Origin of the sequence: Vibrio sp. D417a, assembly GCF_030248595.1 — a bacterium.
Classification (GTDB): domain Bacteria; phylum Pseudomonadota; class Gammaproteobacteria; order Enterobacterales; family Vibrionaceae; genus Vibrio; species Vibrio alginolyticus.
On sequence record NZ_JAHGAM010000026.1, the window covers coordinates 1 to 57671 of the forward strand.

At 46.5% G+C, this 57671-nt stretch carries 53 protein-coding genes and 1 rRNA gene; 33 read left to right on the forward strand and 21 right to left on the reverse strand.

Annotated features, from left to right (window positions below; translation table 11 throughout):
- The 4 genes from KI742_RS19515 to KI742_RS19530 form a co-directional block, all read right to left on the reverse strand.
- Nucleotides 1-251: ribosomal RNA gene (locus tag KI742_RS19515) — 16S ribosomal RNA — on the reverse strand; the annotation flags it as partial.
- Nucleotides 252-696: 445 nt separating this feature from the next.
- The gene (hemG, locus tag KI742_RS19520) at nucleotides 697-1224 is read right to left on the reverse strand and encodes a menaquinone-dependent protoporphyrinogen IX dehydrogenase (protein ID WP_005378894.1); all 528 of its coding nucleotides are present in this window, start codon (nucleotides 1222-1224) and stop codon (nucleotides 697-699) included.
- A 9-nt stretch (nucleotides 1225-1233) separates the two neighbouring features.
- Nucleotides 1234-2691, reverse strand: a complete 1458-nt coding sequence (locus KI742_RS19525) for a TrkH family potassium uptake protein (protein WP_225497065.1) — start codon at nucleotides 2689-2691, stop codon at nucleotides 1234-1236.
- 46 nt (nucleotides 2692-2737) lie between these two features.
- A complete protein-coding gene (locus KI742_RS19530) occupies nucleotides 2738-3361 on the reverse strand; it encodes a YigZ family protein (protein ID WP_005378891.1) in 624 nt (207 codons plus the stop codon).
- A 261-nt stretch (nucleotides 3362-3622) separates the two neighbouring features.
- Here KI742_RS19530 and fadB point away from each other — a divergent pair, with 261 nt between their 5' ends.
- From fadB to KI742_RS19545, 3 genes are all read left to right on the forward strand, one after another.
- Entirely contained in the window at nucleotides 3623-5794 is a 2172-nt protein-coding gene (fadB, locus tag KI742_RS19535) for a fatty acid oxidation complex subunit alpha FadB (RefSeq protein ID WP_225497067.1), read from the forward strand.
- A gap of 14 nt (nucleotides 5795-5808) precedes the next feature.
- Complete coding sequence (gene fadA, locus KI742_RS19540; protein WP_006743176.1) at nucleotides 5809-6984, forward strand: acetyl-CoA C-acyltransferase FadA; 1176 nt, start codon at nucleotides 5809-5811, stop codon at nucleotides 6982-6984.
- A 252-nt stretch (nucleotides 6985-7236) separates the two neighbouring features.
- On the forward strand, nucleotides 7237-8217 hold the full coding sequence (locus tag KI742_RS19545; protein ID WP_005378882.1) for an MDR family oxidoreductase: 981 nt from the start codon (nucleotides 7237-7239) through the stop codon (nucleotides 8215-8217).
- Between the two features lie 52 nt (nucleotides 8218-8269).
- Here the strand turns inward: KI742_RS19545 and KI742_RS19550 are convergent, their stop codons facing one another.
- The gene (locus KI742_RS19550; RefSeq protein WP_005378881.1) at nucleotides 8270-9214 is read right to left on the reverse strand and encodes a LysR family transcriptional regulator; all 945 of its coding nucleotides are present in this window, start codon (nucleotides 9212-9214) and stop codon (nucleotides 8270-8272) included.
- Nucleotides 9215-9382: 168 nt separating this feature from the next.
- Nucleotides 9383-9565 (reverse strand): hypothetical protein, encoded by a 183-nt coding sequence (locus KI742_RS19555; protein ID WP_225497069.1) that lies wholly within the window; start codon nucleotides 9563-9565, stop codon nucleotides 9383-9385.
- 133 nt (nucleotides 9566-9698) lie between these two features.
- On the opposite strand from KI742_RS19555, the gene tusA reads away from it, so the two are divergent.
- Complete coding sequence (gene tusA, locus KI742_RS19560; RefSeq protein WP_005378879.1) at nucleotides 9699-9947, forward strand: sulfurtransferase TusA; 249 nt, start codon at nucleotides 9699-9701, stop codon at nucleotides 9945-9947.
- 44 nt (nucleotides 9948-9991) lie between these two features.
- Here tusA and KI742_RS19565 read toward each other — a convergent pair whose 3' ends face one another.
- A complete protein-coding gene (locus KI742_RS19565) occupies nucleotides 9992-10252 on the reverse strand; it encodes a hypothetical protein (protein ID WP_005378878.1) in 261 nt (86 codons plus the stop codon).
- Nucleotides 10253-10412: 160 nt separating this feature from the next.
- Nucleotides 10413-10967: a TMEM165/GDT1 family protein gene (locus KI742_RS19570; RefSeq protein WP_005378877.1), complete on the reverse strand. Its 555-nt coding sequence runs from the start codon at nucleotides 10965-10967 to the stop codon at nucleotides 10413-10415.
- 484 nt (nucleotides 10968-11451) lie between these two features.
- Between KI742_RS19570 and glyQ the strand changes: the two genes are divergently transcribed.
- The 4 genes from glyQ (at nucleotide 11452) to KI742_RS19590 (ending at nucleotide 18234) form a co-directional block, all read left to right on the forward strand.
- On the forward strand, nucleotides 11452-12369 hold the full coding sequence (gene glyQ / locus KI742_RS19575) for a glycine--tRNA ligase subunit alpha (RefSeq protein ID WP_005383818.1): 918 nt from the start codon (nucleotides 11452-11454) through the stop codon (nucleotides 12367-12369).
- A 13-nt stretch (nucleotides 12370-12382) separates the two neighbouring features.
- Entirely contained in the window at nucleotides 12383-14449 is a 2067-nt protein-coding gene (gene glyS, locus KI742_RS19580) for a glycine--tRNA ligase subunit beta (protein ID WP_205391068.1), read from the forward strand.
- 217 nt (nucleotides 14450-14666) lie between these two features.
- Nucleotides 14667-16751, forward strand: coding sequence for an alpha-amylase (locus KI742_RS19585; protein WP_104975724.1), 2085 nt, complete (start codon nucleotides 14667-14669; stop codon nucleotides 16749-16751).
- 229 nt (nucleotides 16752-16980) lie between these two features.
- Nucleotides 16981-18234 carry a valine--pyruvate transaminase gene (locus KI742_RS19590; protein WP_025768941.1) on the forward strand — a complete coding sequence of 418 codons (1254 nt, stop codon included), beginning with the start codon at nucleotides 16981-16983 and terminating at the stop codon, nucleotides 18232-18234.
- Nucleotides 18235-18361: 127 nt separating this feature from the next.
- Here the strand turns inward: KI742_RS19590 and KI742_RS19595 are convergent, their stop codons facing one another.
- From KI742_RS19595 to dnaA, 6 genes are all read right to left on the reverse strand, one after another.
- Nucleotides 18362-18799, reverse strand: a complete 438-nt coding sequence (locus KI742_RS19595; protein WP_005378857.1) for an Hsp20 family protein — start codon at nucleotides 18797-18799, stop codon at nucleotides 18362-18364.
- Between the two features lie 533 nt (nucleotides 18800-19332).
- Nucleotides 19333-19749 carry a GreA/GreB family elongation factor gene (locus KI742_RS19600; RefSeq protein WP_017635594.1) on the reverse strand — a complete coding sequence of 139 codons (417 nt, stop codon included), beginning with the start codon at nucleotides 19747-19749 and terminating at the stop codon, nucleotides 19333-19335.
- Nucleotides 19750-20092: 343 nt separating this feature from the next.
- Nucleotides 20093-22510 (reverse strand): DNA topoisomerase (ATP-hydrolyzing) subunit B, encoded by a 2418-nt coding sequence (gene gyrB / locus KI742_RS19605; RefSeq protein ID WP_005378841.1) that lies wholly within the window; start codon nucleotides 22508-22510, stop codon nucleotides 20093-20095.
- A gap of 13 nt (nucleotides 22511-22523) precedes the next feature.
- Nucleotides 22524-23603 (reverse strand): DNA replication/repair protein RecF, encoded by a 1080-nt coding sequence (recF, locus tag KI742_RS19610; protein WP_005378839.1) that lies wholly within the window; start codon nucleotides 23601-23603, stop codon nucleotides 22524-22526.
- 9 nt (nucleotides 23604-23612) lie between these two features.
- Entirely contained in the window at nucleotides 23613-24713 is a 1101-nt protein-coding gene (gene dnaN / locus KI742_RS19615; RefSeq protein WP_005394106.1) for a DNA polymerase III subunit beta, read from the reverse strand.
- 63 nt (nucleotides 24714-24776) lie between these two features.
- Complete coding sequence (dnaA, locus tag KI742_RS19620; RefSeq protein ID WP_005378835.1) at nucleotides 24777-26183, reverse strand: chromosomal replication initiator protein DnaA; 1407 nt, start codon at nucleotides 26181-26183, stop codon at nucleotides 24777-24779.
- 412 nt (nucleotides 26184-26595) lie between these two features.
- Here dnaA and KI742_RS19625 point away from each other — a divergent pair, with 412 nt between their 5' ends.
- From KI742_RS19625 to glmU, 23 genes are all read left to right on the forward strand, one after another.
- Nucleotides 26596-27342: an amino acid ABC transporter substrate-binding protein gene (locus KI742_RS19625; protein ID WP_005383832.1), complete on the forward strand. Its 747-nt coding sequence runs from the start codon at nucleotides 26596-26598 to the stop codon at nucleotides 27340-27342.
- 114 nt (nucleotides 27343-27456) lie between these two features.
- Entirely contained in the window at nucleotides 27457-28128 is a 672-nt protein-coding gene (locus tag KI742_RS19630) for an amino acid ABC transporter permease (protein WP_005378829.1), read from the forward strand.
- Nucleotides 28125-28862: an amino acid ABC transporter ATP-binding protein gene (locus KI742_RS19635; RefSeq protein WP_005378827.1), complete on the forward strand. Its 738-nt coding sequence runs from the start codon at nucleotides 28125-28127 to the stop codon at nucleotides 28860-28862. The genes KI742_RS19630 and KI742_RS19635 overlap by 4 nt, the downstream gene beginning before the upstream one ends.
- A gap of 242 nt (nucleotides 28863-29104) precedes the next feature.
- Complete coding sequence (gene rpmH / locus KI742_RS19640) at nucleotides 29105-29239, forward strand: 50S ribosomal protein L34 (RefSeq protein WP_005378825.1); 135 nt, start codon at nucleotides 29105-29107, stop codon at nucleotides 29237-29239.
- A 46-nt stretch (nucleotides 29240-29285) separates the two neighbouring features.
- Nucleotides 29286-29609 (forward strand): ribonuclease P protein component, encoded by a 324-nt coding sequence (gene rnpA / locus KI742_RS19645; RefSeq protein WP_005394102.1) that lies wholly within the window; start codon nucleotides 29286-29288, stop codon nucleotides 29607-29609.
- Nucleotides 29576-29833, forward strand: coding sequence for a membrane protein insertion efficiency factor YidD (gene yidD, locus KI742_RS19650; protein ID WP_005378822.1), 258 nt, complete (start codon nucleotides 29576-29578; stop codon nucleotides 29831-29833). The genes rnpA and yidD overlap by 34 nt, the downstream gene beginning before the upstream one ends.
- Before the next feature lie 2 nt (nucleotides 29834-29835).
- Nucleotides 29836-31458: a membrane protein insertase YidC gene (gene yidC / locus KI742_RS19655; RefSeq protein WP_005383834.1), complete on the forward strand. Its 1623-nt coding sequence runs from the start codon at nucleotides 29836-29838 to the stop codon at nucleotides 31456-31458.
- Nucleotides 31459-31588: 130 nt separating this feature from the next.
- Complete coding sequence (gene mnmE / locus KI742_RS19660; protein ID WP_005383836.1) at nucleotides 31589-32950, forward strand: tRNA uridine-5-carboxymethylaminomethyl(34) synthesis GTPase MnmE; 1362 nt, start codon at nucleotides 31589-31591, stop codon at nucleotides 32948-32950.
- Nucleotides 32951-33050: 100 nt separating this feature from the next.
- Nucleotides 33051-33485 (forward strand): FMN-binding protein MioC, encoded by a 435-nt coding sequence (gene mioC / locus KI742_RS19665; protein WP_005378900.1) that lies wholly within the window; start codon nucleotides 33051-33053, stop codon nucleotides 33483-33485.
- Between the two features lie 477 nt (nucleotides 33486-33962).
- Complete coding sequence (gene mnmG, locus KI742_RS19670; RefSeq protein WP_213880794.1) at nucleotides 33963-35858, forward strand: tRNA uridine-5-carboxymethylaminomethyl(34) synthesis enzyme MnmG; 1896 nt, start codon at nucleotides 33963-33965, stop codon at nucleotides 35856-35858.
- Complete coding sequence (gene rsmG, locus KI742_RS19675; protein WP_206225441.1) at nucleotides 35858-36493, forward strand: 16S rRNA (guanine(527)-N(7))-methyltransferase RsmG; 636 nt, start codon at nucleotides 35858-35860, stop codon at nucleotides 36491-36493. Before mnmG ends, rsmG begins: the two co-directional genes overlap by 1 nt.
- Nucleotides 36494-36503: 10 nt before the next feature.
- The gene (locus KI742_RS19680) at nucleotides 36504-37277 is read left to right on the forward strand and encodes a ParA family protein (RefSeq protein WP_005383838.1); all 774 of its coding nucleotides are present in this window, start codon (nucleotides 36504-36506) and stop codon (nucleotides 37275-37277) included.
- Nucleotides 37278-37301: 24 nt separating this feature from the next.
- Nucleotides 37302-38183 carry a ParB/RepB/Spo0J family partition protein gene (locus tag KI742_RS19685; protein ID WP_017821562.1) on the forward strand — a complete coding sequence of 294 codons (882 nt, stop codon included), beginning with the start codon at nucleotides 37302-37304 and terminating at the stop codon, nucleotides 38181-38183.
- A gap of 189 nt (nucleotides 38184-38372) precedes the next feature.
- A complete protein-coding gene (locus KI742_RS19690) occupies nucleotides 38373-38762 on the forward strand; it encodes a F0F1 ATP synthase subunit I (protein WP_005378921.1) in 390 nt (129 codons plus the stop codon).
- Nucleotides 38763-38770: 8 nt separating this feature from the next.
- On the forward strand, nucleotides 38771-39583 hold the full coding sequence (gene atpB, locus KI742_RS19695; RefSeq protein WP_005378922.1) for a F0F1 ATP synthase subunit A: 813 nt from the start codon (nucleotides 38771-38773) through the stop codon (nucleotides 39581-39583).
- A gap of 57 nt (nucleotides 39584-39640) precedes the next feature.
- Nucleotides 39641-39895, forward strand: a complete 255-nt coding sequence (gene atpE / locus KI742_RS19700) for a F0F1 ATP synthase subunit C (protein ID WP_002540812.1) — start codon at nucleotides 39641-39643, stop codon at nucleotides 39893-39895.
- Between the two features lie 74 nt (nucleotides 39896-39969).
- Nucleotides 39970-40440, forward strand: coding sequence for a F0F1 ATP synthase subunit B (gene atpF, locus KI742_RS19705; protein ID WP_005378929.1), 471 nt, complete (start codon nucleotides 39970-39972; stop codon nucleotides 40438-40440).
- Between the two features lie 14 nt (nucleotides 40441-40454).
- Nucleotides 40455-40988: a F0F1 ATP synthase subunit delta gene (atpH, locus tag KI742_RS19710; protein ID WP_017635596.1), complete on the forward strand. Its 534-nt coding sequence runs from the start codon at nucleotides 40455-40457 to the stop codon at nucleotides 40986-40988.
- A gap of 13 nt (nucleotides 40989-41001) precedes the next feature.
- Nucleotides 41002-42543 (forward strand): F0F1 ATP synthase subunit alpha, encoded by a 1542-nt coding sequence (gene atpA, locus KI742_RS19715; RefSeq protein WP_005378931.1) that lies wholly within the window; start codon nucleotides 41002-41004, stop codon nucleotides 42541-42543.
- Between the two features lie 44 nt (nucleotides 42544-42587).
- Complete coding sequence (gene atpG / locus KI742_RS19720) at nucleotides 42588-43454, forward strand: F0F1 ATP synthase subunit gamma (protein ID WP_005378932.1); 867 nt, start codon at nucleotides 42588-42590, stop codon at nucleotides 43452-43454.
- Nucleotides 43455-43489: 35 nt separating this feature from the next.
- Complete coding sequence (gene atpD / locus KI742_RS19725) at nucleotides 43490-44893, forward strand: F0F1 ATP synthase subunit beta (protein ID WP_005378933.1); 1404 nt, start codon at nucleotides 43490-43492, stop codon at nucleotides 44891-44893.
- 18 nt (nucleotides 44894-44911) lie between these two features.
- The gene (locus KI742_RS19730; RefSeq protein ID WP_005378937.1) at nucleotides 44912-45334 is read left to right on the forward strand and encodes a F0F1 ATP synthase subunit epsilon; all 423 of its coding nucleotides are present in this window, start codon (nucleotides 44912-44914) and stop codon (nucleotides 45332-45334) included.
- Nucleotides 45335-45483: 149 nt separating this feature from the next.
- The gene (gene glmU, locus KI742_RS19735; RefSeq protein ID WP_053304044.1) at nucleotides 45484-46845 is read left to right on the forward strand and encodes a bifunctional UDP-N-acetylglucosamine diphosphorylase/glucosamine-1-phosphate N-acetyltransferase GlmU; all 1362 of its coding nucleotides are present in this window, start codon (nucleotides 45484-45486) and stop codon (nucleotides 46843-46845) included.
- 80 nt (nucleotides 46846-46925) lie between these two features.
- On the opposite strand, the gene KI742_RS19740 is transcribed toward glmU, so the two are convergent.
- A complete protein-coding gene (locus KI742_RS19740) occupies nucleotides 46926-47666 on the reverse strand; it encodes an amino acid ABC transporter permease (RefSeq protein WP_064354428.1) in 741 nt (246 codons plus the stop codon).
- 115 nt (nucleotides 47667-47781) lie between these two features.
- On the opposite strand from KI742_RS19740, the gene KI742_RS19745 reads away from it, so the two are divergent.
- Nucleotides 47782-48558, forward strand: coding sequence for a transporter substrate-binding domain-containing protein (locus tag KI742_RS19745; protein ID WP_005378944.1), 777 nt, complete (start codon nucleotides 47782-47784; stop codon nucleotides 48556-48558).
- A gap of 44 nt (nucleotides 48559-48602) precedes the next feature.
- On the opposite strand, the gene punC is transcribed toward KI742_RS19745, so the two are convergent.
- Entirely contained in the window at nucleotides 48603-49808 is a 1206-nt protein-coding gene (punC, locus tag KI742_RS19750) for a purine nucleoside transporter PunC (protein ID WP_285385950.1), read from the reverse strand.
- A 152-nt stretch (nucleotides 49809-49960) separates the two neighbouring features.
- Here punC and punR point away from each other — a divergent pair, with 152 nt between their 5' ends.
- The gene (gene punR / locus KI742_RS19755; protein WP_017821565.1) at nucleotides 49961-50863 is read left to right on the forward strand and encodes a DNA-binding transcriptional activator PunR; all 903 of its coding nucleotides are present in this window, start codon (nucleotides 49961-49963) and stop codon (nucleotides 50861-50863) included.
- A 54-nt stretch (nucleotides 50864-50917) separates the two neighbouring features.
- Here the strand turns inward: punR and ilvA are convergent, their stop codons facing one another.
- The 5 genes from ilvA to ilvG are packed head-to-tail and all read right to left on the reverse strand — an operon-like array spanning nucleotide 50918 to nucleotide 57216.
- Nucleotides 50918-52465: a threonine ammonia-lyase, biosynthetic gene (ilvA, locus tag KI742_RS19760; RefSeq protein ID WP_017635600.1), complete on the reverse strand. Its 1548-nt coding sequence runs from the start codon at nucleotides 52463-52465 to the stop codon at nucleotides 50918-50920.
- 2 nt (nucleotides 52466-52467) lie between these two features.
- Nucleotides 52468-54309 carry a dihydroxy-acid dehydratase gene (gene ilvD, locus KI742_RS19765; RefSeq protein WP_005383859.1) on the reverse strand — a complete coding sequence of 614 codons (1842 nt, stop codon included), beginning with the start codon at nucleotides 54307-54309 and terminating at the stop codon, nucleotides 52468-52470.
- A gap of 13 nt (nucleotides 54310-54322) precedes the next feature.
- Nucleotides 54323-55261, reverse strand: a complete 939-nt coding sequence (ilvE, locus tag KI742_RS19770; RefSeq protein WP_285385948.1) for a branched-chain-amino-acid transaminase — start codon at nucleotides 55259-55261, stop codon at nucleotides 54323-54325.
- 12 nt (nucleotides 55262-55273) lie between these two features.
- The gene (ilvM, locus tag KI742_RS19775; RefSeq protein WP_005378958.1) at nucleotides 55274-55558 is read right to left on the reverse strand and encodes an acetolactate synthase 2 small subunit; all 285 of its coding nucleotides are present in this window, start codon (nucleotides 55556-55558) and stop codon (nucleotides 55274-55276) included.
- 11 nt (nucleotides 55559-55569) lie between these two features.
- Nucleotides 55570-57216, reverse strand: coding sequence for an acetolactate synthase 2 catalytic subunit (ilvG, locus tag KI742_RS19780; protein ID WP_005378960.1), 1647 nt, complete (start codon nucleotides 57214-57216; stop codon nucleotides 55570-55572).
- Nucleotides 57217-57671: the final 455 nt, after the last annotated feature.

Below are 57671 nucleotides of genomic sequence, written 5' to 3' on the forward strand. Positions count from 1 at the left end.
CCACCTAGGCATATCCTGACGCGAGAGGCCCGAAGGTCCCCCTCTTTGGCCCGTAGGCATCATGCGGTATTAGCCATCGTTTCCGATGGTTATCCCCCACATCAGGGCAATTTCCTAGGCATTACTCACCCGTCCGCCGCTCGACGCCGTTATCGTCCCCCGAAGGTTCAGATAACTCGTTTCCGCTCGACTTGCATGTGTTAGGCCTGCCGCCAGCGTTCAATCTGAGCCATGATCAAACTCTTCAATTTAAGATTTTGTTCGGCTCAATGAATACTGAACATTACATAAAGTAATGTTTGAATTGACTGTGCTGAATCCGAAGATTCAATGGTCACTTCGTATCATTGAAACCTAAATTGTTTCCGAAGAAACTATTTGGATTATCATCAACGAGTGCCCACACAGATTGATAGGTCTATATTGTTAAAGAGCTTTCCTGTTGAGCTTTGCTCAAAACAGGACGGCCATTTTAGCGAGTTAAAGTTTAGTGTCAATCACTTTTTTGCTTGGCTAATTTGGCTTGCTAACTTGGCTTCTTACTTTCGAAACTTAAGCTTCGAAGCGTTGCCGTGTCAGCGAGGTGGCATTATAGAGATTGCGATCACATTGGCAAGCCCTTTTTCTCGTTTTTTTTTGATTTTTTTATCGTTCGGATAAATTTGCATCAAAAGCGGTCAAAAGAGCACGTTATTTCTACAGTTCTCTAAATTTATCTGCGAAAAGAGCCACTTTTTCCCAATTGGTGTACTCCACCTCTTTGGTCGTATCGGTTTCGCCACCCGTCATCGACATAATGAACCTAATCATAGTTCTGTCGAACCAGCTATAACGTGGGTAATAAAGTGCACCAGCAAAAACACCGATTAGCGTTGGTTTCCAAGGCGACTTAATTAGGAACTTGCGAATGTAGGCACTACCTTCAGGAGTATCCTTTCCTTGGTCCTCTTTACGAGCGGTTAGGTTTACGCAGAAAAATGCCACTTTATTTTGCTCCAATTGATTGAGGTTTCGCTCAATAAACTGGTATAGCTTTTTATTAAGATGGCCATAGCGAATAGAGGCGCCTATCAATACTCTGTCGTATTGGCTGAAGTCAATCGTCTCGACATTATGTAAATCCACCAGCTCACAATCGAAATCTGGAAGTTGTTCATCTATATAGTGGAGAATTTTTTTAGTCTGCCCTTCGCGGGAAGAGTATAGAAATAATGCTTTTGCCACGATTTCCCCTTAGCTACGCCAAAACGTCGGCGTAAGTAGAATAAGTAAGGTAAAGATTTCCAAACGACCAAACAGCATAGAAACTATTAATACCCATTTTGCTTTGTCGTTAACATCACCAAAGTGAAGCGCCACTTCTCCCAAGCCAGGACCGAGGTTGTTCAGAGTCGCAGCCACCGCCGAGAACGCACTGAGCTCATCCATTCCTGTTGCAATCAACCCCAACATACAAACCACAAATACCAATGCGTATGCGGAGAAGAAACCCCAAACCGCATCGACAACACGTTGCGGTAGGGCACTGCCACCTACTTTGATGGTGTAAACCGCGCGTGGATGGACTAAACGTTTTAGTTCACGCGCACCTTGTAAGGTAAGAAGCAGGATACGGATCACTTTCATGCCGCCGCCTGTTGAACCAGCACAACCACCTATAAAGGAAGAGAACAATAACAGCACAGGTAAGAAGAGCGGCCAATCCGCAAAACCTGTTGTCGTAAAGCCCGCTGTTGTGGATATTGATACGGTTTGGAACAGAGCCTGATCGAAAGCATCGTATGTCGATGTGTAAGAGTGATGTTTCAGTAATAATAGAAAGCAAATGATAAATAGCAGCACTTGAATAAACAAGAAGGCGCGAAACTCAGGATCTTTCCAGTAATACTTGGGATGTGCGCCACCTGATGCAAATGCAGCAAAGTGCAGTGTGTAATTACATGCAGATATAAGCAGAAAAACCACCGTAATCAGGTTAATCGCGTAACTATCAAAGTATCCGATGCTGGCATCGTGGGTAGAGAAGCCACCAATGGCAATGGTGGAAAAGCTGTGACTGATGGCATCAAATGGCGTCATACCAGCTAACCAAAAAGCCGAAGCACAGGCGATAGTCAGGCTCAAATAGATGTACCAAAGCGCCTTAGCAGTTTCTGCTATGCGCGGCGTCACTTTAGTATCCTTGACTGGACCTGGGATCTCGGCGCGGTAAAGCTGCATACCACCGATGCCAAGTACTGGCAAAATCGCCACCGCTAATACGATGATTCCCATACCGCCGAACCACTGCAGTAACTGTCGATAGAATAGAATCGCTTTAGGTAACTCATCCAAACCAACAATAACGGTCGCCCCGGTCGTCGTGAGAGCAGAAAACGATTCAAAAAACGCATCTGTCACTGAGACGTTCGGATTGTCAGCAATGAGAAAGGGGATCGAGCCTGCACTGCCAAGTACTGTCCAGAATAAGACGACAATAAGAAAGCCATCTCGAGCTTTAAGCTCGTGCTTATACCTGCGGTTTGGGTACCAACAAACGGCCCCACAAAACAGCAGAACAAAAAATGTCGTGACAAAAGGCACACCAGCACCATCTCGATAGATCAGCGCAACGAGTGCTGGCGCAAGCATAGTGACACTAAAGAGTGCGAGCAGTAGCCCGACGATTCGAATAATTGAACGAAATTGCATGGATAAATTGACTAGCGAAGCTGTCCCTGTTGCTTCCTGTTTTTCATTATTGTCCGTCTAGCGGAGTGACAATTGCCTTTGCCCCGCTTTTATTGATGATTGCTTGGGTAAACGCGCTCACTTCTCGAAGCTCAATTTCCACCACTAATACGACCTGATCGCTGTATTCAGCCTCGACTTCTATCGCACCAAATTGCGGCATGATTGATTGTGCGATAGGCATAAACCCATAGTCTAACGTTAGTCTGAGCTTTGTGGTTATTTTTTTCTCAATAGTTTGAAGCAGCTTGAGCGCTTGTTGAACCCCACCCCCATACGCTTTAACCAAGCCGCCTGTACCTAACTTGATTCCACCAGAGTATCGCGTGACCACAGCCGTGATCTCCCCCACCCCAGATCCAGACAGCTGCGCCAGGATTGGTTTGCCTGCCGTCCCTGAAGGTTCTCCATCATCACTAAAGCCCCACTTCATCGAATCTTCTGGTCGACCAGCAACAAAGCCCCAACAGTTATGTCTAGCATCAGCGTGTTTAGCTTTGATTTGATCAACAAATGCTTTTGCAGCTTCGATACTTGGCGTGTGTGCCAAATAAGTAATGAAGACGCTCTTTTTAATTTCTTCTTCAAATTGAGCGGGCTCTGCTGGAATCAGATAAGGCTTGTCATTCATAGGATTATGGATTCATGTCTATTTGCCTGAAGTCTATCACGAGTATGATTTACCCGTCGCATAAGATCTGCCACAGCGCACAATGTTAAACACTTGTTTAAAAAATGTATTGAAATTAAACAATCCACGATCCAAACTAACTTTACTGGTCAAACCAGAACAAAAATAAAACGACTTCCTCGATACCTATTTGCCGAGGTACACGGCGTCGTTGAAATAGGTATACAGACAATCCACGATTGTATGTCATGGAGATAGACAATGATTTACCAAGCCGAAACCCTACAGGTAAAGGAAATACAAGATGGTATTGCAGAGCTAAGCTTCTGCTCTCCAAAATCCGTCAACAAACTCGACCTAGCGACATTAGAATCGCTAGATAAAGCTCTTGATGCGCTCATTGCCCATCAAGGCCTCAAGGGGTTGTTGCTCACTTCAGATAAAGACGCATTCATTGTAGGCGCAGACATTACCGAGTTTTTAGGTCTGTTTGCTAAAACGGATGCCGAGCTCGACCAATGGCTGCAATTTGCTAATAGCATCTTTAACAAATTAGAAGACTTACCCGTTCCGACCATCTCAGTGATCAAAGGCCACGCTCTTGGTGGCGGTTGTGAATGCGTGCTAGCAACAGACATGCGTATTGGTGACAAAACCACCAGCATCGGCCTACCAGAAACGAAACTGGGAATCATGCCGGGCTTTGGTGGTTGTGTACGCTTACCTCGCATTATTGGCGCAGACAGCGCAATGGAAATCATCACCCAAGGTAAAGCATGCCGAGCTGATGAAGCATTGAAAATTGGCTTACTCGATGCTGTTGTAGAGACTGATGCTTTATACGAATCAGCACTACAAACTCTTAACTCTGCAATTAATGAGAAACTTGACTGGCAAGCACGCCGAGCACAGAAAACATCGCCTCTAACGCTGAGTAAGCTTGAATCAATGATGAGCTTCACCATGGCGAAGGGTCTGGTGGCACAAAAAGCAGGTCCTCACTACCCTGCCCCAATGACAGCCGTTATCACGATTGAAGAAGGTGCTCGCTTTGCACGTAATGAAGCGTTAGACATTGAACGTAAGCACTTCGTGAAATTGGCTAAATCGGAAGAAGCAAAATCACTCGTTGGCCTATTCCTTAATGATCAATACATCAAAGGCATTGCGAAAAAAGCAGCGAAGTCAGCAAGTAAAGACACGCAACGTGCAGCCGTATTAGGTGCAGGTATCATGGGTGGCGGCATTGCTTACCAATCAGCGCTAAAAGGTGTGCCAGTCTTAATGAAAGACATCGCGCAAGCATCGCTCGACCTAGGCATGACTGAAGCATCTAAGCTGCTGAATAAACGCTTATCTCGCGGTCGCATTGATGGCTTTAAGATGGCGGGTATTTTAGCGTCAATCACACCGAGCTTACATTACGCAGGTATTGAAAACTCTGATGTGATTGTTGAAGCTGTCGTTGAAAACCCGAAAGTAAAAGCAGCAGTTTTGAGTGAAGTTGAGTCCCATGTCGGTGACGACACCGTTATCACCTCAAACACCTCGACGATTCCTATCAACCTATTGGCAAAATCACTAAAACGCCCAGAAAACTTCTGTGGTATGCACTTCTTCAACCCAGTGCATCGTATGCCTCTTGTTGAGATCATCCGTGGTGAGCACACCTCTGATGAAACCATCAATCGTGTTGTGGCGTATGCTGCGAAAATGGGCAAATCACCAATTGTCGTTAATGACTGCCCAGGGTTCTTCGTTAACCGCGTATTGTTCCCATACTTTGGCGGCTTCAGCATGCTACTTCGTGATGGTGCTGACTTTACGAAAATCGACAAAGTCATGGAGCGTAAGTTTGGCTGGCCGATGGGACCGGCGTACTTGCTTGACGTAGTCGGCATTGATACCGCGCACCACGCACAAGCTGTGATGGCAGAGGGTTTCCCTGAGCGTATGGGTAAACAAGGTCGTGATGCGATTGATGCACTGTTCGAAGCAGACAAATATGGTCAGAAAAATGGTAATGGCTTCTACAGCTACACCATAGATAAAAAAGGTAAGCCGAAGAAAACCTTCTCCGAATCGATCTTACCAGTACTTGCTGACGTTTGTGCCGATAAGCTGGACTTTGACGATCAGACCATCATTCAACGTATGATGATTCCAATGATCAACGAAGTGGTGCTGTGCCTACAAGAAGGCATCATCGCGACTCCGCAGGAAGCAGATATGGCATTGGTTTATGGTCTTGGTTTCCCTCCATTCCGCGGTGGCGTATTCCGCTATCTAGACAGCGTGGGTATTGCTGAATACGTTGAAATGGCAAAACAACACGCCGAGCTAGGTGCGATGTACCAAGTACCGCAAATGCTGATTGATATGGCGGCGAAAGGTGAAAGCTTTTACGGTGCACAACAGCAAGGTTCTATCTAAGGAGGGATTCTAAAATGACTAATCAAACAAGAAATGTTGTCGTAGTCGATTGTCTACGTACTCCAATGGGTCGCTCTAAAGGTGGTGCTTTCCGTCATACACGAGCAGAAGATCTATCTGCGCGCCTAATGAAAGGCATTCTTGCGCGTAACCCACAAGTGAACCCAAGCGAGATTGAAGACATCTACTGGGGCTGTGTACAGCAAACACTAGAGCAAGGCTTTAACGTTGCACGTAATGCCGCGCTACTCGCGGGCCTGCCGATTGAAATTGGCGCCGTGACGGTTAACCGCTTGTGTGGTTCATCAATGCAAGCGCTTCACGACGGTACACGTGCCATCATGACTGGCGATGCTGAAATCTGCCTAATTGGTGGTGTTGAGCACATGGGGCATGTGCCAATGAACCACGGTGTAGACTTTCACCCAGGTATGTCAAAGAACGTAGCAAAAGCTGCGGGCATGATGGGCTTAACGGCTGAAATGCTTGGTAAATTACATGGTATTAGCCGTGAGCAACAAGACGAGTTTGCCGCTCGCTCTCACGCTCGTGCGCACGCAGCAACCGTAGAGGGTCGTTTTAAAAACGAAATTCTACCAATTGAAGGCCACGCAGCAGACGGCACACTGTTCACTCTGGATTACGACGAAGTGATTCGCCCTGAAACATCCGTTGAAGGTCTATCTCAACTTCGCCCAGTGTTCGACCCTGCAAACGGTACAGTAACAGCCGGTACATCATCGGCTCTGTCCGATGGTGCATCAGCGATGTTGATCATGAGTGAAGAGAAAGCTAATGAACTTGGCTTGAAGATTCGTGCACGTATTAAAGGCATGGCCATTGCGGGCTGCGATCCTTCTATTATGGGTTACGGTCCTGTACCTGCGACGAAAAAAGCGCTCAAGCGTGCCGGTCTTTCAATTGAAGACATGGATGTGGTTGAGCTAAACGAAGCATTTGCCGCGCAGTCTCTGCCGTGTGCTAAAGACTTAGGCCTGCTTGATGTTATGGATGAGAAGGTCAACCTTAACGGTGGTGCGATAGCATTGGGTCATCCACTAGGCTGTTCTGGTTCACGTATCTCAACAACGTTGATCAACCTAATGGAAGCGAAAGACGCGAAATACGGTCTGGCCACCATGTGTATCGGTTTGGGTCAGGGCATTGCGACAGTATTTGAACGACCATAACAGTTCAAGACGTTGTTGTAGTGATCGAGCCAACAATCATAAGCAAATGAACTAATAATAAAATTTTTAGTATTACACTTAAGGGCGACAATTGATGTCGCCCTTTTTGTTTTACATCAATTATGCATGAAGAGCATACATTAAATGCTCAAGTTTCATTTTATTCATAGACAAAGAAGACATACACTTAGACCAGTTGATATCTTGCTGCATGTGACCCAGAGTCATGCTACCGCACAATCGGAGAACCTTATGTTTAATGCTCTAGTTCTAAATCAAGAAGACAAACGTACTATCGCTAACATCGAGCAAATCGATGAAACACAACTGCCTGAAGGCGACGTTCTGATTGACGTTGATTACTCATCGTTAAACTACAAAGACGGTCTTGCGATCACAGGTAAAGGTAAAATCATCCGTAACTTCCCGATGGTGCCAGGTATTGACCTAGCAGGTACGGTAGTAAGCTCAGAAGACGACCGCTACCAAGCTGGTGACAAAGTTGTCCTTACTGGCTGGGGCGTGGGTGAAAACCATTGGGGTGGTATGTCTCAGCGTGCTCGTCTAAAAGCGGATTGGCTAGTACCACTACCAAAAGGTCTAGACAGCAAGAAAGCAATGATGGTTGGTACTGCTGGCTTCACTGGTATGCTGTGTGTTCAAGCACTGCTTGATGCAGGCATCAAACCTGAAAATGGCGAAATCCTAGTAACTGGCGCAAGTGGCGGTGTAGGCTCAGTCGCAGTAACGCTTCTAGCACAGCTTGGCTACAAAGTTGCTGCAGTGACAGGTCGTGTAGAGAAAAACGGCCCGCTACTTGAAAAACTAGGTGCTAGCCGCATCATCGACCGTACTGAATTTGAAGAACCAGCACGTCCGCTTGAAAAACAAGTATGGGCAGGTGCGGTTGATACTGTAGGCAGCAAAGTACTAGCAAAAGTATTGGCGCAAATGGATTACAACAGTGCAGTTGCAGCTTGTGGTCTTGCAGGTGGTTTTGATCTACCAACCACAGTGATGCCGTTCATACTACGTAATGTTCGCCTACAAGGTGTGGACTCAGTAATGTGCCCTACAGAGAAACGTATCGCTGCATGGGAAAAGCTGGTCGAGCTACTACCAGACAGCTACTTCGAGCAAGCGTGTACTGAAGTTGCTCTTGCTGAAGCACCGAAATATGCAGAAGACATCACCAACGGTCAAGTAACGGGTCGTGTGGTTATCAAGCTATAAACACTGACTCAGTGTAAACAGACGAAGAGCCGGCATTGCTGGCTCTTTTTTGTTAGCAGTTCAGTCCCATATCTTCGATACGTTTAGCTATCAGACGGCTACACTCTTCACGCACAATCGTTCTTAACCATTCTTGAGCAGGAGAATGCTCGCAACGCGCATGCCAAATCATCGAGTATTCAAACGGCGTGAATTGGAATGGTAACGGCTTCACCACCAAGTCATAACGCTCGGCAACCAGATACGCCAAGTCCGCTGGCACTGTGATGATAATTGGCAAGGTATCCATGATCGCCAATGCGGCTTCTAAATGATAAGCCCGCAGAACCATTTTACGCTTAGGTTTCTCCATCAAAGCTTGTTCGATCAGCGCTTTAACCCCATCACTGATGGCAATCATGGCATGTGGATGACTCAGATAATCATCCAAGCTCATTTCTTTATCCGCTAATGGATGCTGTTTTGAAAGCATACACAGCACCCCTACTCGCCCCAACACTTCACTGCGTAGAGGCTCCACCGGGCCTGTCGGGCGACAAATCGCTAAGTCTGCACCTTCATATGTTAATTGATCAGATAAGCGGTCGTGTTGCAGTGGCAAGAAGTTAAACGACACATTCGGCGCTTCTTGGTAAATTCTCGGCAAAGCGAACGGTAAGATCGTTTGCATGGCATAGTCGGTGGTCACGATGTTGAAAGTCTGCACGCATTGCAATGGGTCAAACTCAACCGGAGATAACAACTGACGTAAAGACTCTAATGGCTCGCCCAATGAGCGATCGATCTCTAACGCTTTCTGAGTTGGGATCAAATGCTGTCCCTGACGAGTAAACAGCGGATCTCCCAATAAGTCACGCAGACGACCAAGCACACGACTCATTGCCGATTGACTCAAGTTCAGACGTGTTGCTGCCTTACTGACACTGTTTTCCTCTATCAGTACTCGCAACGCAACCAGTAAATTTAAATCTCGGCGATAGATATCTTCCAGTTCCACGAATTAGCCACTTATTTTGTATGTGTTTGGGTAAATTGTACTCTTTAGGCAAAAAAAATCCCGCCTTTCAGCGGGGAAGCCCAAGAAAAATGGGGATAGTGTCGGAATGAAGTGTCGGTAAAAAATAGGTGAGCGTTATTAAAAGCATTCTGATCCAAGCAAGAAGCGCTAATTTTCTTGCTCAGATGCGCCAGACCATCTGCGCATCTCGATCCAAATCCCAATAATAGTGGCAACCATGCCTATTAGAGGCGTCAAAGAGGTGTCAGCTGGCGTCCTGAGTACCAATGCACAAAACGAGATAAAACACAGCACTGAGTAAATCGTAAGTCTGTCTAACGCTGTTAACATTGCCTCTCCCTTGCCAGTTGTTACCAAATTGTTAATTTAAGGTAAAACAAAAAATTCGGTTTGCCAAGTGGTTATTGAATATTTTTTCAACGAAAGTAAAATTCAACGCTCAGTTAGTTACGAGAATCACACTATGAGCTTTAATCCTGAACTGGCAAACAAGACATTAGAGGCGGAAGGACTGCGCTGCCCAGAGCCAGTGATGATGGTCAGGAAGACAATTCGCAACATGCAAGATGGTGAGATTTTGCTGGTCAAAGCAGACGATCCATCCACGACTCGAGACATTCCGAGTTTCTGCCGCTTTATGGACCACCAATTAGTTGCGGCGCAAACGGAGCAAGTTCCGTATCAGTACCTGATCAAGAAAGGATTGGAATAATCTGGTCGAACTAAAAACGGCAGCCTATATTGGCTGCCGTTTGTTTATTCGTCGTATTCGAGTGTGCGAACTTCTGATTGGAGCTTGTTAAGTTGTTTCTTCATTGCCCGCATCTCTTCATGCATAGGAATGATGTGAGCGACACGAATCCACGCTTCTACTGTCAATCCAGTAAGAACGAACGATCCTGCTACAATCGGTAACCACATATCAGTTAGCACCATCGCTAGTAAACACAGCGCTAAACCAAAAGTGAATAAATAACTCTGACTCTTCGGGGACATCCCCATGTAACGTGTAAGCATAAACTTGCCCTCTCGCTATCATTCACACCATTAAACTACCATGACAAGTATGACACTTATATGTCATCCGTCACGCAACGGAACGATTTAGAGTCAGAGTTTGAACTCGCGCAGCACGCCACTAATGATTGATAACTCACATCATTTCACGTGCAAAAAATCAGAACAGTGCAGCCCCTATTGCCAGAGCAATAAACAAAAATGCGGTGATTTTACGGATCAGCCCTAAAGGCATCTTGTCGGCCGACAATTTACCAATCAGGACCACAGGAACATTCGCCAGCAGCATACCGATTGTGGTACCGATAATCACCAAACTTAACGCATCCGCGTATTGCGCCCCTAAGATGGAAGTGGCGATCTGAGTTTTATCGCCTATCTCCGCAACGAAGAACGCGATAAAGCTGGCAATAAATGGGCCTCGATTAGAAATCTGTTCGTCATCATCCAGTTTGTCCGGGATCAGAACCCAAGCCGCCATCGCGACAAAACTGACCACCAGCACCCACTTTAAAATCTCAGGTGATAGATAGTCTGCGACAACCACACCTAACCATGCAGCCAAAGCGTGGTTGGCAATAGTTGCCAAAAAGATTGCTGCAATAATTGGGATTGGTTTTCGGTAACGACTTGCGAGTAATAGAGATAGCAATTGGGTCTTATCGCCAATTTCTGCTAACGCTACAGTAGTAATTGAAATAGCTAAAACGCTCACGACATGCTCATTGGGGCAGGGATTATTATTTTTAACCGAAGACAAACCTCACGCCCCTACCCCGGTTCGTGATGATTTGTCTAAGGTCTTGCTAAACTTGAAAGGCTTCAAGTCTCGAACGCCATGGTGATTTTGCACCAATTATGTTGACGGACGAACCAGATGAAACAGAAACTTCATCAGGTAAGCTACTCCCCAAAGACAGGCGCAATTCTAGCCACCTTTGTTGCGCTTCTCAAGAGCCAAAGCAGGCAAAAACTCCCTTTTAGGAAAAATACAGCAGATAACGCGGTAAAAATTCATTAAAGGAGAAAATCGCCCACGAATTAATCAAGATTAGCTCTACTCCCATGCTCAATATCTGGTTATACTAGATTGTTAATTTATTCAACCGTAATTACTCTTTATCGCCGTTGTTAGAGTTGAAAAACTCGGCATAGATGACGAATTAACGAGTAACAAGAGAATCGCGCGAACCTGACTTATGCAAAAATACGATATCAAAACCTTCCAGGGAATGATCCTCGCGCTGCAGGATTATTGGGCTCAAAATGGTTGTACCATTGTTCAACCGCTAGATATGGAAGTGGGTGCGGGTACCTCTCACCCAATGACCTGTCTACGAGCGCTTGGCCCAGAGCCAATGTCGACAGCTTACGTACAACCTTCACGTCGTCCTACTGATGGCCGTTACGGTGAAAACCCTAACCGTCTTCAGCACTACTACCAATTCCAAGTAGCGCTAAAACCATCGCCTGACAATATTCAAGAGTTGTACCTTGGCTCCCTTGAAGTTCTTGGTATTGACCCTCTTGTACACGACATCCGTTTCGTAGAAGATAACTGGGAAAACCCAACACTAGGCGCATGGGGTCTGGGCTGGGAAGTTTGGCTAAACGGCATGGAAGTGACTCAGTTTACTTACTTCCAGCAAGTTGGTGGTCTTGAGTGTAAGCCAGTAACTGGTGAGATCACTTACGGTATCGAACGTCTAGCAATGTACATCCAAGAAGTAGACTCTGTTTACGACCTAGTTTGGAACATCGCACCAGACGGCAGCAAAGTGACTTACGGTGACATCTTCCACCAAAACGAAGTAGAGCAATCAACTTACAACTTCGAGCACGCAGACGTTGAATTCCTATTTGGCTTCTTCGAACAGTGTGAAAAAGAGTGTAAAGAGCTGCTTGAGCTTGAAAAGCCACTGCCATTACCTGCTTACGAGCGCATTCTAAAAGCGGGTCACGCATTCAACCTACTAGACGCACGTAAAGCGATCTCAGTAACTGAACGCCAACGTTACATCCTACGCATCCGCAACCTGACGAAAGCAGTTGCAGAAGCATACTACGCATCGCGTGAAGCTCTTGGCTTCCCAATGTGTAAGAAAGAACAAGCGTAAGGGGTAGAGTAACATGGCAAAAGAATTTCTAATCGAGCTAGGTACAGAAGAGCTACCACCAACGCAACTTCGCACTCTAGCTGAAGCATTCGCAGCAAACTTCGAAGCAGAACTAAAAGGCGCTGAGCTTGCTCACGAAGGCGTGAAATGGTTCGCGGCACCTCGTCGTCTTGCACTTAAAGTGGCAGCACTAGCAGACAGCCAGTCTGACAAAGTTGTTGAGAAGCGTGGTCCTGCGGTTTCTGCAGCATTTGACGCGGAAGGCAACCCAACAAAAGCGGCTCAAGGCTGGGCACGCGGTTGTGGCATCACGGTTGACCGAGCAGAGCGCATGGTAACAGACAAAGGTGAATGGCTACTGTTCAAACAAGAAGTGAAAGGTCAGCCAACGTCTGAGATCGTAGTTGAACTTGCAGCGAAAGCACTAGCAAACCTACCTATCGCAAAACCAATGCGTTGGGGTAACAAAACGACTCAATTTATCCGTCCAGTTAAGACGCTAACCATGCTAATGGGCAGCGATCTAATCGAAGGCGAGATCCTTGGTGTCGCTTCAGACCGCACTATCCGTGGTCACCGCTTCATGGGTGAGCAAGAGTTCACTATCGATTCTGCTGAGCAATACCCTGCGATTCTAGAAGAGCGCGGTAAAGTAATGGCAGATTACGAAGCGCGTAAAGCAATCATCCTAGCTGACGCACAAAAAGCGGCAGCAGCGGTTGGCGGTATCGCTGATCTAGAAGATGACCTAGTAGAAGAAGTAACGTCTCTGGTTGAATGGCCAGTAGTACTAACAGCGAAGTTTGAAGAAGAGTTCCTAAAAGTGCCTTCTGAAGCGTTGGTTTACACCATGAAGGGTGACCAGAAGTACTTCCCTGTCTACGATGAAAACAAGAAGCTACTACCTAACTTCATCTTCGTATCGAACATCGAATCAAAAGAGCCTCGTTACGTAATCGAAGGTAACGAGAAAGTGGTTCGTCCTCGTCTTGCTGACGCAGAGTTCTTCTTCAACACAGACCGTAAGCGTCCGCTTATCGACCGTCTGCCAGAACTAGAACAAGCGATCTTCCAAAAGCAACTGGGTACGATCAAAGACAAAACAGACCGCATCACTGAACTTGCTGGCTACATTGCTGAGCAAATCGGTGCTGACGTTGAGAAGTCAAAGCGTGCTGGTCTACTAGCAAAATGTGACCTAATGACCTCAATGGTATTCGAATTCACGGATACTCAAGGCGTTATGGGTATGCACTACGCTCGCCACGACGGTGAAGCAGAAGAAGTTGCAGTAGCACTGAACGAGCAATACATGCCTCGTTTCGCAGGTGATGAACTGCCATCAAACGGTGTTTCAACTGCAGTTGCAATGGCAGACAAGCTAGACACTATCGTAGGTATCTTCGGTATTGGTCAAGCGCCTAAAGGCAGCGATCCATTCGCACTACGCCGCGCATCTCTAGGTGTACTACGTATCATCGTTGAATACGGCTACAACCTAGATCTTGTTGACCTAGTAGCGAAAGCGAAGTCACTGTTCGGCGACCGCCTAACCAACGACAACGTTGAACAAGACGTTATCGAGTTTATGCTTGGTCGTTTCCGTGCTTGGTACCAAGACGAAGGCTTCAGCGTAGACATCATTCAAGCGGTTCTAGCTCGTCGTCCGACGAAACCAGCAGACTTCGACCAACGAGTTAAAGCGGTTTCTCACTTCCGTGAACTAGAAGCAGCAGAGTCTCTAGCAGCAGCGAACAAACGTGTAGGTAATATCCTAGCGAAATTCGACGGCGAACTAGCAGCAGACATCGACCTAGCACTTCTACAAGAAGACGCAGAGAAAGCACTAGCAGAAAGCGTTGAAGTAATGACTGAAGCGCTAGAGCCAGCATTTGCTACAGGTAACTACCAAGAAGCCCTAAGCAAGCTAGCTGACCTACGTGAACCAGTTGATGCGTTCTTTGATAACGTAATGGTAATGGCAGACGACGAAGCACTTAAGAAGAACCGTCTGACACTACTGAACAACCTGCGTAACCTGTTCCTACAGATCGCAGACATTTCTTTGCTTCAAAAGTAATTCATTACTCTTCGAAGTGATTAAGAAATAAGTAAAAGGGAAGCAGATGCTTCCCTTTTTTGTTGCCTTCAAACCGATGAAGGTGACGCTTATTATTCATTTTGTGAACAAGACTAAAATTTGTAGGGTGAGACGCGTTTAACTTGTTGGTATAGAGCTCGGATTGTAGAGGCACAGTTTTGCTATAACTGGACTGTTTATTCGGGGGAAGGACACAATGAAAAAAACAATTCTCGCACTCTCTATCGGTCTACTGAGCGCCTGCAGCCAGATTCCAGAAAATGCCATCGTATTAAGCGTTGGTGATGATACCGCTGTTTTTGAGGAAAACTCACAGGGCTTACTTGTCGCCGAGCAAAAACTCGAAAAAGGCAGCTACACCTTTACCATTGCCGACAGTAATCAAAGCTGTGGAAGTAGCTTTGCCCTAGCAGAAGAAGATCGCATTAAGTTCAATCGTCCATTAAAAATGGATAATTGCGCCACTGATGCACAAATGCCGCTGCGCATCTTCAAAGCCAATACCTATCAATTTACGCTCAATCCAACCACCAACGAACTGACGGTAAAAATTAAACCAAAACAAAGTCAGGACATCACCTACTCTTGCCCTGTCGCAACTGACACGCCAAAAACCATCAACGTTGCTCAAACCTTTAATGATGGCGCTGTCGTTCGTGATGCCTTAACCGAACAAGAAACCACTGTCGCCAATGGCAGCGTCACCATGCAACCGGGTCCTATGAGCCAAGGTCTATTGCTGCTAGAAGAAGTTGAACAGCAAGCCGACAAACCGTTCAGCTGGGATAACGCAACAGTGTACTTCGTCATGACTGACCGCTTCTACAATGGCAACCCTGACAACGACAACAGCTACGGTCGCAGTAAAGACGGAAAATATGAGATTGGTACCTTCCACGGTGGTGACTTAGCGGGTCTGACGAAAAAACTCGATTACATCGAATCACTTGGTGTGAATGCTATCTGGATAACCTCACCACTGGAACAAATCCACGGCTGGGTTGGCGGCGGCGATAAAGGCGACTTTAAGCACTACGGCTACCACGGCTACTACCATCAAGACTGGACCAAGCTTGATGCCAACATGGGTACCGAAGATGAACTCAGAACCTTCGTCGATACCGCCCACAAGAAAGGTATCCGCGTGATTTGGGATGTAGTCATGAACCACACAGGTTATGCGACATTAGCAGACATGCAGGAATTCGGCTTTGGTCAGCTTTACCTTGATGACCAAGAAGCCAAACAAGTCCTTGGTGAAAAATGGACCGACTGGCAGCCAAAATCAGGACAAAGCTGGCACAGCTTCAACGACTACATCAAATACGGTGATAGCGAAGCGTGGGATAAATGGTGGGGCAAAGATTGGATCCGCACCGATATTGGCGACTACGATGCTCCGGGCTACAACGACATCACCATGTCTTTGAACTACCTACCGGATCTCAAAACCGAATCGACTCAGAAAACCGGATTACCAAACTTCTTCCGCAATAAAGACACCAATGCGCAAGATGAGCTGCAAACCCCACGTGAACACCTGATTACCTGGTTATCCGATTGGGTACGTGACTACGGCATTGACGGCTTCCGTGTCGACACCGCAAAACACGTTGAAATGGAAGCGTGGGCAGAGCTGAAAGCCAGCACCACCCAAGCGCTTGCCCAGTGGAAGCAAAACAACCCGGACAAAGCCTTGGATGACTTACCTTTCTGGATGACGGGTGAAGTGTGGGCACACAGCGTGGTGAAAAGCCCGTATTTCGATAACGGCTTCGATTCCATCATCAACTTCGAGTTCCAATCTGACGTAGCACCAAAAGCGCTGAAGTGTTTCGCTCAACTTGATAATGATTACCGCCGCTATGCAGAACGCATCAATACCGATCCTGAGTTCAACGTGTTGAGCTACCTATCTTCACACGATACACAGCTGTTTTGGTCAGCGCGCAGTCGCAGCTTTGATGACCAAGCACGTGCCGCGAATGCTCTGATGCTGGCTCCCGGTGCAGTACAAATCTATTACGGTGATGAGATAGCTCGTGATTTTGGCATTACTGGTTCAGACGCCCACCAAGGCACACGCTCAGATATGCCATGGGATAAGATTCATGGCGAGCGAGAAGATCTACTGAAACATTGGCAAAAGTTGGGTGAATTCCGTAAACGCCACCCAGCAGTTGCTCAAGGTAAGCACATCACTCGCAACCAAGAAGGTTACTACGCGTTTGAACGCCAATACCAAGACGACAAGGTGTTGATTGTTTACACCGGTGAGTAAATCACACTCTCTCCACCAGCAAGGGAAGCATAAGCTTCCCTTTTTTATTGTTCTTTTTGCCCTTTTGTCTCGTTCCTCTGGTCTGATGACGCACTTTTTTCTTTTTCGGCTTAATTCACACTTTGCGTTAATTACACATTGAGGTAAGGTCAAGGATTACTCGATAAGCCGATAAAACATCGGCATAAACATACACAAAGCAATCACAATGAATTAGGTATAAGTCAGCATGCAGTTCTCAAAGTTTGGTGAAAAATTTAATCAGTATTCAGGTATTACGCAGTTAATGGACGATTTGAATGATGGTCTGCGCACACCAGGTGCCATCATGCTCGGTGGAGGTAATCCTGCCGCCATTCCTGCCATGCTCGATTACTTTCACCAAGCCAGTGAGGAAATGCTCGCCAGTGGGGAGCTCGTCGCCGCCCTCGCCAACTACGATGGCCCGCAGGGTAAAGACGCGTTCGTCAAAGCGCTAGCTCAGTTATTCCGTGAAACTTACGGCTGGGATATTTCAGAAAAAAACATCAGCCTAACTAACGGCAGCCAAAGTGGCTTTTTCTACTTGTTCAACTTGTTGGCAGGTAAACAGCCAGATGGTTCGCATAAGAAAGTGCTACTGCCTATCGCACCTGAGTATATCGGTTATGGTGATGCAGGCATTGATGAAGATATCTTTATCTCTTACCACCCAGAAATCGAGCTGTTAGATAACGGTCTGTTTAAATACCACGTCGATTTTGAGCAGCTAACCGTCGACGACTCTGTTGCGGCAATCTGCGCGTCTCGCCCAACTAACCCAACGGGTAATGTACTGACAGATGAAGAAGTACGTAAGCTGGACAAGCTAGCACGTGAGAACAACATCCCGCTGATCATCGATAATGCCTACGGTCTACCTTTCCCGAACATCATCTTTGAAGATGTCGAACCGTTCTGGAATGAAAACACCATCCTATGCATGAGCCTATCTAAACTTGGCTTGCCAGGTGTGCGTTGTGGCATTGTGATTGCGAGTGAAGAAATCACTCAAGCGTTAACCAATATGAACGGCATCATCAGCCTAGCGCCGGGCAGTGTTGGTCCAGCGCTGGCAAACCATATAATTGGCAAAGGTGATCTGCTTAAACTGAGTTCAGAGGTGATTAAGCCGTTCTACAAGCAAAAATCACAACGTGCGGTTGAACTGCTCCAACAAGCAATTACCGATGAGCGATTCCGCATCCACAAGCCGGAAGGCGCTATCTTCTTGTGGTTATGGTTTGATGAACTGCCAATCACAACAATGGAACTGTACCAACGCTTGAAAGCGCGTGGCGTATTGATTGTCCCTGGTGAATATTTCTTTATTGGTCAGCAAGACGAGTGGGATCACGCGCACCAATGCCTGCGTATGAACTACGTTCAAGATGATGAGATGATGCAAAAAGGCATTGCGATTATCGCTGAAGAAGTGGAAAAGGCTTACCGCGAAGGTAAATAGACGGATTGAACTCAGCCGTTCTTCTCTTTGAAATTACGGCTTTGAAATAGCGGATTTGAAAACCCCCAAACTAAAAAGAGCGCCCATATGGCGCTCTTTCTCATTCTATAACCGGGTGGTTAACTGATTAGTTGTTCTCAATCAGGTTGTTACCACCGATAGCAATCTTACGTGGTTGCATGGCTTCAGGGATTTCACGAACTAAATCGATATGAAGCAGACCGTTTTCCATTGATGCACCGACAACTTTTACGTAATCCGCTAGCTGGAATTTACGTTCAAAATCACGTTCTGCAATACCTTGGTAAACATAGTTTTTGCCTTCTTCGGCTTTACGTTCGCCCTTTACAATCAACATGTTTTCGTTTTGAGTCAGATCGAGCTGTTCTTCAGCAAAGCCAGCAACGGCCATAGTAATACGGTAGTTGTGCTCGTCTTTTTGCTCAATGTTGTATGGAGGGTAACCGCCAGAAGTATTTTTCGCTGTATTCGCTTCCATCAGGTTTAGCAGACGATCAAAGCCAATTGCATTACGGTATAGTGGTGAGAAATCTACATTACGCATAAATCTATCCTCTTAATTAAGCAATAGTCTTAGTTCAGATGAGTTTCATCCTACTGGCGTGTTTATGCAAAAACCAACGCCGAACTAAGAGATTCTTATCATTCCACTGGCCTTGGTTTGGCTCGGAGACATGATATTGAATCTAAAGGTTTAAGTTGTGTGCTAAAACGCCATATCCTCTTCTGAGCGATCTCGTTTTAGCGATTTCAGAGGGCTGGTCTTCTAGTCTCTAGCAAGCCAGTCACCCTCTTCGTAACTAGATATAAGGTCGTCAAAAATGACTTTCAAGGGAAAAAATAAAAAATTTTTAAAGCATCCACTATCCCCTTGAACAGCTTAGTTCCTCATCACTTCGCGATCTGTGATAAAAAGCCCGCCGTTCTGGGGGGCTCAATCTACACTTTACTTGCGGGAGGATTTACGCGCTTTTACAACGTCCTTTTCTGCCGCCTTTTCCTGCTTTAGTTTGCGCTTTTCTTTTAGACTCAACTGCGGTTGTTTCTTTTCTTTCTTACTCATGACTTCACCTCTATTTATTGGCACAACAGACAACCACACAGCATTTTCTGAGCTGGTGGCTGCGATTGATGAACAATTTCAGTAATCACAAAGCAGCGTCGCTGATTAAAAATTTCCACTTCGAGCGCATCATTTTTAGCTCGACCTAACAGTCGAGACCCCAAATAAGAATCGACCGCGAGCATACCTGTCATGGGTTGCCCCTTACGCGAGCTGACCAATGTCATGCGATATTGATAGGCGCGTTCAACATCCACTAAGCGAACCGTGTCCCCAACCGCAATACGAGCTCGGTTACGGCAATGGGCTTGTTGCTCGCAGATTTCAAATAGCGATAACAACCTTAGTGGTGATTGATAGGTTAAAAAGCGACTGGTTAACCACCAAGTTCGCAGCGCCAAGCAGTACGCTGAGAACCAGCGTTCAAACATGATTATTTCCTTCTTAATGCCTTGTCTTACAAATAAATTCAGTGCATTGAACCGGAAGTGCATCACTTCCGGCTTAGTTCAGGAAAGTCATCACCATTTTCTTAGTCTCCTTATTCATCAGCTCTTCAGCACTATAGCGAGCAGAAAAAAGAAAGCAAAAACGCTCAAGCGAACAAAATGGCGAGAAAAAAAGAAAACAGAAATAAAATGGCAGGCTTGATCGGGTTGTTGGCAGTTAGTACCAGAAAAACATCCGCTTTAGCAGAAAGTGGCGATTTTAGCTGGTGGTACAACAAAAAAAGCAGCGATTTCTCGCTGCTTTTTACTATCACGAACAGTGTCGTTATACGTCTAGGTTCGCTACTTTCAGTGCGTTCTCTTCGATGAAGTTACGACGAGGTTCTACTTGGTCACCCATTAGCGTAGTGAACAGTTGATCTGCACCTACCGCATCTTCAATCGTTACCTGCATCATACGACGAGTTTCTGGGTCCATGGTGGTTTCCCAAAGTTGGTCTGGGTTCATCTCACCTAGACCTTTGTAGCGCTGACGGCTTAAGCCACGCATTGACTCTTTCACTAACCAGTCAAGCGCTTCTGCAAAGTTTGCCACTGGCATAGTACGCTCACCACGTTTGATGTACGCGCCTTCTTCCAGAAGTCCATCAAGTGCTTCTGATAGATCAGCCAACTTGCCGTACTCTTTCGAGTTTAGGAAGTCGATGCTAATTGCATGTTCGTGCGTCACGCCGTGAGTACGAACCACAATCTTAGGCAAGTTTAAGCCTAGCTCTTCGTGCTGCTCAACTTCGTAGCTGTACTGGCTTGCACCCACTTCTTTCGCATTCAGCTGTTCAATAAGCTGCTTCGTCCAAGCTTCCACAACTGATGCGTCATGGCATTGCTCTGGCGTTAGGCGAGGAGTGTAAATCAACTCGTTTACCAAAGCACTTGGGTAGCGACGGCTCATACGTTCCGCCAGTTTAATACCCGCATTGTACTGTTGAACAAGCTTCTCTAGTGCTTCACCAGCCAGTGCAGGTGCTTCTGCGTTTACGTGTAGCGATGCATTATCCAGAGCTAATGATACTTGGTATTGGTTCATCGCTTCTTCATCTTTGATGTATTGCTCTTGTTTGCCTTTTTTCACTTTGTATAGTGGTGGCTGAGCGATGTACACGTAACCACGCTCGATAAGCTCTGGCATTTGACGGTAGAAGAAGGTCAACAGTAGCGTACGGATGTGCGAACCATCGACATCGGCATCGGTCATGATGATGATGTTGTGGTAACGAAGCTTGTCCGGGTTGTACTCGTCACGACCGATACCACAACCTAGTGCGGTGATCAGTGTTGCTACTTCTTGAGAAGATAGCATCTTGTCGAAACGTGCTTTTTCTACGTTAAGAATCTTACCTTTTAGCGGTAGGATTGCTTGGTTCTTACGGTTACGGCCTTGTTTTGCGGAGCCGCCTGCCGAATCACCCTCCACTATGTATAGTTCAGAGAGTGCCGGATCTTTTTCCTGACAGTCTGCAAGTTTACCTGGAAGGCCAGCTAGGTCTAGCGCACCTTTACGGCGCGTCATTTCACGAGCTTTACGCGCTGCTTCACGAGCACGTGCTGCATCGATGATTTTCGAACAAACCATCTTCGCTTCTGTCGGGTTCTCAATCAGGAACTCAGACAGTTTTTCACCCATTGCAGACTCAACAGCTGATTTCACTTCAGAAGAAACCAGTTTGTCTTTTGTTTGGCTTGAGAACTTAGGATCAGGTACTTTCACCGAAACAACCGCAGTTAGACCTTCACGCGCATCGTCGCCTGAAGTCGCTGTTTTCGCTTTCTTCGAGAAACCTTCTTTATCCATAAAGCTGTTCAATGTACGTGTTAGCGCAGCACGGAAACCAGCAAGGTGAGTACCACCATCACGCTGTGGGATATTGTTGGTAAAGCAGAAGATGTTCTCTTGGAAACCATCGTTCCATTGCATCGCCACTTCAACTGAAATGCCGTCTTCACGCTCAGAGTTAAAGTGGAAGATTTTTTCGATGATTGGCGTTTTGTTGGTGTTTAGGTGATCAACGAACGCTTGAATACCACCTTCATACATGAAGTGATCATGTTTGTCTGCTTCACGTTCATCAACCAATTTGATCGACACACCAGAGTTCAGGAATGACAGTTCACGCAGGCGCTTCGCCAGAATGTCATAGTGGAACTCTGTGTTAGAGAACGTCTCGGCACTTGGCCAGAAACGAATTTGTGTACCGGTTTTATCCGTATCACCCACAACGGCTAGTGGCGCTTGAGGCTCACCATGGCGGTAGGTTTGCGTATGGATATGGCCACCACGATGAATCGTTAGCTCAACTTTCTCTGATAGTGCGTTTACTACTGAAACACCTACCCCGTGAAGACCACCCGATACTTTGTATGAGTTATCGTCGAACTTACCACCCGCGTGAAGAACCGTCATGATTACTTCTGCTGCAGAGACATTTTCCTCAGAGTGGATTTCTGTTGGAATGCCACGACCATCATCGCTAACGGAAACCGAGTTATCCTCATGAATTGTCACAACGATGTCTTTACAGTGACCTGCCAACGCTTCATCAATTGAGTTATCCACCACCTCGAAAACCATGTGGTGAAGGCCGGTGCCGTCGTCCGTATCGCCGATGTACATTCCTGGACGCTTACGTACCGCATCCAGACCCTTCAGTACCTTAATACTCGATGAATCGTAATTTTCAGACATGAGTTTCTCTCTTCTAGTTTGACTCTATCCTGCCATGTTCCACATGAAACAATTTACCGTTATCGTCCAACATATCGGCGATTTGGCTTTCAGTGATAGAGCTTACAAATACTTGTGCGCCCGTCTCTTTTAAGCAGTCAGCAAGACGCTTGCGACGTTGGCTATCTAATTCCGACGCGAAGTCATCAATTAGGTAAATGCATTGTTTACCGGCCATCTCTGTCAGGTGTTGCCCTTGCGCTACACGCAATGCACACACCATGAGTTTTAATTGACCGCGTGACAGAACATCTTCAACGGGCGTTCCGTTCACTTTAATGCGCAAATCAGCTTTGTTTGGGCCACTAAAGGTGTATCCCAATGCCTGATCACGCTCAAAATTCTTTTCTAGTATCTCGTGGTATGGGGTGTCTTTATCCCAGCCACGATAATACTTCAATTGGATCTCAAATTCTGGCAAAAATGTCTGACAGATAGTTTCTGCGACGGTTTTCATCTGCTCGATGTAACTTGCTCGCCATTGGCTGATGTTTTCAGCCAATCCTGCCATTTCCTGATCCCAATAACTGAGCTCACGATAACTATTGGCGGTTTTCAACAACGCGTTGCGCTGCTTGTTCAGGCGCTTGAACCTTCCCCATGCTTGATAAAAAGCGGGCTCGGTATGAAACACGCCCCAATCAATAAACGCACGACGATGTTTAGGGCCATCTGTCAGTAAATCAAACCCTTCTGGGTGTATCAACTGCAGAGGCAGAACTTGTGCCAACTGCGCTAATTTTTGTCCAGATTGACCGCCTATTTTAACCTCTGTTGAGCCATCACGCTGCTTATTAATGCCGATAGGTAGCTCAAATTGATCCGAGTTCAAAAAACGACCATGAACAAACAGTTCGTCACACTCATTTTGTATCACTCGTCCGGTGAGAGAGCTCTTGAATGAGCGGCCATGCCCGAGCAGATAAACCGCTTCTAAGACACTGGTTTTACCGCTGCCGTTCGGCCCGATAAGAAAGTTAAAGCCTGCTGATAACTCAATATCACAGGCTTTAATGTTTCGAAACTGCTGAATGATGAGACGAGAAAGAGGCATTCAGTTGGCTTATAGACGAATTGGCATCACCACGTACATGGCACTGTCATCGTCGGCATTTTCAATCAACGCGCTAGCGTTAGCATCCGACATCGACACACGTACATTTTCACAACGCAACGTGTTCAGAACATCAAGCACATAGCTTACGTTAAAGCCGATTTCGATGGCGTCACCTTCAAAGGTTACATCAAGCATCTCTTCCGCTTCTTCTTGTTCTGGGTTATTCGCGGTTATGCGCATTTCAGTATCAGCCAGATTCACACGCACGCCACGGAATTTTTCGTTGGAAAGAATCGCAGCACGAGAGAAGGCTTGGCGCAACTCGTCACAACTTGCTATCAGTGTCTTATTGGTGCTCTGAGGCAATACACGGCGGTAGTCAGGGAAACGACCATCAACCAACTTAGAGGTAAAAGTAAAGTTATTCACCTCAGCACGAACATTGGAGCTACCGATCTGAAGTACTACGGGCTGCTCTGGCGCATCCATCAACTTTACTAATTCTTGCACACCTTTGCGTGGCACGATGATTTGCTTCTGCGCAAAGTCCGCACCTAGCTGAGTTTGCGATACCGCCATACGGTGGCCGTCCGTCGCCACGCTGCGTAGCGTGGTGCCGTCAATTTCAAACAACATGCCGTTGAGGTAGTAACGAACGTCTTGATTCGCCATCGAGAACTGAGTTTTGTCGATCAGCGTACGTAAATCAGCTTGGCTCAGTGATACTTCCACTTCGCTTTGCCAGTCTTCAATATTAGGGAAATCGTTCGCAGGAAGCGTTGCCAACGAGAAACGGCTGCGACCAGAGCGAACTTGTACGCGATCACCTTCTAATACAAATGTGATGATCGCATCGTCCGGTAAACCACGGCAGATATCGAGAAACTTACGCGAGGGAACGGTAATGCTGCCCGCTTCAAAATCACCTTCTAGCGTCACTTTGCTTACTAACTCTACTTCAAGATCGGTTGCCGTCATCGACAATACGTTCTCTTCTACTTTAAGAAGTAGGTTACCCAGGATTGGCAGAGTTGGTCGGCCACCTAAAGCGCCCGAAACCTGCTGTAGCGGTTTGATTAAATGACTACGTTCAATGGTAAATTTCATGCTTGGCTCTTTACGCTGTCAGCTCAATAAATGATTTGCTTAGAATACCGTTATTCTAACCGATTACGAAGACAGGGTGCGAATCAAGTTAGAGTAATCTTCTTTAATGTCGTGGCTCTCTTCACGCAGCTGCTCAATCTTGCGACAAGCATGAAGTACGGTCGTATGATCGCGGCCCCCAAACGCATCGCCAATTTCAGGCAAGCTATGGTTGGTTAGTTCTTTTGCTAACGCCATAGCCAGCTGACGAGGACGCGCTACAGAACGAGAACGACGCTTAGACAGCAAGTCCGCCACTTTAATCTTGTAGTATTCCGCCACGGTCTTTTGAATGTTATCGATCGTCACCAGCTTCTCTTGTAGAGCAAGCAGATCGCGCAGCGCTTCACGCACAAAATCAATCGTGATTGGACGACCAGTAAAGTTCGCGTTCGCGATAACACGGTTCAATGCACCTTCTAGCTCACGAACGTTCGAACGCAGACGCTTGGCAATGAAGAATGCCACTTCATCAGCAAGGTGGATTTGGTGATCTTCAGCTTTTTTCATCAAGATCGCCACACGCGTTTCAAGCTCAGGCGGCTCGATCGCAACAGTAAGACCCCAACCAAAGCGAGATTTAAGACGATCTTCAACGCCATTAATTTCTTTAGGATAACGGTCAGACGTTAGAATGATCTGCTGATTACCTTCCAATAGTGCGTTGAAGGTATGGAAGAATTCTTCTTGCGAACGTTCTTTATTAGCAAAGAATTGGATGTCATCGATAAGGAGTGCATCCACACTGCGGTAGTAGCGTTTGAATTCTTCAATCGCATTGTTTTGCAGCGCTTTCACCATGTCTTGCACAAAACGTTCTGAGTGCATGTAGACCACTTTTGCGTTCGGGTTGTTATCCACAATCGCGTTACCCACCGCATGCAATAAGTGGGTTTTACCCAAACCCGTGCCGCCGTATAGGAATAGTGGGTTGTAAGCTGCACCTGGGTTATCCGATACCTGACGCGCCGCAGCCAAACCCAGTTGGTTCGACTTACCTTCAACAAAGTTATCGAACTTGTGTTTTGGGTTCATGTTTGAGCGGTGATTGATAGCCGCAATCGCTTGAGCGTCGTCATCCCAGGTTTTGTGTACTGGCTTACGCGCCTGTAATTGCGCAGGTGCAGATGACTCGGCAGCCACATCTGCAGGCGTACGTGTCGGCGCTGGTTTTGGTGCAGAGACAGGTCGGCTCCCCACTTCAAAACGTAAGTTAGGAATATCGCCACCGCAGTATTCCTGCAGTAAGCGAGTAATATTGTTCAGATACTTATCACGCACCCAGTCCAACACAAAGCGGTTTGGCGCGAATAGAGTGAGAGTATTGTCATTGAGCTCCGCTTGTAGCGGACGAACCCACATGCTGAATTCTGTAGCTGGTAGCTCTTCTTGAAGCTGCTGCAAACATTGCAGCCAAAGCGAAGATGACACGGTGCCCCCACTGAGTAATTGAATTATCGGAAAAGACTGGCAATTTTACCTGTTGATAACCAAGATCGCCAGCGATTGATCGACGATCCAGTGAATAAGATCCAAGTTATTCACAATTATTTCTGCAAACTTGATGAGATCAACACACCTTGCCCCAAATTTGCCCACACAACGATCCACAATTGGGCAAAATTCACAAGATCGAGCGATTGGTGATAAGTCTGTGTATTATTTTATTCCCAATGCTGATTTTGTCGATCATTTCGCTAGGTTCAGTTCGCATTTTCGTCACATTTAACATTCTTCTTCTATTATCTAATAACTCACAGGTCTAGGTTATTGCTCTTGGTTATTTATTTAATTGAGCTAACTAACAGTAGTATTTCCAACCATAAAATTATGGAGATGTATTATGAAAAACTGGATTAAGGTTGCCGTTGCAGCCATTGCACTGTCGGCAGCAACCGTACAAGCCGCTACTGAAGTCAAAGTTGGTATGTCAGGTCGCTACTTCCCGTTTACTTTTGTAAAGCAAGACAAGCTACAAGGCTTTGAAGTCGACATGTGGGATGAAATCGGTAAACGTAACGATTACAAAATCGAATACGTAACAGCCAACTTCTCTGGTTTATTTGGTCTTTTAGAAACTGGTCGTATCGATACGATCTCCAACCAAATCACCATGACTGATGAGCGTAAAGCTAAATACCTATTTGCTGACCCTTACGTTGTAGATGGCGCACAAATTACCGTGCGTAAAGGCAACGACAGCATCAAAGGTGTTGACGATCTTGCGGGCAAAACCGTTGCGGTGAACCTAGGCTCTAACTTTGAGCAACTGCTGCGTCAATACGACAAAGACGGCAAGATCAACATTAAAACGTACGACACAGGTATCGAACATGACGTGGCGCTCGGTCGTGCAGACGCGTTTGTAATGGATCGTCTTTCTGCGTTAGAGCTGATTAAGAAAACTGGCCTTCCTCTGGAATTGGCAGGCGAACCGTTTGAGACCATTCAAAACGCATGGCCTTTCGTTGAAAACGAGAAAGGTCGTAAGCTGCAAGAAGAAGTAAACAAAGCACTGGCTGAGATGCGCGCAGATGGTACAGTAGAGAAAATTTCCGTGAAGTGGTTTGGCGCTGACATCACGAAATAAGAACTCTTTGTACTTTAGGCCGCAAAGTGGTATCACTCTCGGACTAAAATAAACTTACGTAAAGGTGGAACTTGTTTTCCACCTTTTCTTTTCTCTAGCCTTTAGGTAAGCCGTATGGGATTTGACTTTAATTACATGTTGGAACTGCTGCCGATATTGCTGAAATATCTTGGCACAACCATGGAAATGGCGACATGGGGATTGGTGTTTTCGCTGATTTTATCCGTCATTTTAGCCAATATTCGCGTATTTAAACTGCCAGTTCTGGATCAATTAAGCCAACTGTACATCAGCTTCTTCCGTGGCACCCCACTGTTGGTTCAGCTTTTCCTGCTCTATTACGGCTTACCGCAAATTTTTCCATTGATGGTCGGTATCGACGCCTTTTCAGCAGCGGTTATCGGTTTAACGCTGCACTTTGCCGCTTATATGGCGGAAAGTATTCGTGCCGCCATTATTGGCATTGATCGCAGCCAAATGGAAGCGAGCTTATCGGTCGGTATGACGACATCCCAAGCAATGCGCCGAGTGATTTTACCTCAAGCAACGCGTGTCGCACTGCCTTCATTGATGAACTATTTCATCGATATGATCAAGTCAACGTCTCTTGCTTTCACGCTTGGTGTGGCCGAAATCATGGCGAAAGCACAGATGGAAGCCTCATCAAGTTTCCGTTTCTTTGAAGCTTTCCTTGCGGTTGCTCTTATTTACTGGGGCGTGGTGGTGATTCTGACTCGCGTACAAATCTGGGCAGAAGCAAAACTGAATAAGGCGTACGTACGATGATTAAGTTAGAAAATATTCACAAACGTTTTGGTGAGACTGAAGTGCTGAAAGGCATCGACCTCGATATTAAGCAAGGTGAGATCATCGTGATTATCGGCTCAAGTGGTACGGGTAAATCAACCTTGCTGCGTACGGTGAACTTTCTAGAACAAGCAGATGAAGGTCGTATCACGATAGATGACATCTCCGTGGATACTCAAAAACACACTAAAGCCGAAGTATTAGCGCTGCGTCGTCGAACTGGCTTTGTGTTCCAAAACTATGCCCTGTTTGCCCACATGAATGCGCGCCAGAACATTGCCGAAGGTCTAGTGACCGTTCGAGGTTGGAAAAAAGCCGATGCTCTCAAACGAGCGCAACAAATTCTGGATGACATCGGTCTTGGGGATAAAGGCGATAGTTATCCAGCGGCATTGTCTGGCGGCCAACAACAACGTGTGGGTATCGGCCGAGCGATGGCGCTACAACCAGAACTGCTGTTGTTTGACGAACCAACTTCTGCGCTGGATCCTGAATGGGTCGGTGAAGTTCTCTCATTAATGAAGAAGTTAGCTAATCAGCATCAAACCATGCTGGTGGTGACGCACGAGATGCAATTCGCGAAAGAAGTCGCTGATAGAGTGATCTTCATGGCGGAAGGCAATATCGTTGAGCAAGGTTCTCCACAGGATATCTTCGATAATCCACAAGATCCTCGTTTGAAAAAATTCCTTAACCAAGTAGGAATAGAGTAACGATCAAGCATCAGGATCGATTGATCCTTGAGATTTTACTCACACTACGTATAATCGCCCGGCCGGAATTTCGTACTCATTGAGTCATTGACACATTATGTGAGTGTGATTACAATTCCGCCTCTTTGTTGAGAGGCGTCGGTTGTCCTTCTCTATATAAAGAGCTTCTTTATATAAGAAAGCAAATACCCACGCCGGGTTTAACAAGAACCTAAAACTACTGATCAGTAAAGGTAATTATCATGAAACGCACTTTTCAACCTACAGTTCTAAAGCGCAAGCGTACTCACGGCTTCCGTGCTCGCATGGCAACTAAGAACGGTCGTAAAGTTATCAACGCACGTCGTGCAAAAGGCCGTGCGCGCCTATCAAAATAATCGCTAGTTTATTTTGAACACGTACGCGTTTAATCGGGAGTTACGTTTGTTAACTCCCGAGCATTATCAAAACGTCTTCCAGCAAGCTCATCGAGCTGGCTCGCCTCATTTCACCATCATTGCTCGCAATAACAAACTTTCTCACCCACGATTAGGTTTAGCGGTTCCCAAAAAGCAAATCAAAACGGCTGTCGGTCGTAACCGATTTAAGCGTTTGGCTCGTGAAAGCTTTCGTAACAATCAACATCAGCTTCCAAACAAAGATTTTGTTGTGATTGCAAAGAAAAGCGCGCAAGATTTAAGCAATGAGGAAATTTTTAAGTTGTTTGATAAGCTATGGCAACGCCTGTCTCGCCCTTCACGTGGATAGCCATTGGGCTCGTTTATCTGTATCGCTGGTTTATCAGCCCTTTGATTGGTCCTCGTTGCCGGTTCACACCAACCTGTTCCACTTACGCGCTAGAAGCTTTGAGAGCTCACGGTTTTGTAAAAGGATGTTGGTTATCAGGCAAACGTCTATTAAAATGCCACCCTTTGAATGAAGGGGGGTATGACCCCGTTCCACCAGTCCAAAAACAAGACAGAGATAACTAACGATGGATTCTCAACGTAATATCCTGCTCATCGGTTTGGCCCTGGTTTCTTTTTTGCTGTTTCAACAATGGCAAGTTGCAAAGAATCCAGAACCTCAAGCAGTTGAACAGGCTCAATCAAGCAGCACTCTACCTGCACCATCTTTTGCTGATGAACTTGACCCAGTTCCTGGTCAACAGCAAGCTTCTGCAAAAACTATCACAGTAACGACTGATGTTTTAACTCTGTCGATCGACACCGTTGGTGGCGATGTGGTACATGCCAACCTTAACGAATACTCTGCTGAGTTAGATTCATCAGATTCCTTTGTTCTGCTTAAAGACGCTCAAGGTCACCAATTTATCGCTCAAAGCGGTCTAGTGGGCCCTCAAGGTATCGACTTGAGCAGCACAAATCGCCCTCACTACAACGTAAGTGCAGACAGCTTCACAATGGCTGACGGTCAAGATGAACTTCGCGTTCCGATGACATTCACTGCAAACGGCATCGAATACACCAAAACTTACATCTTTAAACGCGGCAGCTACGCGCTTAATGTTGAATACGATGTAGTGAACAACTCAGGCAACAACGCAACATTTGGTATGTACGCTCACCTACGTCAAAACCTAATGGACGATGGTGGTAGCATCACAATGCCTACTTACCGTGGTGGCGCATACTCAACAGAAGATACGCGTTACAAGAAGTACAGCTTTGATGATATGCAGGATCGCAACCTGTCTCTTAACCTAGCCGATGGCCAAGGTTGGGCAGCAATGATTCAGCACTACTTTGCCGCAGCTTGGATCCCACGTAACGAACCAGGTACTAACCTATACACTCGTGTAATTGGCAACCTAGGCGACATCGGCGTTCGTATGCCGAACAAAACTATCGCAACAGGCGATCAGGCTAAGTTTGAAGCAACACTTTGGGTTGGTCCAAAACTGCAAGATGAAATGGCAGAAGTGGCACCTAACCTAGACCTAGTAGTGGACTACGGCTGGTTATGGTTCATTGCGAAGCCTCTTCATATGTTGCTTTCATTCATCCAGAGCTTTGTTGGTAACTGGGGTGTGGCAATCATCTGTCTGACCTTCATCGTTCGTGGTGCAATGTACCCACTAACAAAAGCGCAATACACGTCTATGGCGAAAATGCGTATGCTTCAGCCTAAGCTGCAAGCAATGCGTGAGCGTATCGGTGATGACCGTCAGCGCATGAGCCAAGAAATGATGGAACTGTACAAGAAAGAGAAAGTGAACCCACTAGGTGGCTGTTTACCTCTTATCCTACAGATGCCTATTTTCATCGCACTATACTGGGCACTAATGGAATCGGTTGAGCTACGTCACTCTCCATTCTTCGGTTGGATTCATGACCTTTCAGCGCAGGACCCTTACTACATCCTGCCGCTATTGATGGGTGCGTCTATGTTCCTAATCCAGAAGATGAGCCCGACAACAGTAACGGATCCAATGCAGCAGAAGATCATGACCTTTATGCCGGTTATGTTTACCTTCTTCTTCTTGTTCTTCCCATCAGGTCTCGTTCTGTACTGGTTGGTGTCGAACATCGTAACGCTTATCCAGCAAACTCTGATCTACAAAGGATTAGAGAAAAAAGGCTTACACAGCAAGTAACCTTTTAGGAAATGATTGAGAAAGGCGGCCAAAAGGTCGCCTTTTTGTTTTTGGCTGATTACAATTCAGCTAATTAATTGTGATGGCTCCCTAGGTATCTTCCCTATAGCCCAGCTCAAAAGGCAAAATTATGACTACAGATACGATTGTCGCTCAAGCGACCGCGCCTGGTCGTGGCGGTGTCGGTATTATTCGAGTTTCTGGCCCTAAAGCCAACCAAGTGGCGTTAGAAGTCACTGGCAAAACACTAAAGCCCCGCTACGCAGAGTACCTGCCGTTTAAGTCAGAAGATGGCACTGTGCTTGATCAGGGCATCGCACTGTACTTCCCTAACCCGCACTCATTTACCGGTGAAGACGTACTTGAGCTGCAAGGCCATGGCGGCCCCGTCGTGATGGATATGCTGATAAAACGCATTCTAGGTATAGATGGTATTCGAGCTGCTCGCCCTGGTGAGTTCTCTGAACGCGCATTTCTGAACGATAAACTCGACCTCGCTCAAGCCGAGGCGATCGCAGACCTCATTGATGCCAGTTCTGAAGAAGCAGCAAAATCGGCACTGCAATCCTTACAGGGCGCATTTTCAGGCCGCATTAATACCTTAGTTGAGTCGCTGATTCATTTGCGTATCTATGTTGAAGCAGCCATCGACTTCCCTGAAGAAGAGATCGACTTTTTGGCCGACGGTAAAGTGGCTGGTGACCTACAAGCCATCATCGACAACCTAGATGCGGTGCGCAAAGAAGCTAACCAAGGCGCTATTATGCGTGAAGGGATGAAAGTCGTGATTGCGGGTCGTCCAAATGCGGGCAAATCAAGCCTACTGAACGCGCTATCGGGTAAAGAATCTGCAATCGTAACCGACATCGCAGGAACCACGCGTGATGTACTGCGTGAGCATATCCATATTGATGGCATGCCACTACACATCATTGATACAGCAGGTTTGCGTGATGCTTCCGATGAAGTAGAGAAAATCGGTATCGAACGCGCGTGGGATGAAATAGCCCAAGCAGACCGCGTGTTGTTCATGGTGGATGGCACGACAACCGATGCCACCGATCCGAAAGATATCTGGCCAGATTTTGTGGATCGCCTACCAGACAACATTGGCATAACGGTGATCCGTAATAAAGCGGATCAAACGGGTGAAGATATGGGGATCTGCCACGTCAATAACCCTACTCTTATCCGTTTGTCAGCGAAGACTGGTGCAGGGGTTGAAGCTCTGCGCGATCATCTCAAGGAGTGTATGGGCTTCTCTGGCAACAGTGAAGGTGGGTTTATGGCTCGTCGTCGTCATCTCGATGCATTAGAACGTGCCGCACAGCACCTTCAAATAGGCCAGGAGCAGCTTGAAGGCTATATGGCAGGTGAAATATTGGCTGAAGAGCTACGCATCACCCAACAACATCTCAATGAGATTACCGGTGAGTTCAGTTCTGACGACTTACTGGGACGAATCTTCTCTTCATTCTGTATCGGGAAGTAAATAATCGAACGCGCGGTGCTGAGCTTAACTCACACCGCGTTTCTTTTTGTACGGCAAGCCATCCATGAGCTTTAGCCGTCGCATTCAATAAGGAAGAAGTATGATCCACATTATTACAGGCAGCACGTTAGGTGGCGCAGAATACGTAGGGGATCACCTGAGTGATCTACTCAACGAGAATGGATTTGAAACAACGATCCACAACCAGCCTTCCCTCAGTGATATCGAAAATCAAGGTACGTGGTTGGTGATCACCTCTACACATGGAGCTGGTGAGTATCCTGATAATATCCAACCTTTTATCGCAGCATTACAAAATACACCGCCAAAAATGACTGATGTAAAATTTGCGGTGATTGCGATTGGTGACTCTAGCTACGATACGTTCTGTGCCGCTGGTCAACACGCTTATGATTTATTAGAGGATATTGGTGCAACCCCTCTCGCAGATTGCTTTAAAATCGATGTACTGAGCCATGATGTGCCAGAAGACGCCGCAGAAATGTGGTTAAAAGAGAATATCGAACGTTTTTAAACTCACGACTTTCCCTTCAACAGAGTCGAAATTCGGCTCTGTTTTCTCCCATGTGAATAACTCCCACCAAATTATTTTGTTTAACCGCTCAAAAACCAACCAAACAGACTGTGGATAACTACAATAAGATCCAGTGATTTTCCTTTAGTTATCCCAATAACAACTTTGATCAATTTCACCCCCTGTGTATAACCACCACTTTTGATCCCAGGTAATCCTCGATCTGATCCAATCATGATCACAAGATATGATCCAAAGAAGATCCATGATCTTGTTGATCATTTTTAGGTTATCCACAGAAACGGTCGATCCTAATAGTAGATCTAATAAAAGATCATATATATAGATCTTATATATATTTATCTTGAAGCTTAAAACGGATAAAACGAGAAAACGTTTTTCTCTCTGGCATAAAGCAGGTAAAATACGGCTCCTTTATCTGTCCATTAAATCCCTTTGAATACCTGAGGTCAGTTCATGCTTTATCACGAAAACTTTGACGTCATTGTTGTCGGTGGCGGACACGCAGGAACGGAAGCCGCGCTCGCATCTGCACGCACAGGACAAAAAACGCTTCTCCTTACCCATAACATCGATACATTAGGCCAGATGTCTTGTAATCCGGCGATCGGTGGTATTGGTAAAGGTCACTTAGTAAAAGAAGTAGATGCTATGGGCGGTTTGATGGCTGAAGCCATCGACCATGCAGGTATTCAGTTTCGTACACTAAATGCCTCCAAAGGTCCTGCAGTACGAGCAACTCGAGCTCAAGCCGATCGCGCTCTGTACAAAGCGTACGTTCGTAATGCATTAGAAAATGCGCCTAACTTAACGTTGTTCCAGCAATCAGTTGATGATCTGATTGTTGAACACGATCGCGCAGTTGGTGTGGTAACTCAAATGGGACTTCGCTTCCATGCGAAAGCCGTTGTGCTAACCGTGGGTACCTTCCTTGGTGGTAAGATCCACATAGGTATGGAAAGCTCGTCTGGTGGTCGTGCCGGGGATCCACCATCGATCGCATTAGCGGATCGACTGCGTGAACTGCCGTTCCGTGTGGATCGTTTAAAAACAGGTACTCCACCGCGCATTGATGCTCGTACTGTTGATTTTTCAGTGCTAGAAGCTCAGCACGGTGATAACCCAACGCCTGTATTCTCGTTCATGGGCAAACGTGAACAGCATCCGCGTCAGATTCCATGTTTCATCACCCACACCAATGAACAAACTCACGATGTGATCCGTAGTAACTTGGATCGCAGTCCAATGTACGCAGGTGTGATTGAAGGTATTGGTCCGCGTTACTGTCCGTCTATTGAAGACAAAGTGATGCGTTTCGCTGACAAAAACAGCCACCAAATCTTCATTGAGCCAGAAGGCCTAACAACGCACGAGTTATACCCTAATGGTATCTCGACCAGCTTGCCATTTGATGTGCAAGTACAAATCGTGCGCTCAATGAAAGGGTTTGAAAATGCACACATCGTTCGCCCAGGTTATGCGATTGAATACGATTTCTTCGATCCACGTGATTTGAAGCAAACGTACGAGACGAAGTTCATCCATGGTTTGTTCTTTGCTGGCCAGATTAATGGCACGACTGGCTACGAAGAAGCCGCAGCGCAAGGCTTGATGGCGGGCCTAAACGCAAGCTTGTTTAGCCAAGACAAAGAAGGCTGGAGCCCACGTCGTGACCAAGCTTACATGGGCGTGTTGATTGATGACTTATCGACCATGGGTACCAAAGAGCCGTACCGCATGTTCACTTCTCGTGCGGAATATCGCCTGCTACTTCGTGAAGATAATGCCGATTTGCGTTTAACGGAAAAAGCGCGCGAGCTAGGCTTGATTGATGATGTTCGTTGGGCTCGCTTTAACGAGAAAATCAACAATATGGAAACGGAGCGTCAGCGTTTGAAAGCAACGTGGATGAATCCGAAGTCAGAGGGTGTTGATGAGCTGAACAAGCTGCTGAAAACCCCAATGGCCCGTGAAGCGAGTGGTGAGGATCTTCTGCGTCGTCCAGAGATCACTTATTCGCAACTGACGCAACTTGAAGCGTTTGCTCCTGCACTTGAAGATCAGCAAGCGGCTGAGCAAGTTGAAATTCAAGTGAAATACGACGGTTACATCAAGCGTCAGCAGGAAGAGATCGAAAAATCACTGCGTCACGAAAATACCAAGTTACCTGCTGATTTGGATTACCGCGATGTAAAAGGTTTATCAAACGAAGTCGTTGCTAAACTGAGCGAGGCCAAACCAGAGAGCATCGGTATTGCATCACGCATTTCTGGTATTACGCCTGCTGCAATTTCTATTCTACTTGTTCACTTGAAAAAGCATGGTTTGCTGAAGAAAGGTGAGGAAGAATAATGAGCGCATTGCGAACAAAGCTGGATTCACTGATCGCGAAAACCGATTTGGAAGTGTCAGAACAGCAACGAGAGCAGTTAGTTGGTTATGTCGAACTGCTCGACAAATGGAACAAAGCGTACAATTTAACATCGGTACGTGATCCGCTTGATATGTTAGTGAAACATATTCTTGATAGTATCGTTGTAAGCGCACACCTGCCCGGTGAGCGCTTCATTGATGTTGGTACTGGTCCGGGGTTACCGGGCATCCCTTTGGCAATCATGAACCCTGAGAAAACCTTCTTTTTGCTCGACAGTCTTGGCAAACGCATCCGTTTTATCAAGCAAGTTGTGCACACATTAGGGCTGAAAAACGTGACACCAATTCAAAGTCGTGTCGAAGAATTCCAACCTGAAGAAAAATTTGATGGCGTTTTGAGTCGAGCTTTTGCTTCAATGATAGACATGGTGGAATGGTGCCACCATTTGCCGAAACAAGAGCACGGGGTGTTTCTAGCGCTGAAAGGACAGCACCCTAAAGATGAAATGGATCAGCTTCCTGAATGGTGCAGTGTGACAGAGATCATATCTTTGGCTGTTCCTGAGTTGGAAGGTGATCGTCATCTAGTAATCTTATCGCGCAAGGGAAATTAGCGAGGTAATCGTGGGTAAAATTGTAGCAATCGCCAACCAGAAAGGTGGGGTCGGCAAAACAACAACGTGCATTAACTTAGCGGCTTCGATGGCGGCAACAAAGCGCAAGGTTTTGGTGATCGATCTCGACCCGCAAGGCAATGCTACGATGGCCAGTGGCGTGGATAAGTATATGGTCGACGCCACCGCATACGATCTTTTGGTCGAAGATACACCGTTCGATCAAGTCGTTTGTACCCAAACAACAGGGAAGTATGATTTGATCGCGGCGAACGGCGACGTCACCGCGGCAGAAATCAAATTGATGGAAGTTTTCGCTCGTGAAGTGCGTCTAAAAAATGCATTGTCCTCAGTTCGCGATAACTATGATTTCATCTTTATTGATTGTCCTCCTTCTCTAAACCTTCTTACAATCAATGCGATGGCGGCAGCTGACTCTGTGCTGGTGCCGATGCAATGTGAATACTTTGCGTTAGAAGGTTTAACTGCTCTTATGGATACAATCAGCAAGTTAGCGGCTGTTGTGAATGAAAACCTCAAAATCGAAGGTTTATTGCGTACCATGTACGACCCACGCAACCGCTTATCGAATGAAGTATCCGATCAACTTAAAAAACACTTTGGGAATAAAGTTTACCGTACTGTCATTCCGCGTAATGTTCGTTTGGCTGAAGCACCAAGTCACGGTAAGCCTGCAATGTACTACGATAAGTACTCCGCAGGTGCCAAAGCGTATCTTGCTCTAGCGGGCGAAATGCTCCGCCGCGAAGAAATCCCAGTTTAACTCTAACCTAAGGAATTCAATCCCATGTCTAAGCGTGGTCTCGGAAAAGGACTGGATGCGTTATTGTCGACCAGTTCGTTTGCTCGTGAAAAACAGCATATTGCATCGCATAGCCAAGAATTATCGGCAGACGGTGAGTTAACCGATTTAGCGATTGGTCAATTGCAGCCGGGCGTATACCAACCGCGTAAAGACATGGCGCCTGAAGCGCTAGAAGAACTAGCGGCTTCGATTCAATCACAAGGCATTATTCAACCAATCGTGGTTCGCCAGGTCGAAAGTGGTCAGTTTGAGATCATCGCAGGTGAGCGCCGCTGGCGTGCTGCAAGGCAGGCGGGTTTAAAACGCGTGCCGTGTTTGGTGAAAAAAGTTGAAGATCGTGCCGCCATCGCCATGGCGTTGATTGAAAACATTCAACGTGAAGACTTGAATGTGATTGAGGAAGCCCAAGCGCTTGAGCGTCTACAAGATGAATTCACGCTGACACATCAGCAAGTGGCCGATGTGATTGGTAAATCAAGAACGACGGTGAGTAACCTATTACGTCTGAATCAGTTGGAAGTTGATGTAAAAGGTCTGGTTGCAGATAAAAAATTGGAAATGGGTCATGCTCGAGCTCTGTTAGCGTTAGAAGGCGAACAGCAAGTCGAAGTAGCTCAACAAGTGGCTAAGAAGCAAATGACTGTTCGCCAAACCGAACAGTTAGTAAAAAAGTGCTTAGCCCCACAAAATGAGCAAAAAGGGCAACAAGAGGATACCGAAGCCGAGCAAATGTCGCATAAATTGAGTCAGCTGCTTGATGCAAAAGTTTCTCTGACCCGTTCTGCAAACGGAAAAGCGAAATTGACGATAAGTCTTGATGAGCCTCACAAATTGGACCAACTAATTGCCAAGCTTGAGGCCTAGATGAGATAATTGATTTAGGTCAATTAATCTAATTAATCGAATTTTGTGCGAAAGTTGTCGTTTTGTAAACAAAACTGTAAGTTTTTGATGCAATCGAATTGCTTTACGTTGAACTGAACGTATAATTTTCGCCAATTTCCCAGCACAGAGAGTTAAGTGCGAAGTGGATATTACTAGAGGTACGAATACATGGTAGCTGCGTTAGCTAGACCAGGACGAGAGCTCGCAAGGCAATTGTTAATGATCCAGTCTGGCGCGGTTATTTTTGTGGCAGCAGGAATGGCGGTAGCCATAAATCCTGACTGGGGATTTTCAGCGCTGATTGGCGGAGGCATTTTTGTTGTTGCCAATGCAGTATTCGCGCTGTGTGCTTTCATGTTTAGTGGAGCTCGCGCTGCCAAGCGCATCGCTGCTTCCTTCTATACGGGTGAAGTACTGAAAATTCTCATCACGGTTGCACTGTTCTATGTTGCCTACATGTATATGCAGGTGGAACTTGTTCCCCTCAAACTAACCTATTTGCTGGTACTAGGTATTAATATCTGTGCACCAGTGCTATTCATTAACAACAAAAAATAGGATGAGTTATGGCTGCGCCAGGTGAAGCGCTAACATCGTCCGGTTACATTGCCCACCACCTTTCTAACCTATCGCTATACAAGTTGGGTTTAGTAGGGTCGGAGACAAGTTTCTGGAACGTACATATCGATAGCCTGTTTTTTTCTTGGTTTACTGGTTTAATCTTCCTCGGAATTTTTTACAAAGTAGCAAAGAGAACAACAGCGGGTGTACCGGGTAAGCTTCAGTGTGCTGTAGAAATGATCGTTGAATTTGTCGCCGATAACGTCAAAGACACGTTCCATGGACGCAACCCACTGATCGCGCCTTTAGCACTGACTATCTTTTGTTGGGTATTTTTGATGAACGTGATGGACTTAGTTCCTATCGACTTCTTACCATACCCAGCAGAGCATTGGCTAGGTATTCCTTACCTTAAGGTTGTACCGTCTGCTGATGTGAATATCACCATGGCTATGGCTCTAGGCGTTTTTGCATTGATGATTTACTACAGCATCAAAGTAAAAGGTCTAGGTGGATTCGCAAAAGAACTTGCACTACATCCATTCAATCACCCACTGATGATTCCGTTTAACCTACTAATTGAAGTGGTATCGCTATTAGCGAAACCTCTATCACTTGGTATGCGTCTATTCGGTAACATGTTCGCGGGTGAGGTTGTATTCATTCTTTGTGCGGCAATGCTACCATGGTACTTACAATGGATGGGTTCACTACCGTGGGCAATCTTCCATATCTTGGTTATTACGATTCAAGCCTTCGTATTCATGATGTTGACAATTGTTTACCTGTCAATGGCACACGAAGATCCTGATCATTAATTTTTTTAAAGCTTTTTATTTGGGCACTAAGCCAACAACTATAAATTGGAGATAGTAATGGAAACTTTACTGAGCTTTTCTGCAATCGCCGTAGGTATTATCGTCGGTCTTGCTTCTCTTGGTACAGCGATTGGTTTCGCACTGCTAGGTGGTAAATTCCTAGAAGGTGCTGCACGTCAACCAGAAATGGCTCCTATGCTACAAGTTAAGATGTTCATCATCGCGGGTCTACTTGATGCGGTTCCAATGATCGGTATCGTAATCGCGCTACTATTCACTTTCGCAAACCCATTCGTTGGTCAACTAGGTTAATCACCTTTAACTCGGGACGGGCGATTATCGCTTGTCACTGATTAACACTAAGTCCAAATAGAGGGGTAGCTGTTGTGAACATAAACGCAACTCTGCTAGGTCAAGCAATCTCGTTCGCACTATTTGTGTGGTTCTGCATGAAGTATGTATGGCCACCATTGATGCAAGCGATCGAAGAGCGTCAGAAGAAAATTGCTGATGGTCTTCAAGCAGCAGAACGTGCTGCGAAAGACTTGGATCTAGCACAAGCCAACGCTTCTGATCAATTGAAAGAAGCGAAGCGCACAGCAACTGAGATCATCGAACAAGCGAACAAGCGTAAGTCTCAAATTCTTGATGAAGCTCGCGAGGAAGCTCAGGCAGAACGCCAGAAAATCCTAGCGCAAGCAGAAGCAGAACTTGAAGCTGAACGCAATCGTGCACGCGATGAGCTGCGCAAACAAGTTGCTACTCTGGCTGTAGCTGGTGCTGAGAAAATCCTTGAGCGTTCTATCGATAAAGATGCGCAAAAAGATATTCTCGACAACATTACTGCAAAACTTTAAGTCTGGGGGCGCATATGTCTGATTTGACTACTATCGCACGCCCCTATGCTAAAGCAGCCTTCGACTTTGCTTTAGAGAAAGACCAGTTGGACCAATGGGGCCAAATGTTATCTTTTGCTGCTGAAGTGGCCAAAAACGAACAAATGAACGAACTACTAACGGGTTCGGTTTCTGCTGACAAAATGGCAGAAATTTTTGTTGCAGTTTGCGGCGAACAAGTTGATGCGCACGGTCAAAACCTTTTGAAGGTAATGGCTGAGAATGGTCGTTTAGCGGCCCTTCCTGATGTTTGCACGGAGTTTTTTACTCTGAAAAAAGAACATGAGAAAGAAATTGATGTTGAAGTAATTTCAGCAACAGAGCTTTCTGATGAACAACTTGCAAACATTGGCAGCAAACTTGAAAAGCGTCTTGAACGCAAAGTGAAGCTGAATTGCAGTGTAGATGAGACCCTACTTGGTGGGGTTATTATTCGAGCCGGAGACCTAGTCATCGATGACTCAGCGCGTGGTCGTTTGAACCGCCTGAGCGATGCATTGCAGTCTTAATGGGGATTGGAGCATGCAACTTAATTCCACGGAAATTAGCGATCTGATCAAACAACGTATCGAATCTTTCGAAGTTGTTAGTGAAGCTCGCAACGAGGGTACTATCGTATCGGTAAGCGATGGTATCATCCGCATCCACGGCCTAGCGGACGTGATGCAAGGTGAAATGATTGAATTACCGGGTGGCCGTTATGCACTGGCACTTAACCTTGAGCGTGACTCGGTTGGTGCGGTTGTAATGGGCCCATATGCTGACCTTAAGGAAGGCATGAAAGTTACAGGTACTGGCCGCATTCTTGAAGTGCCAGTTGGTCCAGAACTACTAGGCCGCGTAGTAAACACGCTGGGTGAGCCTATCGATGGTAAAGGTCCAATCGAAGCGAAAATGACTTCGCCTGTAGAAGTGATCGCACCAGGTGTAATCGACCGTAAATCGGTAGACCAACCTGTGCAAACTGGTTATAAGTCAGTTGACTCAATGATCCCAATCGGTCGTGGTCAGCGTGAGCTTATCATCGGTGACCGTCAGATTGGTAAAACAGCACTGGCGATCGACGCGATCATCAACCAGAAAGACTCTGGTATTTTCTCTATCTACGTAGCAATCGGTCAGAAAGCATCGACTATCGCTAACGTTGTTCGCAAACTAGAAGAGCACGGCGCACTACAAAATACTATCGTTGTAGTTGCATCAGCTTCTGAATCTGCAGCGCTTCAATACCTAGCGCCTTACGCAGGTTGTGCGATGGGTGAATACTTCCGCGATCGCGGTGAAGACGCACTGATTGTTTACGATGATCTATCTAAGCAAGCGGTAGCTTACCGTCAGATCTCTCTACTACTTAAACGTCCACCAGGCCGTGAGGCATTCCCAGGTGACGTATTCTACTTACACTCGCGTCTACTAGAGCGTGCAGCTCGTGTAAACGAAGAGTACGTAGAGCGTTTCACTAACGGTGAAGTGAAAGGTAAGACTGGTTCTTTGACTGCTCTTCCTATCATCGAAACTCAAGCAGGTGACGTTTCAGCATTCGTACCGACTAACGTAATCTCGATTACCGATGGTCAGATCTTCCTACAAACTGAGCTATTCAACGCTGGTGTTCGTCCAGCTGTTGACCCTGGTATCTCAGTATCTCGTGTAGGTGGTTCAGCTCAGACGAAAATCATCAAGAAACTATCAGGTGGTATCCGTACAGCACTAGCTGCATACCGTGAACTAGCGGCATTTGCTCAGTTCTCTTCTGACCTTGATGACGCAACGAAGAAACAGCTAGACCATGGTCAAAAAGTTACAGAACTAATGAAGCAGAAGCAGTACGCTCCAATGTCTGTATTTGACCAAGCTCTAACTATCTTCGCGGCAGAGCGCGGTTACCTTGATGATGTAGAACTTAACAAAGTTCTAGATTTCGAGGCGGCTCTACTATCGTACGCTCGCGGTCAATACGCTGAACTAGCAGCTGAGATCGACAAGTCTGGCGCTTACAACGATGAAATCGAAGCTCAGTTGAAGAAACTGACTGACGACTTCAAAGCAACCCAAACTTGGTAATTAGGTCGGTGGCAGTTTCTGCCACCAACTAACGGAGAGTAACGATGGCCGGCGCAAAAGAGATACGTAATAAAATCGGTAGTGTTAAAAGCACTCAGAAAATTACGAAAGCGATGGAAATGGTAGCAGCTTCAAAAATGCGTCGTTCTCAAGATGCAATGGAAGCTTCTCGTCCATACGCTGAAACAATGCGTAAAGTGATCGGTCATGTGGCTAACGCAAACCTAGAGTACCGTCATCCGTACCTAGAAGAGCGTGAAGCTAAACGTGTTGGTTACATCATCGTTTCGACAGACCGTGGTCTGTGTGGTGGTTTGAACATTAACGTGTTCAAAAAAGCCGTTACAGACATGCAAGCATGGAGAGAGAAAGGTGCTGAGATTGAGCTAGCCGTTGTTGGCTCAAAAGCAACAGCTTTCTTTAAACATGGTGGCGCAAAAGTTGCGGCACAGGTTTCTGGTCTTGGAGATAATCCAAGCCTACAAGACCTAATCGGCTCTGTTGGCGTAATGCTGAAGAAATACGATGAAGGTGAACTGGACCGTCTATATGTAGTATTCAACAAGTTTGTAAATACTATGGTTCAGCAACCAACGATCGATCAATTGCTACCTTTGCCTAAATCGGACAGCGAAGAGATGCAGCGTGAGCATTCATGGGACTACATCTATGAGCCTGAACCAAAACCTCTACTGGATACGCTATTAGTGCGTTACGTAGAGTCTCAGGTATACCAAGGTGTGGTTGAGAACCTTGCTTGTGAGCAAGCGGCTCGAATGATTGCGATGAAGGCTGCAACGGATAACGCAACCAGTTTGATTGACGATTTGGAACTTGTGTACAACAAAGCCCGTCAGGCTGCGATTACACAAGAACTATCAGAAATCGTTGGTGGTGCAGCTGCGGTTTAAGCTTAGGTAAAACGAAATAGTTTAGAGGATTAACGATGGCTACAGGTAAGATCGTACAGATCATCGGTGCGGTAGTCGACGTAGAGTTCCCACAGAGCGATGTACCTAGTGTATATGACGCTCTAAACGTAACGGACTCAAAAGAGCGTCTAGTTCTTGAAGTTCAACAACAGCTAGGCGGTGGCGTAGTTCGTTGTATCGTAATGGGTAGCTCTGATGGTTTACGTCGTGGAGTAGAAGTGGTTAACACTGGCGCTCCAATTTCAGTACCAGTAGGTACTAAAACTCTAGGTCGTATCATGAACGTCCTAGGTGACGCGATTGACGAGCGTGGTGAAGTGGGTGCGGAAGAGGTTTACTCTATCCACCGTAGTGCACCAAGCTACGAAGAGCAATCAAACGAAATTGCACTTCTAGAAACGGGCGTTAAAGTAATCGACCTAATTTGTCCATTCGCTAAGGGTGGTAAAATCGGTCTATTCGGTGGTGCAGGTGTAGGTAAGACCGTTAACATGATGGAACTTATCAACAACATCGCACTACAGCACTCAGGTCTATCAGTATTTGCTGGTGTTGGTGAGCGTACTCGTGAAGGTAACGATTTCTACTACGAGATGCAGGAAGCGGGCGTTGTAAACGTTGAGAAGCCTGAAGAATCAAAAGTAGCGATGGTTTACGGTCAGATGAACGAGCCACCAGGTAACCGTCTACGTGTTGCACTGACTGGTCTAACAATGGCAGAGCGTTTCCGTGACGAAGGTCGTGACGTACTACTGTTCATTGATAACATCTACCGTTACACACTTGCAGGTACAGAGGTATCAGCACTACTAGGTCGTATGCCTTCTGCGGTAGGTTACCAGCCAACTCTTGCAGAAGAGATGGGTGTACTTCAGGAGCGTATCACGTCAACGAAATCAGGTTCTATCACGTCTGTACAGGCAGTATACGTACCTGCGGATGACTTGACTGACCCGTCTCCAGCAACAACGTTCGCGCACTTGGATGCAACGGTTGTACTTAACCGTAACATCGCTGCAATGGGTCTATACCCTGCGATCGACCCGCTAGATTCAACATCTCGTATGCTTGATCCACTAGTCGTTGGTCAAGATCACTACGAAGTTGCTCGTGGTGTTCAGCAGACTCTTCAGCGCTACAAAGAGCTGAAAGATATCATTGCTATCCTAGGTATGGACGAGCTATCTGAAGAAGATAAGCAAGTTGTATCTCGTGCACGTAAGATTGAGCGTTTCCTAACTCAGCCTTACCACGTAGCAGAAGTATTTACTGGTGACCCTGGTATTTACGTACCTCTAAAAGAGACTCTACGTGGCTTTAAAGGTCTACTAGCTGGTGAATACGACGACATTCCTGAGCAGGCATTTATGTACTGCGGTAGCATCGACGATGCTATTGAGAATGCGAAGAAGCTATAAGGCTAACTAGGAGGCGATATGGCAGCAATAACCTTTCACCTAGACGTAGTAAGCGCTGAGAAGAAAATCTTCTCTGGTCGTGTTGAAACGTTTCAGGTGACCGGTAGCGAAGGTGAACTTGGTATTTTCCATGGTCACACACCGCTGCTGACCGCTATCAAGCCTGGTATGGTGCGTATTGTGAAACAGCACGGCCACGAAGAAATTATTTATGTTTCTGGTGGTATGGTAGAGATTCAGCCTGGTACAGCGACTGTACTAGCTGATACAGCTATCCGTGGTGAAGAGCTAGACGCAGCGAAGGCAGAAGAAGCCAAACGCCGCGCTGAGGAGCAAATCCAGAATCAGCATGGTGACATGGACTTCGCACAAGCGGCCAGTGAACTGGCTAAAGCCATTGCTCAGCTACGAGTTATCGAGCTGACAAAAAAGCGTCGCTAAGCTCAATTAGCAACGTTGCATGAAAAAAGGCGGCCAATTGGTCGCCTTTTTGATTAATTTTAGTTGGAAATTTACCTTACTCCATTAACTATTTTAAAAGAGCTGTTTAAAATAACGGCCAATTAACATAAAACGTCAATAGGTTATCAATGAAATTCAGTGCTGTGATTCTTGCAGCGGGTAAAGGTACCCGTATGCATTCGAACATGCCTAAGGTGCTACACACTTTGGCAGGTAAGCCAATGGCAAAACATGTGATTGATACATGTACAGGTCTAGGTGCACAAAATATCCACTTGGTCTTTGGCCACGGTGGTGATCAAATGCAAACCACTCTTGCAGAAGAGCCTGTAAATTGGGTGCTTCAAGCGGAGCAGTTAGGGACAGGTCATGCGGTTGATCAAGCGTCTCCGAAGTTTGAAGACGATGAAAAAGTACTGGTGCTTTACGGTGATGTTCCACTGATTTCAGCTGAAACGATTGAAAACCTATTAGATGCACAGCCAACAGGCGGTATTGCACTACTAACAGTGATTCTAGATAACCCGACAGGCTACGGTCGTATTATCCGTAAGAATGGTCCTGTTGTTGCGATCGTTGAGCAAAAAGATGCAACAGAAGAACAAAAACAAATTAAAGAGATCAACACTGGCGTGATGGTTGCGACTGGTGGGGATCTTAAGCGTTGGTTGTCTGGCTTAAACAACAACAACGCACAAGGCGAATACTACCTAACTGACGTTATTGCAGCTGCACACGATGAAGGTCGTGCCGTTGAGGCAGTACACCCAGTCAATGCCATTGAGGTGGAAGGGGTCAACGACCGCGCACAGCTTGCTCGTCTAGAGCGTGCTTTCCAGTCAATGCAAGCTCAGAAACTACTAGAGCAAGGTGTCATGCTACGCGATCCAGCACGCTTTGATTTGCGTGGTGAGTTACAGTGCGGTATGGACTGTGAAATCGACGTGAATGTTATCATCGAAGGTAAAGTTTCACTGGGTGATAACGTGGTTATCGGTGCGGGTTGTGTACTGAAAGATTGTGAAATCGACGACAACACCATCGTTCGCCCTTACAGTGTGATTGAAGGTGCAACGGTTGGTGAAGAATGTACGGTTGGTCCATTTACTCGCCTTCGTCCTGGTGCTGAAATGCGTAACGATTCCCATGTGGGTAACTTCGTTGAAGTGAAAAATGCGCGCATCGGAGAAGGTTCAAAAGCGAACCACCTAACTTACTTAGGTGATGCAGAGATCGGTCAACGTACTAACATCGGTGCAGGTACTATCACTTGTAACTACGATGGTGCGAACAAGTTTAAAACTATCATCGGTAATGATGTTTTTGTTGGTTCTGATAGCCAGCTGGTGGCGCCTGTCACTATCGCTGATGGCGCAACCATCGGTGCAGGCACGACACTAACAAAAGATGTTGAAGAAGGTGAGTTAGTAATTACTCGCGTCAAAGAGCGCAAAATTACTGGCTGGCAGCGTCCTGTAAAACAGAAATAAGCAATACCTGCACTCTATCGCTATATTGTCAAAGCCGTTCAACAAGAGCGGCTTTGTTGTTTCTAGCTCAGGCTTCATCGTTAGTAACTAGGAATAGCAATACGGTTTTCGAGCCAACGAACGGCTTGAGATACAAATAGGATGAGTAACAAGTACTCCAAAACGAGGAAGGTATAAATCTCTAAGGGTAAGTACTCATTCACCACCAGCTCATTAGCACGGCGAGTGAGATCGCTTAAACCAATCACGCTGACTAAAGAACTCATCTTGAGAATGTAGACAAATTGATTGCCCAGTGGAGGGAGGATTTGTCGAAATGCTTGGGGAAGAATTACCAAGCGCATCTTTTGCCAATAGCTTAAGCCCAAAGATTCAGCCGCTTCATGTTGGCCACGGCTGATAGCTTGTATCCCACCGCGAAACACTTCCGCCATAAACGCACTCTCAGCGATAGTCAGTGCAATAACACCCGCCCAAAAGTGATTGAGTGAGACATCCAATAGTGTAGGCATGCCGTAATACACCCAAAGTAGTAAGACTAAAACTGGCACTGAACGGATCACCTCGACATAAATACGGTTTATCCACTTCAGAGAGGCAGAGTCCGACAGAGCGGGTAAGGCAACGATCAGGCCCAAGCTCATCGCAAATAACATACTGAGGAGTGATACCTGAATGGTGTCATTAAACCCAGCGATTAAAAACTTTAGATTGGTGAGCCCTTGATCCGTCGAAGGGTCAAGTACATACCAGCCCCATTGATAATCAGAACAACCAGTGAGTAATAGCAGTGAAAACAGCCATAGAGTTCGAAACGTCACATTTACTCCCTGAATTAACTAAAAAACTTCCTTTGTTACTGCTATGTTATCAGTAGAGCTCTAATAAAGGTTAATTATTAAACCGTATAAGGTCATTATTTTTAAGGGAATAAAAATGAGAAAGATTTTACTAGTGCTAGGAATGTGTTTGCTTGCTGCGACTCAAGTCGCTCACGCTGAAAGCCGTCTTCAATCCATTTTAGACAATGGCGTACTCCGAGTTGGAACGACGGGAGATTGGAATCCGATGACGATGAAAGACCCCGCGACAAACAGTTATCGTGGCTTCGATATCGATGTAACAACAGAACTTGCTAAAGATCTCGGTGTAAAAGTGGAGTATGTTCCCACGGATTGGAAGACGCTAGTTAATGGCATTACCGCCAACAAATACGATATTACTGGCAGCGCATCTCTGAACATGTCGCGCGCGAAAGTCGCTGGATATAGCCAGCCATATTTCTACCTTGCCTTTGTACCTGTGGTGCAAAAGAAAGATCTCGCCAAATTCTCTGATTGGGCGGATTTTAATAAACCAGAAGTAAAAGTCGCGGCGACGTTAGGTACGGTACAAGAAAAAATGGTGAAAGAGTTCTTCCCGTCTGCTCAGCATATTGTTATTGAAGCGCCAGCGCGCGACTTCCAAGAACTACTAGCTCGCAGGGCCGATGTATCGGTGACGTCCAATGTGGAAGCAGCGACGTTGGTGGATAAGTTTAAACAGTTGGCGATAGTGCCAGTGACCGCACCGCGTAAACCAACCCCAATTGCTATGTTGTTGCCGCAAGACGATCAAGTATGGATTAATTACATCAATCACTGGGTAGAGTTGAAAAAGACTCAAGGCTTTTTTAAGCAGACTGCCAAGAAATGGGGGTTGAAAAGCTTATAAACAGAAAGAGCCGCATTGCGCGGCTCTTTTTATTATCTGAACGATTAAAGTTCGTCTTCACTCACGACTCGGGCGTTGTCAGGAGTCGTAAAGTGCTTGGATAATTCGCGATTCGACAGAATGTATCCCATCCACAGCCCACCCATACAGATGATGATTGCGATGCCAGTAACCATCTGAGCTTGGCTTGCCATTGCGGCTACCAATGCACTTGAGAAGCTACTTACACAGATTTGCAGGCTGTTTTGCAAACCTGCTGCTGTTGCAGGGCTCTGTTGTGCGCTGGCCAGTGCACGGTTTACCACGATTGGGTACAGTGCGCCGTTAGCAACGGCAATCAAACAGAATGGCGCAAGAATAGGCCAAATCGATGACAGCTCCCACTGTGAAGCAATGAAAATCATTAATGCCGCGACACTAAATAGGCCAATCAGTTGGCGCAGAACCTTTTCATCACCAAATTTTCGAACGCCTACTTTACCTAAGTAGCCACCAGCCATAAACGCGATAGTTTGTGGGATAAAGCTCAAACCAATATCTTTTGCTTCGTAGCCCAGTTGCGCCATGATTTCTGGCATCCCTGTTAGGTAAGCAAAGAATGCAGCTGAAGCCGTCGCAAACATAAACACGTTGCCAAGGTATTTTTTAGAACTCAGCAGCGCTTTGATGTCGGCAGACATACTGGTTTGTTTGATTTCTGCTTTCTCGTCTTTTTGTGCCATGGTCGCAAAGACCAAAAAGACACCAACCAGTGTTAGCGTAATAAAGATACTGTGCCAGCCGAAGTTATCTGCCAACACAACCCCTAATTGAGGTGCTAGTGCTGGTGATAGCGCGACGAGTGGCATGATTGTCGCAAAAATTTGTTGGCTACTGCTTGAGTAGCGCTTAATGACCATAGCCTGCCAGATCACGGCTGGTGCACACACACCGACAGCTTGGATAAAGCGCAGTGTGAGTAGTTGCCATACTTGATCACAGAAAGCCAAACCGAATGACGCGATAGTAAATAGCACCAACCCGGCTGCGAGTGTATTACGATGGCCAAATTTATCGGATGCCAATCCCCACATTAGCTGGCCAATCGCCATACCAACGAGGAATACCGTTAAAGAGAGCGCAATTTGCTCAGGGCCTGTTGCAAAGTCGATTTCCATCGCTTTGAATGCTGGCAGATACATATCGGTAGCAACGAAGCCAAGCATCGATAATGCTGCCAGATAAATGAGCTGTAGTTTTGAGATTTTCATGATTCAACCAGTCAAATTATTTAATCATTTTTTAATCAACATCAGTTGGCGCCAACCCTGATTTATTTACCTTATTATTCTATTTTTCGATTTTGAGAAAATAAAACGCTAAAATTGTTGGTTATCAATCAAATTTTTTGAAAGGTTAAATCATGTTCTCTAAAGCGTCTTTGGAAATGCTGGATACGGTTGCCCGTTTAGGCAGTTTCACCGCTGCGGCTGAGGTATTGCATAAAGTCCCCTCAGCCATCAGCTATGGAGTAAGGCAGGTCGAGCAAGATTTAGATGTGGTGCTGTTTCGACGTTTACCGAGGAAAGTCGAGTTAACTCCAGCGGGTGAACTTTTTATGGCTGAGGCGCGCTCTTTGCTGCGTCAAATGGAAGAGGTGAAAGCACAAACGCGGCGAGCGGCTCAAGGATGGAAAAGCACGTTAAAGCTGACCTTAGATAACGTGGTGAAGTTAGAAAAACTCAAACCTTTGGTGGAAGATTTCTATCGCGAGTTTGAATTTGCTGAATTGCAGATCAATATGGAGGTCTTCAATGGTTCTTGGGAAGCCATAGCACAAGGTCGAGCCGACATTGTCGTTGGCGCGACATCTGCGGTTCCCGTTGGGGGAGATTTTGAAGTCAAAGATATGGGCGTATTAGATTGGGCATTTGTAATGTCACCCGCTCATCCTTGCGTTCGACAACAAGTGCTTACTGAAGAGTTTGTGAGTCAATTTCCGGCGATCTGTCTTGATGATACTTCGAACGTGCTGCCAAAACGCCATACTGGCCATTATCCGCAACAGCGCCGATTATTATTGCCCAATTGGTATAGTGCGATTGAATGTTTAAAAAATGGGGTGGGCGTGGGTTACATGCCACGTCATATTGCAACACCCTTAATCAATGATGGTGTGCTGGTGGAGAAGGTCATGCCGGATGATAAACCGCTCAGTCACTGCTGCTTAGTATGGCGCAAAGATGATAATCATAAATTGATCCAGTGGATGGTGGACTATCTTGGGTCGCCTAATCAGCTACATAAAGATTGGTTACAGTCATAAAAAACACCTCGCATTAGCGAGGTGTTTTCATTGATATGTTTAAAATGTGGCGTTTTATGACAAGAAAAACTTATACGATGGGTTGTCTGTCTCGTCTTTGCATTGATAGCCAAGTTCACGTAAATGTGCAGAAAACTGAGCTAAATCGCTTTCATCTAACTCGAAACCACATAAAACACGTCCGTAGTCAGCGCCGTGGTTACGGTAGTTGAACAAACTGATATTCCAGTGTGTGCCGAGTGTGCTTAAGAACTTAAGTAGCGCCCCAGGATACTCTGGGAATTCAAAGCTGTAGAGGCGCTCTTTAAGCGGCTTAGACGGCTTACCACCAATCATGTAGCGCACGTGCAGCTTCGCCATTTCATCATCAGACAAATCAACCACTGGGTAGCCACCATCACGTAAGTCGTGAATGATATGTTCTAGCTCTTCCTGACCGCCTTGCAAACGCACACCGACAAAGATATTTGCTAATGCGTCATCGTTGTAGCGGTAGTTAAACTCCGTTACGGCGCGGCCGCCAATGAGGTTACAGAACTCAAAGAAGGCACCTTGACGCTCAGGAATGGTGACGGCAAGCAAACCTTCACGTTTCTCACCAAGCTCGCAACGCTCAGAAACATAACGTAAGCCATGGAAGTTAGTGTTGGCACCAGACAGCACAGTACCTAAATTCTTACCTTGCAGTTTGTTTTGCTCAGCAAACTTCTTCAAACCCGCCAGAGCAAGCGCGCCAGAAGGCTCTGCAATCGCACGGGTGTCTTCAAAGATGTCTTTTACTGCTGCGCAGATTTCATCGCTAGAGACTGCAATATGGCCATCAATGTACTTTTGGCATAGACGAAACGTCTCTTCACCAATGCGTTTTACTGCAACGCCATCGGCAAACATGCTGACCTGGTCTAATACTACTGGTTCACCTGCATCCAATGCTGCTTTGAGGCATGAAGAATCTTCTGGCTCGACCGCAATCACTTTGATTTCTGGCATTAGCTGCTTCACGAGTACCGCAACACCGGCAGCCAAACCGCCACCACCGACAGGGACGAAGATGTAATCAAGGTGACCATTTTGCTGCAGCATTTCCATGCCTATGGTGCCTTGACCTGCAATCACCAGTGGGTGATCGAAAGGAGGGACAAATGTGTACCCATGCAGATCAGAAAGGCGTTCCGCTTCCGCTTTTGCCTCATCAAAGTTGCTGCCGTGCAGCACTACATTGCCACCGAAGCCACGTACCGCATCGACTTTGATGTCTGGTGTGGTTTTGGGCATCACGATGGTGGTCTTGATGCCTAGCTTAGTACCAGAGAGCGCCATGCCTTGAGCGTGGTTACCTGCCGATGCTGCAATGACACCAGCGGCTTTTTGTGCTTCAGATAAACTCGCCACCATGTTGTATGCACCGCGCAATTTGAACGAGTGTACGGGTTGGCGATCTTCACGCTTGATCTGCACGTTATTCCCGATACGTGCAGATAAACGAGGCATTTCTTGCAGTGGCGTCACTGTTGCTACTTCATAAACAGGTGCGCGAAGGATTTGGCGCAGATAATCTGCGCCAGTTTGGTTCACTTGTTTTTCGGGTTGAGCTTCCATCATTGCTAGCCCTCTAGCTTCGACTTGTCTCGTACTGCACCCTTGTCAGCACTGGTTGCCATACTCGCGTACGCTTTGAGTGCAAAGGAAACTTCACGTTGGCGGTCAACTGGTTTCCAGCCTAGTTCGTCTTGTTTTGCACGGCGCTCAGCAAGTTCTTGTTCAGACACTTGGAGTGAAATTGAACGGTTTGGAATATCAATTGCGATCATATCGCCTTCTTTTACCAGGCCAATTGCACCGCCGTTTGCTGCTTCAGGAGAGGCGTGGCCGATAGAAAGACCTGATGTGCCGCCAGAGAAACGGCCGTCAGTCAGAAGTGCACACTCTTTGCCAAGGCCCATCGATTTTAGATAAGTGGTTGGGTAAAGCATTTCTTGCATGCCCGGACCACCTTTAGGGCCTTCGTAACGGATAACAACCACGTCGCCTGCTTTTACTTTGCCACCCAAGATGCCTTCTACGGCGTCTTCTTGGCTTTCGAAAACTACGGCTGGGCCAGTGAATTTATGAATGCTCTCATCCACACCAGCAGTCTTAACGATACAACCATCTAATGCGATGTTGCCTGATAGAACGGCTAGACCACCTTCTTGGCTAAAGGCATGATCGATAGTACGAATACAACCTTCCGCACGGTCGTCATCAAGGCGATCCCAGCGGCAATCTTGTGAGAACGCTTGAGTAGTACGAATACCCGCGGGACCTGCGCGGTAGAACTTAAGTACTTCTTCGTCTTCAGTTTGGATGATGTCGTATTTCGCCAGCTGCTCTTTCATCGAAAGGCCAAGCACGGTGCGCGCATCATTGTGTAGAAGACCTGCACGATCTAACTCACCAAGAATTGCCATGACGCCACCTGCGCGGTGTACGTCTTCCATGTGATATTTCTGGGTAGATGGTGCCACTTTACATAGATGTGGTACTTGACGTGATAGGCGATCGATATCTTCCATATCGAAATCCACTTCACCTTCTTGCGCCGCGGCAAGTAGGTGCAGAATGGTGTTGGTTGAACCGCCCATTGCAATATCCAGCGCCATCGCGTTTTCGAACGCATCAAACGTAGCGATGTTGCGCGGCAGTGCTGATTCGTCATCTTGCTCGTAGTAACGACGAGTCAGTTCAACGATACGACGACCTGCATTAAGGAACAGTTGTTCACGGTCAGCGTGCGTTGCCAGCATAGAACCGTTACCTGGTTGAGAAAGCCCCAGTGCTTCCGTTAGACAGTTCATTGAGTTTGCAGTGAACATGCCTGAACACGATCCACACGTTGGACATGCGCTACGTTCGATCTGCTCGCTTTGCTCATCAGACACTTTTGGATCCGCGCCTTGGATCATCGCATCTACAAGGTCTAGTTTGATGATCTGATCAGAAAGCTTGGTTTTACCCGCTTCCATTGGACCACCAGAAACAAAGATAACAGGGATGTTAAGACGCATAGATGCCATCAACATTCCTGGAGTGATTTTGTCACAGTTAGAGATACATACCATGGCATCGGCACAGTGCGCGTTGACCATGTACTCCACAGAGTCTGCGATCAGTTCGCGTGAAGGCAGTGAGTACAGCATGCCGCCGTGACCCATTGCGATACCATCATCAACCGCGATGGTGTTGAATTCTTTCGCAATACCGCCAGCTTTTTCGATTTCGCGTGCTACAAGCTGACCCATGTCTTTCAGGTGTACGTGACCCGGAACAAATTGAGTAAACGAGTTTACAACGGCGATGATTGGTTTACCGAAGTCTTCTTCTTTCACGCCCGTTGCACGCCACAGTGCTCGTGCACCCGCCATGTTACGACCATGTGTGGTGGTAGCTGATCTATATTTTGGCATTTCCTAATCCTTCTTACTTCTGTTCTGGGTACACATAGTCTAACCAGCCCCACTTATCTTCCGTGGTGCCGTCAAATAGGCCAAAGTAGGCTGCTTGTAGTTCTTTAGTGATAGGGCCGCGCTTACCAGTGCCCACTTCAATCTTGTCGATGGTTGCCACTGGTACAATCTCAGCCGCAGTACCTGTCATGAAGACTTCATCGGCAAGGTAAAGGGCTTCACGAGCAATGTTCGCTTCACGTACTTCGTAGCCTTTATCGCGTGCAATTGTCATGATCGAGTCGCGAGTGATGCCCGGTAGAATCGCGCTAGTTGCTGGTGGTGTGGTGATTACGCCATCTTTGACAACGAAGATGTTTTCACCGGCGCCTTCCGATAGGTAACCATCTACGCTTAGCGCAATACCTTCGTCGTAACCGTGACGACGCGCTTCACCACCAACCAGTAGTGAAGATAGGTAGTTACCGCCTGCTTTAGCTGCAGTTGGGATGGTGTTTGGCGCAGCGCGGTTCCAGCTTGAAATCATCGCATCGACACCTTTTTCTAGCGCTTCTTCGCCTAAGTAAGAGCCCCAAGGAAATGCTGCAATGATTAGATCCATCTCAGTGCCAACTGGTGGACATACGCCTAAGCCAACATTACCGACAAAACCCAATGGACGAATGTAAGCGCTGTCGAGTTTGTTTTGGCGCAGTGTTTCGCGGGTCGCTTCCATGATTTCTTCTACAGAGAAAGGGATCGGAAAGCGGTAAATCTTGGCAGAATCTTTTAGACGTTGTGCATGCTCACGGTGACGGAAGACAATTGGGCCTTTTGGTGTGTTGTAACAGCGCACGCCTTCAAACACGGATGTACCATAGTGCATTGCGTGAGTCAGAACGTGAACGTTCGCCTCTGCCCATGGAACCATCTCACCATTAAACCAAATGAAATCTGCAGTTTTCGTTGCCATTTGTTGCCTTCCTTATGCACTTACGTGTTGTTGTAAGTTGTGATTTGGCAGTTCATCGTTGCGGATTTTTAGCACCTCAACCTTACGAACGTCCCACAACTTCTCTATTTGATTGATCAAAAACGAGATTGGTCGATCGCTGTCGACGATGATCTCGACGCTGGCTACTTTGCTTTCGTGGTTTTGCGTAGCAGCGACTTGTTTGATCACGAAGCCTCGGTGACGAATCACACGTAGAACGCGCTCCAACAGTACCGGTTTGTCATCGGCTTTGATGTCGAGTAAATATCTGTCCATGCGATTGTCTCCTATGTATTTTCCAACATATCACTGTTTGATGCGCCAGGTGGCACCAATGGCCACACGTTTTCTTCTTCATCAATCAAAACGTGAAGCATGTAAGAAGTTTCACTCGCTAGCATCTCTTTGAGAGCAGGTTCGACTTCTTCTTTCTTGGTGATGGTTTTGCCCGGGATATCGAACGCTTTTGCTAACATCACGAAATCTGGGTTGTCATCAAGAATGGTTTCACTGTGGCGACCGTCAAAGAACAATGACTGCCATTGGCGAACCATGCCAAGACGTTGGTTATTAAGAAGGACAATCTTCACTGGAATCTGACGACGCTTCAGCGTGCCCAATTCCTGAACGTTCATCATAAATGAACCGTCACCTGTAATAAGGATAGACTGATCATCAGGACGTGCGACTGCAGCACCCATCGCCGCTGGCAAGCCAAAGCCCATGGTGCCAAGGCCAGCAGAAGTGATAAAATTTTGTGGTTCGCGTGGCTGGATATGTTGCGCTGCCCACATCTGGTGCTGACCGACGTCGGTCGAGACAATTGAGCTATCTGGCATCATGTCAGACAGTTGTTTAAGCAATAGCGGTGCGTAGATTAACTCGCCCGGGTGGTCGTAACGCCACTTAAAGCCGCTGCGCAGACTTTCACTGTGATGAACCCACGGTGAAATATCTTGAGTCAGCTCTAGCTGAGGAAGAATGGTGTTGATGTCGCCACGTAATGGTGCGTTGGCGTGGCGCAGTTTATGAATCTCCGCAGCATCAATGTCGATATGAATCACTTTCGCATTTGGTGCAAACGTGTCGAGCTTACCCGTCACACGGTCATCAAAACGCGCGCCAACCACAATCAATAGATCGGCTTCTTGAACCACTAGGTTGGCGGCTTTGGTGCCGTGCATACCCAACATACCAAGATAGTGAGGATCATGGCGTTCAATGGTACCGAGACCTTTTAATGTGCTAACTGCAGGCATTGGGTTTAAGCGAAGAAATTCGCGTACTGCATCGGTTGCTTTTGCAAGTTGCACGCCACCACCAACATACAACACTGGGCGAGTAGATGCTGCCAGCACATCTTGCGCACGTTTGATATCTTCAGCGCTGACATCTTCGATTGCTGGTGCTATGTATGGAGGAAGAAGGTCTGTAGGTGCTTGAGCGAGTTGAACGTCTTTGGCGATATCGACAATGACTGGACCCGGACGACCGGTTTTTGCGACCTCAAAGGCTTCGGCAAGTGTCGGAGCTAGATCTTCAATTTCGGTCACGAGATAGCTGTGCTTAGTACAGGCTAGGGACATTCCGATCACATCCATTTCTTGGAATGCATCGGTACCGATATGAGAGCTAGCAACCTGGCCTGTGATGGCAACTAGAGGTACGGAGTCAAGGAAAGCGTCGGCAAGGCCGGTAACAAGGTTAGTGGCTCCTGGGCCAGAAGTTGCCATGCACACAGCAACGTCTTGAGTGGAACGAGCCATCCCGATAGCTGCCATAGCGGCCCCTTGCTCGTGACGGCATAGGATGTGTTCCACCCCACCGTCATACAAAGCATCATAGATTGGCATGATGGCCCCGCCGGGGTAGCCAAAAACGGTTTCGATGCCTTGCTGTCTTAAAGCGGCTACGACAAGTTGTGCACCAGTCATCGTAAACCTCCTTTGCTACGTTGTGGCTCGTAGCGATTGCCATATTTATTGCACTTCATGTGCACTCCCATTCTTCCCGTTAAACTGTCCGAGGGTTAGACAGATGACAACTTGTAGTTGTAAAAAAACCCCCGGACTTTTCAGTGCGGGGGTTTTTTGTAATTTGTGGCTACCTTTCGCCCACAATACCCCGCGCGGTGCCAATAATGACCACGATAATCAGGGCTAGCAGTGCGTTGATATGAGCGAAAAGGTTCATCTGTCTGTCGTTCTTTTTTCGTTAAAAAATGTTGTGTAATGTTCTACGAAATTGTTTGCGTCATTAGTGGTATCACACAATTCCGCTGCATGACAAGCAAAAAGTCATTCTTTTTTCACATTAACTCTCAATTGGGACGCGGTATATAACATAAACAACTAGATAAAACATTTGTTTACAGAGTGTTCAAAAAATT

Excerpts from the sequence above, each read along its gene's own strand:
- punR (WP_017821565.1), top strand. The coding sequence starts at position 49,961 with ATGTTCTCTAAAGCGTCTTTGGAAATGCTGGATACGGTTGCCCGTTTA.
- KI742_RS19525 (WP_225497065.1), bottom strand. The coding sequence starts at position 2,691 with ATGCAATTTCGTTCAATTATTCGAATCGTCGGGCTACTGCTCGCACTC.
- mnmG (WP_213880794.1), top strand. The coding sequence starts at position 33,963 with ATGCTTTATCACGAAAACTTTGACGTCATTGTTGTCGGTGGCGGACAC.
- atpH (WP_017635596.1), top strand. The coding sequence starts at position 40,455 with ATGTCTGATTTGACTACTATCGCACGCCCCTATGCTAAAGCAGCCTTC.
- atpE (WP_002540812.1), top strand. The coding sequence starts at position 39,641 with ATGGAAACTTTACTGAGCTTTTCTGCAATCGCCGTAGGTATTATCGTC.
- ilvE (WP_285385948.1), bottom strand. The coding sequence starts at position 55,261 with ATGGCAACGAAAACTGCAGATTTCATTTGGTTTAATGGTGAGATGGTT.
- mnmE (WP_005383836.1), top strand. The coding sequence starts at position 31,589 with ATGACTACAGATACGATTGTCGCTCAAGCGACCGCGCCTGGTCGTGGC.
- KI742_RS19585 (WP_104975724.1), top strand. The coding sequence starts at position 14,667 with ATGAAAAAAACAATTCTCGCACTCTCTATCGGTCTACTGAGCGCCTGC.
- ilvG (WP_005378960.1), bottom strand. The coding sequence starts at position 57,216 with ATGACTGGTGCACAACTTGTCGTAGCCGCTTTAAGACAGCAAGGCATC.
- KI742_RS19530 (WP_005378891.1), bottom strand. The coding sequence starts at position 3,361 with ATGAATGACAAGCCTTATCTGATTCCAGCAGAGCCCGCTCAATTTGAA.
- atpG (WP_005378932.1), top strand. The coding sequence starts at position 42,588 with ATGGCCGGCGCAAAAGAGATACGTAATAAAATCGGTAGTGTTAAAAGC.
- KI742_RS19595 (WP_005378857.1), bottom strand. The coding sequence starts at position 18,799 with ATGCGTAATGTAGATTTCTCACCACTATACCGTAATGCAATTGGCTTT.
- KI742_RS19625 (WP_005383832.1), top strand. The coding sequence starts at position 26,596 with ATGAAAAACTGGATTAAGGTTGCCGTTGCAGCCATTGCACTGTCGGCA.
- KI742_RS19745 (WP_005378944.1), top strand. The coding sequence starts at position 47,782 with ATGAGAAAGATTTTACTAGTGCTAGGAATGTGTTTGCTTGCTGCGACT.
- tusA (WP_005378879.1), top strand. The coding sequence starts at position 9,699 with ATGAGCTTTAATCCTGAACTGGCAAACAAGACATTAGAGGCGGAAGGA.
- KI742_RS19630 (WP_005378829.1), top strand. The coding sequence starts at position 27,457 with ATGGGATTTGACTTTAATTACATGTTGGAACTGCTGCCGATATTGCTG.
- dnaN (WP_005394106.1), bottom strand. The coding sequence starts at position 24,713 with ATGAAATTTACCATTGAACGTAGTCATTTAATCAAACCGCTACAGCAG.
- rsmG (WP_206225441.1), top strand. The coding sequence starts at position 35,858 with ATGAGCGCATTGCGAACAAAGCTGGATTCACTGATCGCGAAAACCGAT.
- ilvM (WP_005378958.1), bottom strand. The coding sequence starts at position 55,558 with ATGGACAGATATTTACTCGACATCAAAGCCGATGACAAACCGGTACTG.
- atpA (WP_005378931.1), top strand. The coding sequence starts at position 41,002 with ATGCAACTTAATTCCACGGAAATTAGCGATCTGATCAAACAACGTATC.
- KI742_RS19685 (WP_017821562.1), top strand. The coding sequence starts at position 37,302 with ATGTCTAAGCGTGGTCTCGGAAAAGGACTGGATGCGTTATTGTCGACC.
- rpmH (WP_005378825.1), top strand. The coding sequence starts at position 29,105 with ATGAAACGCACTTTTCAACCTACAGTTCTAAAGCGCAAGCGTACTCAC.
- recF (WP_005378839.1), bottom strand. The coding sequence starts at position 23,603 with ATGCCTCTTTCTCGTCTCATCATTCAGCAGTTTCGAAACATTAAAGCC.
- atpD (WP_005378933.1), top strand. The coding sequence starts at position 43,490 with ATGGCTACAGGTAAGATCGTACAGATCATCGGTGCGGTAGTCGACGTA.
- KI742_RS19690 (WP_005378921.1), top strand. The coding sequence starts at position 38,373 with ATGGTAGCTGCGTTAGCTAGACCAGGACGAGAGCTCGCAAGGCAATTG.
- KI742_RS19565 (WP_005378878.1), bottom strand. The coding sequence starts at position 10,252 with ATGCTTACACGTTACATGGGGATGTCCCCGAAGAGTCAGAGTTATTTA.
- glyS (WP_205391068.1), top strand. The coding sequence starts at position 12,383 with ATGGCAAAAGAATTTCTAATCGAGCTAGGTACAGAAGAGCTACCACCA.
- KI742_RS19730 (WP_005378937.1), top strand. The coding sequence starts at position 44,912 with ATGGCAGCAATAACCTTTCACCTAGACGTAGTAAGCGCTGAGAAGAAA.
- atpB (WP_005378922.1), top strand. The coding sequence starts at position 38,771 with ATGGCTGCGCCAGGTGAAGCGCTAACATCGTCCGGTTACATTGCCCAC.
- KI742_RS19600 (WP_017635594.1), bottom strand. The coding sequence starts at position 19,749 with ATGTTTGAACGCTGGTTCTCAGCGTACTGCTTGGCGCTGCGAACTTGG.
- fadA (WP_006743176.1), top strand. The coding sequence starts at position 5,809 with ATGACTAATCAAACAAGAAATGTTGTCGTAGTCGATTGTCTACGTACT.
- KI742_RS19545 (WP_005378882.1), top strand. The coding sequence starts at position 7,237 with ATGTTTAATGCTCTAGTTCTAAATCAAGAAGACAAACGTACTATCGCT.
- mioC (WP_005378900.1), top strand. The coding sequence starts at position 33,051 with ATGATCCACATTATTACAGGCAGCACGTTAGGTGGCGCAGAATACGTA.
- punC (WP_285385950.1), bottom strand. The coding sequence starts at position 49,808 with ATGAAAATCTCAAAACTACAGCTCATTTATCTGGCAGCATTATCGATG.
- yidD (WP_005378822.1), top strand. The coding sequence starts at position 29,576 with ATGGCAACGCCTGTCTCGCCCTTCACGTGGATAGCCATTGGGCTCGTT.
- fadB (WP_225497067.1), top strand. The coding sequence starts at position 3,623 with ATGATTTACCAAGCCGAAACCCTACAGGTAAAGGAAATACAAGATGGT.
- ilvA (WP_017635600.1), bottom strand. The coding sequence starts at position 52,465 with ATGATGGAAGCTCAACCCGAAAAACAAGTGAACCAAACTGGCGCAGAT.
- glyQ (WP_005383818.1), top strand. The coding sequence starts at position 11,452 with ATGCAAAAATACGATATCAAAACCTTCCAGGGAATGATCCTCGCGCTG.
- gyrB (WP_005378841.1), bottom strand. The coding sequence starts at position 22,510 with ATGTCTGAAAATTACGATTCATCGAGTATTAAGGTACTGAAGGGTCTG.
- KI742_RS19555 (WP_225497069.1), bottom strand. The coding sequence starts at position 9,565 with ATGTTAACAGCGTTAGACAGACTTACGATTTACTCAGTGCTGTGTTTT.
- KI742_RS19635 (WP_005378827.1), top strand. The coding sequence starts at position 28,125 with ATGATTAAGTTAGAAAATATTCACAAACGTTTTGGTGAGACTGAAGTG.
- ilvD (WP_005383859.1), bottom strand. The coding sequence starts at position 54,309 with ATGCCAAAATATAGATCAGCTACCACCACACATGGTCGTAACATGGCG.
- glmU (WP_053304044.1), top strand. The coding sequence starts at position 45,484 with ATGAAATTCAGTGCTGTGATTCTTGCAGCGGGTAAAGGTACCCGTATG.
- KI742_RS19590 (WP_025768941.1), top strand. The coding sequence starts at position 16,981 with ATGCAGTTCTCAAAGTTTGGTGAAAAATTTAATCAGTATTCAGGTATT.
- yidC (WP_005383834.1), top strand. The coding sequence starts at position 29,836 with ATGGATTCTCAACGTAATATCCTGCTCATCGGTTTGGCCCTGGTTTCT.